Source organism: Burkholderia sp. PU8-34 (assembly GCF_053427725.1).
Map to the genome: position 1 here is coordinate 1 of NZ_JBSAXC010000006.1, position 54,312 is coordinate 54,312.

Annotated in this window: 52 protein-coding genes and 2 pseudogenes; 28 read left to right on the plus strand and 26 right to left on the minus strand. The window is 68.4% G+C overall.

Going from position 1 to position 54,312, the window contains the following annotated elements:
* Positions 1–94: pseudogene (locus tag ACV22Z_RS16125) on the plus strand (zinc-binding dehydrogenase); the annotation flags it as partial.
* Positions 95–110: 16 nt separating this feature from the next.
* Positions 111–959, plus strand: a complete 849-nt coding sequence (fghA, locus tag ACV22Z_RS16130) for an S-formylglutathione hydrolase (RefSeq protein ID WP_448077298.1) — start codon at positions 111–113, stop codon at positions 957–959.
* A gap of 28 nt (positions 960–987) precedes the next feature.
* Here the strand turns inward: fghA and ACV22Z_RS16135 are convergent, their stop codons facing one another.
* The 6 genes from ACV22Z_RS16135 to ACV22Z_RS16160 all read right to left on the minus strand — a co-directional run bounded on the left by ACV22Z_RS16135 (position 988) and on the right by ACV22Z_RS16160 (position 4,988).
* Positions 988–1,266, minus strand: a complete 279-nt coding sequence (locus tag ACV22Z_RS16135; RefSeq protein ID WP_448077299.1) for a hypothetical protein — start codon at positions 1,264–1,266, stop codon at positions 988–990.
* Positions 1,263–1,721 (minus strand): DUF2778 domain-containing protein, encoded by a 459-nt coding sequence (locus tag ACV22Z_RS16140; protein ID WP_448077621.1) that lies wholly within the window; start codon positions 1,719–1,721, stop codon positions 1,263–1,265. The genes ACV22Z_RS16135 and ACV22Z_RS16140 overlap by 4 nt, the downstream gene beginning before the upstream one ends.
* 140 nt (positions 1,722–1,861) lie before the next feature.
* Positions 1,862–2,650 carry a metal ABC transporter permease gene (locus tag ACV22Z_RS16145; RefSeq protein ID WP_448077300.1) on the minus strand — a complete coding sequence of 263 codons (789 nt, stop codon included), beginning with the start codon at positions 2,648–2,650 and terminating at the stop codon, positions 1,862–1,864.
* Complete coding sequence (locus ACV22Z_RS16150) at positions 2,643–3,542, minus strand: ABC transporter ATP-binding protein (RefSeq protein ID WP_448077301.1); 900 nt, start codon at positions 3,540–3,542, stop codon at positions 2,643–2,645. The genes ACV22Z_RS16145 and ACV22Z_RS16150 overlap by 8 nt, the downstream gene beginning before the upstream one ends.
* Positions 3,539–4,480 carry a metal ABC transporter solute-binding protein gene (locus ACV22Z_RS16155; protein ID WP_448077302.1) on the minus strand — a complete coding sequence of 314 codons (942 nt, stop codon included), beginning with the start codon at positions 4,478–4,480 and terminating at the stop codon, positions 3,539–3,541. The genes ACV22Z_RS16150 and ACV22Z_RS16155 overlap by 4 nt, the downstream gene beginning before the upstream one ends.
* Before the next feature lie 46 nt (positions 4,481–4,526).
* Positions 4,527–4,988, minus strand: a complete 462-nt coding sequence (locus tag ACV22Z_RS16160) for a Fur family transcriptional regulator (protein ID WP_448077303.1) — start codon at positions 4,986–4,988, stop codon at positions 4,527–4,529.
* A gap of 15 nt (positions 4,989–5,003) precedes the next feature.
* On the opposite strand from ACV22Z_RS16160, the gene ACV22Z_RS16165 reads away from it, so the two are divergent.
* The 7 genes from ACV22Z_RS16165 to ACV22Z_RS16195 all read left to right on the plus strand — a co-directional run bounded on the left by ACV22Z_RS16165 (position 5,004) and on the right by ACV22Z_RS16195 (position 11,292).
* Positions 5,004–5,303, plus strand: a complete 300-nt coding sequence (locus tag ACV22Z_RS16165; RefSeq protein WP_448077304.1) for a hypothetical protein — start codon at positions 5,004–5,006, stop codon at positions 5,301–5,303.
* Positions 5,300–6,076 (plus strand): L-iditol 2-dehydrogenase, encoded by a 777-nt coding sequence (locus ACV22Z_RS16170; RefSeq protein WP_448077305.1) that lies wholly within the window; start codon positions 5,300–5,302, stop codon positions 6,074–6,076. The genes ACV22Z_RS16165 and ACV22Z_RS16170 overlap by 4 nt, the downstream gene beginning before the upstream one ends.
* Positions 6,077–6,166: 90 nt before the next feature.
* Positions 6,167–7,489 (plus strand): ABC transporter substrate-binding protein, encoded by a 1,323-nt coding sequence (locus ACV22Z_RS16175; protein ID WP_448077306.1) that lies wholly within the window; start codon positions 6,167–6,169, stop codon positions 7,487–7,489.
* Between the two features lie 123 nt (positions 7,490–7,612).
* Positions 7,613–8,557 carry a carbohydrate ABC transporter permease gene (locus ACV22Z_RS16180; protein ID WP_448077307.1) on the plus strand — a complete coding sequence of 315 codons (945 nt, stop codon included), beginning with the start codon at positions 7,613–7,615 and terminating at the stop codon, positions 8,555–8,557.
* Positions 8,554–9,405: a carbohydrate ABC transporter permease gene (locus ACV22Z_RS16185; RefSeq protein ID WP_448077308.1), complete on the plus strand. Its 852-nt coding sequence runs from the start codon at positions 8,554–8,556 to the stop codon at positions 9,403–9,405. The genes ACV22Z_RS16180 and ACV22Z_RS16185 overlap by 4 nt, the downstream gene beginning before the upstream one ends.
* Complete coding sequence (locus tag ACV22Z_RS16190; RefSeq protein WP_448077309.1) at positions 9,402–10,130, plus strand: HAD family hydrolase; 729 nt, start codon at positions 9,402–9,404, stop codon at positions 10,128–10,130. Before ACV22Z_RS16185 ends, ACV22Z_RS16190 begins: the two co-directional genes overlap by 4 nt.
* Before the next feature lie 52 nt (positions 10,131–10,182).
* Positions 10,183–11,292, plus strand: coding sequence for an ABC transporter ATP-binding protein (locus ACV22Z_RS16195; protein WP_448077310.1), 1,110 nt, complete (start codon positions 10,183–10,185; stop codon positions 11,290–11,292).
* 11 nt (positions 11,293–11,303) lie between these two features.
* Here ACV22Z_RS16195 and ACV22Z_RS16200 read toward each other — a convergent pair whose 3' ends face one another.
* Positions 11,304–12,185 carry a LysR family transcriptional regulator gene (locus ACV22Z_RS16200; RefSeq protein ID WP_448077311.1) on the minus strand — a complete coding sequence of 294 codons (882 nt, stop codon included), beginning with the start codon at positions 12,183–12,185 and terminating at the stop codon, positions 11,304–11,306.
* Between the two features lie 115 nt (positions 12,186–12,300).
* Here ACV22Z_RS16200 and ACV22Z_RS16205 point away from each other — a divergent pair, with 115 nt between their 5' ends.
* The 5 genes from ACV22Z_RS16205 (at position 12,301) to ACV22Z_RS16225 (ending at position 18,583) form a co-directional block, all read left to right on the plus strand.
* The gene (locus ACV22Z_RS16205; RefSeq protein ID WP_448077312.1) at positions 12,301–13,518 is read left to right on the plus strand and encodes a serine hydrolase domain-containing protein; all 1,218 of its coding nucleotides are present in this window, start codon (positions 12,301–12,303) and stop codon (positions 13,516–13,518) included.
* The gene (locus tag ACV22Z_RS16210) at positions 13,515–14,735 is read left to right on the plus strand and encodes an MFS transporter (protein WP_448077313.1); all 1,221 of its coding nucleotides are present in this window, start codon (positions 13,515–13,517) and stop codon (positions 14,733–14,735) included. The genes ACV22Z_RS16205 and ACV22Z_RS16210 overlap by 4 nt, the downstream gene beginning before the upstream one ends.
* A gap of 530 nt (positions 14,736–15,265) precedes the next feature.
* Positions 15,266–16,282: an L-tyrosine/L-tryptophan isonitrile synthase family protein gene (locus ACV22Z_RS16215; RefSeq protein WP_448077314.1), complete on the plus strand. Its 1,017-nt coding sequence runs from the start codon at positions 15,266–15,268 to the stop codon at positions 16,280–16,282.
* A gap of 94 nt (positions 16,283–16,376) precedes the next feature.
* Positions 16,377–16,847, plus strand: a complete 471-nt coding sequence (locus ACV22Z_RS16220) for a protein tyrosine phosphatase family protein (protein WP_448077315.1) — start codon at positions 16,377–16,379, stop codon at positions 16,845–16,847.
* Positions 16,844–18,583, plus strand: a complete 1,740-nt coding sequence (locus ACV22Z_RS16225; protein WP_448077316.1) for an L-tyrosine/L-tryptophan isonitrile synthase family protein — start codon at positions 16,844–16,846, stop codon at positions 18,581–18,583. The genes ACV22Z_RS16220 and ACV22Z_RS16225 overlap by 4 nt, the downstream gene beginning before the upstream one ends.
* Positions 18,584–18,801: 218 nt before the next feature.
* Here the strand turns inward: ACV22Z_RS16225 and ACV22Z_RS16230 are convergent, their stop codons facing one another.
* Complete coding sequence (locus tag ACV22Z_RS16230; RefSeq protein ID WP_448077317.1) at positions 18,802–20,280, minus strand: efflux transporter outer membrane subunit; 1,479 nt, start codon at positions 20,278–20,280, stop codon at positions 18,802–18,804.
* 104 nt (positions 20,281–20,384) lie between these two features.
* Between ACV22Z_RS16230 and ACV22Z_RS16235 the strand changes: the two genes are divergently transcribed.
* The 4 genes from ACV22Z_RS16235 to ACV22Z_RS16250 all read left to right on the plus strand — a co-directional run bounded on the left by ACV22Z_RS16235 (position 20,385) and on the right by ACV22Z_RS16250 (position 26,038).
* Entirely contained in the window at positions 20,385–21,002 is a 618-nt protein-coding gene (locus ACV22Z_RS16235) for a TetR/AcrR family transcriptional regulator (protein ID WP_448077318.1), read from the plus strand.
* 76 nt (positions 21,003–21,078) lie between these two features.
* A complete protein-coding gene (locus ACV22Z_RS16240; RefSeq protein WP_448077319.1) occupies positions 21,079–22,173 on the plus strand; it encodes an efflux RND transporter periplasmic adaptor subunit in 1,095 nt (364 codons plus the stop codon).
* Positions 22,170–25,286 (plus strand): efflux RND transporter permease subunit, encoded by a 3,117-nt coding sequence (locus ACV22Z_RS16245; protein WP_448077320.1) that lies wholly within the window; start codon positions 22,170–22,172, stop codon positions 25,284–25,286. Before ACV22Z_RS16240 ends, ACV22Z_RS16245 begins: the two co-directional genes overlap by 4 nt.
* Before the next feature lie 38 nt (positions 25,287–25,324).
* Complete coding sequence (locus ACV22Z_RS16250; RefSeq protein ID WP_448077321.1) at positions 25,325–26,038, plus strand: LuxR family transcriptional regulator; 714 nt, start codon at positions 25,325–25,327, stop codon at positions 26,036–26,038.
* A 75-nt stretch (positions 26,039–26,113) separates the two neighbouring features.
* On the opposite strand, the gene ACV22Z_RS16255 is transcribed toward ACV22Z_RS16250, so the two are convergent.
* From ACV22Z_RS16255 to ACV22Z_RS16270, 4 genes and pseudogenes are all read right to left on the minus strand, one after another.
* Positions 26,114–27,061, minus strand: a complete 948-nt coding sequence (locus ACV22Z_RS16255) for a sugar-binding transcriptional regulator (RefSeq protein ID WP_448077322.1) — start codon at positions 27,059–27,061, stop codon at positions 26,114–26,116.
* 124 nt (positions 27,062–27,185) lie between these two features.
* Positions 27,186–28,667 carry a xylulokinase gene (gene xylB, locus ACV22Z_RS16260; RefSeq protein ID WP_448077323.1) on the minus strand — a complete coding sequence of 494 codons (1,482 nt, stop codon included), beginning with the start codon at positions 28,665–28,667 and terminating at the stop codon, positions 27,186–27,188.
* A gap of 92 nt (positions 28,668–28,759) precedes the next feature.
* The gene (dalD, locus tag ACV22Z_RS16265) at positions 28,760–30,154 is read right to left on the minus strand and encodes a D-arabinitol 4-dehydrogenase (RefSeq protein ID WP_448077324.1); all 1,395 of its coding nucleotides are present in this window, start codon (positions 30,152–30,154) and stop codon (positions 28,760–28,762) included.
* Positions 30,155–30,358: 204 nt separating this feature from the next.
* Positions 30,359–30,514 (minus strand): annotated as a pseudogene (locus tag ACV22Z_RS16270) (LysR family transcriptional regulator); the annotation flags it as partial.
* Here ACV22Z_RS16270 and ACV22Z_RS16275 point away from each other — a divergent pair.
* On the plus strand, positions 30,485–30,640 hold the full coding sequence (locus tag ACV22Z_RS16275; RefSeq protein WP_448077640.1) for a hypothetical protein: 156 nt from the start codon (positions 30,485–30,487) through the stop codon (positions 30,638–30,640). The pseudogene ACV22Z_RS16270 and the gene ACV22Z_RS16275 sit on opposite strands and share 30 nt — an antisense overlap.
* 29 nt (positions 30,641–30,669) lie before the next feature.
* On the opposite strand, the gene kynA is transcribed toward ACV22Z_RS16275, so the two are convergent.
* The 3 genes from kynA to kynB all read right to left on the minus strand — a co-directional run bounded on the left by kynA (position 30,670) and on the right by kynB (position 33,674).
* Entirely contained in the window at positions 30,670–31,614 is a 945-nt protein-coding gene (gene kynA, locus ACV22Z_RS16280) for a tryptophan 2,3-dioxygenase (protein ID WP_448077622.1), read from the minus strand.
* 125 nt (positions 31,615–31,739) lie between these two features.
* Positions 31,740–32,993 carry a kynureninase gene (gene kynU, locus ACV22Z_RS16285; protein ID WP_448077325.1) on the minus strand — a complete coding sequence of 418 codons (1,254 nt, stop codon included), beginning with the start codon at positions 32,991–32,993 and terminating at the stop codon, positions 31,740–31,742.
* Positions 32,994–33,020: 27 nt separating this feature from the next.
* Positions 33,021–33,674: an arylformamidase gene (gene kynB, locus ACV22Z_RS16290; RefSeq protein ID WP_448077326.1), complete on the minus strand. Its 654-nt coding sequence runs from the start codon at positions 33,672–33,674 to the stop codon at positions 33,021–33,023.
* A 130-nt stretch (positions 33,675–33,804) separates the two neighbouring features.
* Between kynB and ACV22Z_RS16295 the strand changes: the two genes are divergently transcribed.
* Positions 33,805–34,305: an Lrp/AsnC family transcriptional regulator gene (locus tag ACV22Z_RS16295; protein ID WP_124598243.1), complete on the plus strand. Its 501-nt coding sequence runs from the start codon at positions 33,805–33,807 to the stop codon at positions 34,303–34,305.
* Here ACV22Z_RS16295 and ACV22Z_RS16300 read toward each other — a convergent pair.
* The 3 genes from ACV22Z_RS16300 to ACV22Z_RS16310 all read right to left on the minus strand — a co-directional run bounded on the left by ACV22Z_RS16300 (position 34,292) and on the right by ACV22Z_RS16310 (position 37,107).
* Entirely contained in the window at positions 34,292–34,801 is a 510-nt protein-coding gene (locus ACV22Z_RS16300) for a flavin reductase family protein (protein ID WP_448077327.1), read from the minus strand. The genes ACV22Z_RS16295 and ACV22Z_RS16300 overlap by 14 nt on opposite strands.
* Positions 34,802–35,014: 213 nt before the next feature.
* A complete protein-coding gene (locus ACV22Z_RS16305) occupies positions 35,015–35,686 on the minus strand; it encodes a hypothetical protein (protein ID WP_448077328.1) in 672 nt (223 codons plus the stop codon).
* Positions 35,687–35,700: 14 nt separating this feature from the next.
* Positions 35,701–37,107 (minus strand): selenium-binding protein SBP56-related protein, encoded by a 1,407-nt coding sequence (locus ACV22Z_RS16310; RefSeq protein ID WP_448077623.1) that lies wholly within the window; start codon positions 37,105–37,107, stop codon positions 35,701–35,703.
* Positions 37,108–37,722: 615 nt separating this feature from the next.
* Between ACV22Z_RS16310 and msrA the strand changes: the two genes are divergently transcribed.
* The gene (gene msrA / locus ACV22Z_RS16315) at positions 37,723–38,283 is read left to right on the plus strand and encodes a peptide-methionine (S)-S-oxide reductase MsrA (RefSeq protein ID WP_448077329.1); all 561 of its coding nucleotides are present in this window, start codon (positions 37,723–37,725) and stop codon (positions 38,281–38,283) included.
* Positions 38,284–38,410: 127 nt separating this feature from the next.
* Here the strand turns inward: msrA and ACV22Z_RS16320 are convergent, their stop codons facing one another.
* From ACV22Z_RS16320 to pdxH, 3 genes are all read right to left on the minus strand, one after another.
* Complete coding sequence (locus ACV22Z_RS16320) at positions 38,411–39,820, minus strand: DUF72 domain-containing protein (RefSeq protein ID WP_448077330.1); 1,410 nt, start codon at positions 39,818–39,820, stop codon at positions 38,411–38,413.
* A gap of 23 nt (positions 39,821–39,843) precedes the next feature.
* A complete protein-coding gene (locus ACV22Z_RS16325) occupies positions 39,844–41,064 on the minus strand; it encodes a class I SAM-dependent methyltransferase (RefSeq protein ID WP_448077331.1) in 1,221 nt (406 codons plus the stop codon).
* 126 nt (positions 41,065–41,190) lie between these two features.
* Positions 41,191–41,835, minus strand: a complete 645-nt coding sequence (pdxH, locus tag ACV22Z_RS16330) for a pyridoxamine 5'-phosphate oxidase (protein WP_448077332.1) — start codon at positions 41,833–41,835, stop codon at positions 41,191–41,193.
* A 128-nt stretch (positions 41,836–41,963) separates the two neighbouring features.
* Here pdxH and tcdA point away from each other — a divergent pair, with 128 nt between their 5' ends.
* Positions 41,964–42,821, plus strand: coding sequence for a tRNA cyclic N6-threonylcarbamoyladenosine(37) synthase TcdA (gene tcdA, locus ACV22Z_RS16335; protein ID WP_448077333.1), 858 nt, complete (start codon positions 41,964–41,966; stop codon positions 42,819–42,821).
* A 163-nt stretch (positions 42,822–42,984) separates the two neighbouring features.
* On the opposite strand, the gene trxA is transcribed toward tcdA, so the two are convergent.
* Positions 42,985–43,833 (minus strand): thioredoxin, encoded by an 849-nt coding sequence (trxA, locus tag ACV22Z_RS16340; RefSeq protein ID WP_448077334.1) that lies wholly within the window; start codon positions 43,831–43,833, stop codon positions 42,985–42,987.
* Between the two features lie 51 nt (positions 43,834–43,884).
* Positions 43,885–44,766 (minus strand): pirin family protein, encoded by an 882-nt coding sequence (locus tag ACV22Z_RS16345; protein ID WP_448077335.1) that lies wholly within the window; start codon positions 44,764–44,766, stop codon positions 43,885–43,887.
* Positions 44,767–45,130: 364 nt separating this feature from the next.
* On the opposite strand from ACV22Z_RS16345, the gene ACV22Z_RS16350 reads away from it, so the two are divergent.
* Complete coding sequence (locus tag ACV22Z_RS16350; RefSeq protein ID WP_448077624.1) at positions 45,131–46,009, plus strand: EamA family transporter; 879 nt, start codon at positions 45,131–45,133, stop codon at positions 46,007–46,009.
* Positions 46,010–46,073: 64 nt separating this feature from the next.
* Here ACV22Z_RS16350 and ACV22Z_RS16355 read toward each other — a convergent pair whose 3' ends face one another.
* A complete protein-coding gene (locus ACV22Z_RS16355) occupies positions 46,074–47,621 on the minus strand; it encodes an N-acetylmuramoyl-L-alanine amidase (protein ID WP_448077336.1) in 1,548 nt (515 codons plus the stop codon).
* Positions 47,603–48,157 carry a tRNA (adenosine(37)-N6)-threonylcarbamoyltransferase complex ATPase subunit type 1 TsaE gene (gene tsaE, locus ACV22Z_RS16360; RefSeq protein WP_448077337.1) on the minus strand — a complete coding sequence of 185 codons (555 nt, stop codon included), beginning with the start codon at positions 48,155–48,157 and terminating at the stop codon, positions 47,603–47,605. Before tsaE ends, ACV22Z_RS16355 begins: the two co-directional genes overlap by 19 nt.
* 17 nt (positions 48,158–48,174) lie before the next feature.
* Between tsaE and queG the strand changes: the two genes are divergently transcribed.
* From queG to xerD, 3 genes are all read left to right on the plus strand, one after another.
* Entirely contained in the window at positions 48,175–49,410 is a 1,236-nt protein-coding gene (gene queG / locus ACV22Z_RS16365; RefSeq protein ID WP_448077338.1) for a tRNA epoxyqueuosine(34) reductase QueG, read from the plus strand.
* 222 nt (positions 49,411–49,632) lie between these two features.
* The gene (locus ACV22Z_RS16370; RefSeq protein WP_448077339.1) at positions 49,633–50,103 is read left to right on the plus strand and encodes a methylated-DNA--[protein]-cysteine S-methyltransferase; all 471 of its coding nucleotides are present in this window, start codon (positions 49,633–49,635) and stop codon (positions 50,101–50,103) included.
* On the plus strand, positions 50,100–51,056 hold the full coding sequence (gene xerD, locus ACV22Z_RS16375) for a site-specific tyrosine recombinase XerD (RefSeq protein WP_448077340.1): 957 nt from the start codon (positions 50,100–50,102) through the stop codon (positions 51,054–51,056). Before ACV22Z_RS16370 ends, xerD begins: the two co-directional genes overlap by 4 nt.
* 54 nt (positions 51,057–51,110) lie before the next feature.
* Here xerD and ACV22Z_RS16380 read toward each other — a convergent pair whose 3' ends face one another.
* Positions 51,111–52,673, minus strand: a complete 1,563-nt coding sequence (locus ACV22Z_RS16380; RefSeq protein ID WP_448077341.1) for a class I adenylate-forming enzyme family protein — start codon at positions 52,671–52,673, stop codon at positions 51,111–51,113.
* Between the two features lie 290 nt (positions 52,674–52,963).
* Here ACV22Z_RS16380 and ybaK point away from each other — a divergent pair, with 290 nt between their 5' ends.
* Both ybaK and plsY read left to right on the plus strand, forming a co-directional pair.
* Positions 52,964–53,455, plus strand: coding sequence for a Cys-tRNA(Pro) deacylase (gene ybaK / locus ACV22Z_RS16385; protein WP_448077342.1), 492 nt, complete (start codon positions 52,964–52,966; stop codon positions 53,453–53,455).
* 176 nt (positions 53,456–53,631) lie between these two features.
* On the plus strand, positions 53,632–54,270 hold the full coding sequence (gene plsY / locus ACV22Z_RS16390; RefSeq protein ID WP_448077343.1) for a glycerol-3-phosphate 1-O-acyltransferase PlsY: 639 nt from the start codon (positions 53,632–53,634) through the stop codon (positions 54,268–54,270).
* Positions 54,271–54,312: the final 42 nt, after the last annotated feature.

Consider the following 54,312-nt stretch of genomic DNA (forward strand, 5'->3'; position numbering starts at 1 on the left):
TCTGATCACGCACACGCTGCCGCTCGAGAAGATCAACGACGGCTTCGACCTGATGAAGAAGGGCGAGTCGATCCGCTCGGTCGTGCTGTACTGAACGCGAGGCGACGACAATGCTCGAACTCGTTTCGTCACACGCATGCCACGGCGGCGAGCAGCGCTTCTATCGCCATGACTCGAAGGCGACCGGCCTGCCGATGAAGTTCTCGGTGTACCTGCCGCCGCAGGCCGCGCACGGCCGCGTGCCGGCGCTGTTCTATCTCGCGGGGTTGACCTGCACCGAGGAGACGTTCGCGATCAAGGCCGGCGCGCAGCAGTACGCGGCGCAGCACGGGATCGCGCTTATCGCGCCCGACACGAGCCCGCGCAGCGCGGGCGTGCCGGGCGAGGCCGACGCTTGGGACTTCGGCGTGGGTGCGGGCTTCTATGTCGATGCGACCGAGGCGCCGTGGTCTGCGCATTACCGGATGGAGTCGTACGTCACCGGCGAGCTGCGCGAGATCGTGACGGCGGAGTTGCCGATCGACGGCGCGCGGCTCGGGATCTTCGGCCATTCGATGGGCGGGCACGGTGCGCTCACGCTCGCGCTGCGTCATCCGGACCTGTACAAGTCGGTGTCGGCGTTCGCGCCGATCGCGGCGCCGACGCGCTGTCCGTGGGGCGAGAAGGCGTTCTCGGGCTACCTGGGCACCGACCGCGAAGCATGGAAGCAGCACGACGCGAGCGAACTCGTTGCGCGTGCGGATGCGCCGAAGTTCGCGGACGGGATCCTGGTCGATCAGGGGCTCGCCGACCAGTTTCTGGCGACCCAGCTGAACCCCGACGTGTTCGAGGCGGCCTGCGCGAAGGCGGGCCAGCCGCTGACGCTACGGCGCCATGCGGGCTACGACCACGGCTACTACTTCATCTCGACGTTCATCGCCGATCACATCGCGCATCATGCGCGGGTGCTGGCAGGCTAGGGTAGGGGGAGGGCCAGGCCGCTCCGTATTAGCGGGCGGTCTGGCGACTCGTTATGCGCCACCAGCGCAGGCACAGCCACGTCACCGGGATCACGACGGCAAACGCGATTAGCAGATGCACGATGATAACGAGGTCATCGCCAGCCTCGCCGTCCCAAAAACCAGGTACGTGGGTGAAGAGCCAGATCCAGGTGTTTTCCGTGATCGGCAACGCAAACGCTTCTTGCGTCAAGCTCAGTCTTGCGAGTGACATCGAGGCGGCAACGACCCATGTGGTTACTGCCGCAAAGTACAGGGCGCGCTTCATTTCACTGTGATCACGCCGTAGGCGCGCAAAGCAGTTCCCGGGATTGAAACGGGCTCTTGCTCGATCAGCAAATCTCGCAACCTGTAAAAGTCCACGGTTGACTCTATGGTCACGCACCCTCTGCTGATGCCCTGAACGCATTTGGGATGCAGTCGAAAATTGCCTCGGCGGACGTCGTCACAAAGAACGTAATCGTCGATTTCTGAATCGGCGGCATAGAGGGCAAACCAGTCTCGCTTGTCATTGAACAAATCGCGCAATGGGCCAAGCATGCCCCCGGTCGGTCGATCGACAATGTAGTAGCGACCGACCGGAATCGGGCCTTCGCTTGCGCGGCATGAGGAGGTGCGGCGATTGCGGTGGGCCGAGGCGCCGGAGAACGCAGGGAAATTCAGCGCACCGCAACGGACGGCGCTCATGTCCTTGTCGTTCAGTTCAAAAGTGCATTCGAGCATGGCGGTGACATCGCGGAAAAGACAGGATTGCATGAAATCCTGCCACGCCTCACACGGGACACTCAATGCGACAGGTACGAAAAAAGCGCGCGTAAGAAAATGAAGTTGCGATTGAACCTCTCGCCGACTCGACCTGAATTTCAGCTATGCCGGGGTCTCGCGAGACTCGCACCATATACCACCGCCGACAGCGCGGTGATCCAGAAGCTCGTCGGCCAGTCGGTGTGATACGCGAGCGCGATGCCGGCCCACGCTTCGAACAGCGCGAACAGCGCGGCGAGCAGCACGCCCGTCGACAGTCGCGTCGACACGTTCTGCGCGGCGGCGGCCGGGCCGACCAGCAGCGTGAACACGAGCAGCACGCCGACGATCTGCGTCGCCGCCGCGACCGCGAGCGCGCACACCGCGAGGAACAGCACCGACACCGTGCGCAGCGATACGCCCTTCGCTTCGGCAAGCTCCGGCTGCAGCGACGCGAACATCAGTGGCCGCGCCATCAGCGCGAGCGCGCCGAGGCTCACCGCGCCGATTCCGGCGAGCACCGCGAGCGTGTCGTGGCTGACCGCGAGCACGTTGCCGAACAGCAGCGCCGTCACCTGCGTCGCGAACGACGTGTAGAAATGCAGGAACAGCAGCCCGCAGCCGAGCGCGACCGACAGCGTCACGCCGATCGCGACGTCGCGGCCCGCGAGCCGTTCGCCGAGCGCGCCCATGCCGATCCCGGCCGCGAGCGTGAAGCCGACCATCCCCCAGATCGGCGAGATGCCGAGCAGCACCGCGCCCGTCGCGCCGGTGAAGCCGACGTGCGACAGCGCGTGGCCCGCGAAGGTCTGCCCGCGCAGCACCAGGAAATAGCCGACGATGCCCGCGAGCACCGCGACGATTCCCGACGCCGCGAAGGCGTTGATCATGAAATCGTATTCAAACATCGTGTGATTGCCCGCTCGCGTGAGGATGCGCGTGTCCGTGATGGTGATGGCCTTCGCCGCCGTGCGCGTGGCTGTGGCCGTCGTCGTCGCCTTCATGCTCGTGGTCGTGCTTTTCGACTTCCACGTCGCCGGACATCACGAAGATCTTGCCGTTCACGCGCATCACGTCGATCGGCGAGCCGTACAGCCGCGACAGCACCGGCTTCGTGATCACTTCGTCGACGGTGCCGAGCGCTGCGACGCCGTTGCCGAGATACAGCACGCGGTCGAGCGCGTTGAGGAGCGGGTTCAGTTCGTGCGCGGAGAACAGCACCGTGATGCCGAGCTCGCGCTGCACGCGGCGCACGAGTTCGACCACGCCGCGCTGGTGATTCGGGTCGAGGCTGATCAGCGGCTCGTCGAGCAGCAGCAGCTTCGGGCTGCCGAGCAGGCACTGCGCGAGCAGCAGGCGCTGCCGCTCGCCGCCCGACAGCTCGGACAGCGGCCGGCGCGCGAGCGCGCGGCCGTCGACGAGGCCGAGCACGCGGTCGACGTCGCGCCGCGTCGCGGCGTTCGTGTGCGGCAGGCCCCAGCGATGCCCGTCGGCCGCCATCGCGACGAAATCGTAGCCGCGCATCCGGCGGTTCGCGAGGCCGCTCCGGATCTGCGGCATGTAGCCGATCGACGGGTTGCCGCGCGCAACCGGCTCGGCGCCGACGCGCAGCGTGCCGCCCGCGACCGGCACGAGGCCGAGCACCGCGCGCATCAGCGTCGTCTTGCCGGCGCCGTTCGGCCCGAGCACGCCGACGAATTCGCCGGGTTCGATCGAGAAGCTGACGTCGCGCAGGATCGTGCGTCCGCCCAGTTCGAGCGTGACGCGATCGAGTTCGAGTGCGTGTGGATTGCGGGTCATTTGCTGCCGGTGGAAAGTGCCTTGGCGAGCGCGTCGAGCTGGCCCGCCATCCATTGCTGGAAGGTCTTGCCGGCCGGCTGTGTCTCGGTGACGCTGACGGTCGGCACGCCGCCGTCGCGCGCAATCTTCAGCATGCGCTTCGTCATCGGCTCCTCGGCCTGGCTGTTGTAGATGAGCACGCGCACCTGCTTCTTGCGCAGGTCGTTCTCGAACGCGGCGACGTCCTGCGCGCTGGCCTCGGTGTTGTTCATCGTCGCGAGCTGGAAGCGCTGGTTGCGCATGTCGAGGCCGATCGCGTCGGACATGTAGCCGAACACGGGCTCGGTGGCCGTCACGGGCATGCCCTTGTACTGCGCGCGCAGCGCGGCAACCTTGTCGTCGACCGGCTTCAGCGACGCGACGAACTTCTGCAGGTTCGCATCGTATTCGGCCTTGTTCGCCGGGTCCGCGCGGCCGAGTTCGGTCGCGATCGCGCGTGCGGCGGCCGGCATCGTCGCCGGGTCGTACCACAGGTGCGGGTTGTCGCCGGCCTTCTTGCCGACGAGGTCCGCGACGACGATCGTCGTGCGCTTCGGCTGCTTCGACGCCGCGAGCAGCTTGCCCATCCACGGATCGTAGTCGGCGCCGTTGTAGACCACGAGCTGCGCCTGCTGCAGCGCGCGTGCGGTCTTCGGGCTTGCCTCGAACAGGTGCGGGTCCTGGTCGGGATTGCTGAGGATGCTCGTCACGGCGACGTGGCGGCCGCCGATCTGCGATACGACGTCGCCATAGAAATTCTCGGCTGCGACGACGTTGACGGTTGCCGCCTGCGCAAGCGCAGGCACCGCGAGCGACAGTGCGGCGAGGCCGGCGGCGAGCCAGCGCAGCGGGCGCGTAACGCGAGGCAACGGGCCAGGCAACGGAGCGCGCAGCGATGCGCGCGTCAGGGCAATGGGCATGAAACTCCTCGTCGGGAAGGGGCGGCAGGAGGCCGCGCGATCGGTATCAGCGTGACGCCGGCTTGGTCTTGCAATGTCCGCACAGGCCGCTCAATTCGACGACCTGGTGGTGAACCTCGAAACCGTGTGCGGGCGGGCTCGCGGACAACTGCTTTGCAAGGTCGCCGCCCGGAATCTCGGTGGTCTCGCCGCAGGATTCGCAGATCAGGAACTGGCCTTCGTGCGGCACGCCGATCTCGCAGCAGGCGAAGAACGCGTTCTTCGATTCGATCCGGTGGATGAAGCCGTGCTCGACGAGGAAATCCAGCGCGCGATACACGGTCGTGGGCGGCACGCGGCCGCGTTGCGGCTCGAGTTCGGCGAGCAGGTCGTACGCGCCGATCGGGCGCTGCGCGGCGAGCACACGTTCGTAGACTTGCCGGCGCAGCGGCGTCCACGCGAGCCCGTGCTCGGCGGCGAACGCGTCGGCACGGGACAGCCGGGCGGCGATTGACGATGAAGTGGCCATGGCGCAGTGCAGGCGATGAAACGAAGATATCGCGATGATATAACGTATCGGCCGGCCGCGCATGCGGCCGCCCGTCACGATTGTGTCTATCCGCGCCGCATCCAGTCCCGCTACCGTTGTCCCGCCGGCCTTTGCGCGCGTTCGTCCGGCACCGTTCTGCCGCACTGCATCATCGAAACCGGCCCGATCCGCCTTGACAGCCCCGGTTCCGTATCCGATCATTTGATCGCAATCAGAGCAATTATTCGTGTCGCGAGCATTCGCTCACCTGGCGGCACGTCGAACAATGCAGAACGAACCGGAGACAGCCAGTGAGATTGCAGGACAAGGTCGCGATCCTGACGGGCGCCGCGAGCGGCATCGGCGAAGCGGTCGCGCAGCGCTATCTGGAAGAGGGCGCGCGCTGCGTGCTCGTCGATGTGAAACCGGCCGGCGGCTCGCTTGCGCGGCTGATCGAGGCGAACCCGGGCCGCGCGGTCGCCGTCACCGCGGACGTCACGCGTCACGAAGACATTGCGCGCATCGTCGCGACGGCGCTCGATCGGTTCGGCGGCGTCGACATCCTGTTCAACAACGCGGCGCTGTTCGACATGCGCCCGCTCCTCGACGAATCCTGGGACGTGTTCGACCGCCTGTTCGCCGTCAACGTGAAAGGCATGTTCTTCCTGATGCAGGCGGTTGCGCAGCGGATGGTGGAGCAGGGGCGCGGCGGCAAGGTCATCAACATGTCGTCGCAGGCCGGCCGGCGCGGCGAGGCACTCGTTTCGCACTACTGCGCGACCAAGGCCGCGGTGATCAGCTACACGCAGTCGGCCGCGCTCGCGCTCGCGCCGCACCGGATCAACGTGAACGGGATCGCGCCGGGCGTCGTCGACACGCCGATGTGGGAGCAGGTCGATGCGCTCTTCGCGCGCTACGAGAACCGGCCGCTCGGCGAGAAGAAGCGGCTCGTCGGCGAAGCGGTGCCGCTCGGCCGGATGGGCGTGCCCGCCGACCTGACGGGCGCCGCGCTGTTCCTCGCATCGGCCGATGCCGACTACGTCACCGCGCAGACGCTGAACGTCGACGGCGGCAACTGGATGAGCTGACCGGGCCCGCGCGCGGAACGGCGCGACAGCCGCGACCGTCCGCGTGCCGTCCGGCGGCAACCTGACATCAACAAGACAAGGAGACACGCCATGCAACGAAAGATGCCCGCTGCCGCACGCCTCGCCGCGTGCGCGGCGCTCGCGACGGCGGCCTGCGCCGCGCAGGCCGGCACGCTGACCATCGCGACACTGAACAACCCGGACATGATCGAGCTGAAAAAGCTGTCGCCGGCGTTCGAGAAGGCCAATCCCGACGTGAAGCTGAACTGGGTGATCCTCGAGGAGAACGTGCTGCGGCAGCGTGCGACGACGGACATCGCAACCGGCAGCGGCCAGTTCGACGTGCTGATGATCGGCACCTACGAGGCGCCGCAATGGGGCAAGCGCGGCTGGCTCGCGCCGGTCGCGAACCTGCCGGCCGACTACGACCTGAACGACATCGTGAAGACCGCGCGCGACAGCCTGTCGTACAACGGCCAGCTGTACGCGCTGCCGTTCTACGTCGAAAGCTCGATGACGTTCTACCGCAAGGACCTGTTCGCGGCGAAGGGGCTCAAGATGCCCGACCAGCCGACCTACGACCAGATCGCCGAGTTCGCGGACAAGCTCACCGACAAGTCGAAGGGGATCTACGGCATCTGCCTGCGTGGCAAGGCCGGCTGGGGCGAGAACATGGCGTACGTGTCGACGGTCGTGAACACGTTCGGCGGGCGCTGGTTCGACGAGAAGTGGAACGCGCAGCTCACGTCGCCGGAATGGAAGAAGGCAGTCACGTTCTACGTGAACCTCCTGAAGAAGGACGGCCCGCCCGGAGCGAGCTCGAACGGCTTCAACGAGAACCTGACGCTGACCGCGTCCGGCAAGTGCGCGATGTGGATCGACGCGACGGTTGCGGCGGGGATCCTCTACAACAAGCAGCAGTCGCAGGTGTCCGACAAGATCGGCTATGCGGCAGCGCCGGTCGCGGCGACGCCGAAGGGCTCGCACTGGCTGTGGGCATGGGCGCTCGCGATCCCGAAGACGTCGAAGCAGCAGGACGCGGCGAAGAAGTTCATCGCGTGGGCGACGTCGAAGCAGTACATCGAGATGGTCGGCAAGGATGAAGGCTGGGCATCGGTGCCGCCGGGCACGCGCACGTCGACCTACCAGCGCCCCGAGTACAAGGCAGCCGCGCCATTCTCCGACTTCGTGCTGAAGGCAATCGAGACGGCCGACCCGAACGATCCGTCGGCGAAGAAGGTGCCGTACACGGGCGTGCAGTATGTCGGGATTCCTGAGTTCCAGTCGTTCGGCACCGTCGTCGGGCAGGGCATCGCGGGCGCGGTGGCCGGGCAGATGACGGTCGACCAGGCGCTCGCGGCCGGGCAGGCCGCGGCCGATCGTGCGGTGCGGCAGGCCGGGTATCAGAAGTAATGCGGAGCTGTAACGCGGAGCAGTAACGAAGCGCATGCCGCGCGTTCGCGCGCGGCACGTGTGCCGAAGCGGCAAGGCGGGCAGGCGGTCGCGCCCGCGTTTCAATCGGAGGTGGTCCCGATCATGCGTCACTTACGTCTTCCCCTGAGCCATGCGGCATCGGCCGGCGACACGTCGCCGCCGCCCGCACCGGGCCGCCCGCGCGGCGGCGCGAGCTGGCTCGTCTCGCCGTCCGTCGCGGTGCTGGTGCTATGGATGTCGATCCCGCTCGCGATGACGATCTGGTTCTCGTTCTCGCGCTACAACCTGCTCAATCCGGACCAGAAGGGCTTCGCCGGACTCGACAACTACCGGTTCCTCGCGACCGATCCGTCGTTCCTGCCGGCGATCTGGCACACGCTCGTGCTGATCGGCGCGGTGCTCGCGATCACCGTGGTCGGCGGCGTGCTGATGGCCGTGCTGTTCGACCGCAAGTTCTACGGGCAGGGCATCGCGCGGCTCTTTGCGATCGCGCCGTTCTTCGTGATGCCGACGGTGTCCGCGCTGATCTGGAAGAACATGATCCTGCACCCCGTGTACGGGCTCGTCGCGACCGCGATGCGCGCGCTCGGGATGACGCCGATCGACTGGTTCGCCGACTATCCGCTGACCGCGGTGGTGATCATCGTCGCGTGGCAGTGGCTGCCGTTCGCGTTCCTGATCCTGTTCACCGCGATCCAGTCGCTCGACCAGGAGCAGAAGGAAGCGGCGCGCATCGACGGCGCGGGCCCGTTCGCGATGTTCTTCTACATCACGCTGCCGCACCTGAAGCGCGCGATCGCGGTCGTCGTGATGATGGAGACGATCTTCCTGCTGTCGATCTTTGCGGAGATCTACACGACGACGGGCGGCGGCCCCGGCAACGCGACGACCAACCTGTCGTACCTGATCTATGCGCTCGGCCTGCAGCAGTTCGACGTCGGCCTCGCATCCGCGGGCGGGATTCTCGCCGTCGTGGTTGCGAACGTCGTGTCGTTCTTCCTCGTGCGGATGCTCGCGCGCAACCTGAAGGGGGAGTACGAGAAATGAGCGACCTGACTCTCGAAACCCGGCGCACGCCGGCCGTGCTCGACCTGCTGCGGCGCGCGTTGCCCGGCGCGCTCGCGTGGCTGATCGCGCTGCTGCTGTTCTTCCCGATCTTCTGGATGGCGATCACCGCGTTCAAGACCGAGCAGCAGGCGTATGCGTCGACGCTGTTCTTCATGCCGACGCTCGACAGCTTCCGCGAGGTGTTTGCGCGCAGCAACTACTTCGGGTTCGCGTGGAACTCGGTGCTGATCTCGGCGGGCGTCACGGTGATCTGCCTGCTGCTGGCGGTGCCAGCCGCGTACGCGATGGCGTTCTTCCCGAACCGCCGCACGCAGAAGGTGCTGCTGTGGATGCTGTCGACGAAGATGATGCCGTCCGTCGGTGTGCTCGTGCCGATCTACCTGCTGTGGAAGAACGCGGGGCTGCTCGACACCGTGTCGGGGCTCGTGATCGTCTACACGCTGATCAACCTGCCGATCGCGGTGTGGATGACGTTCACGTACTTCAACGAGATCCCGAAGGACATTCTCGAGGCGGGGCGCATCGACGGCGCGTCGACGTGGCAGGAGATCGTCTACCTGCTGATGCCGATGGCGCTGCCGGGGCTCGCGTCCACGGCGCTGCTGCTCGTGATCCTGTCGTGGAACGAGGCGTTCTGGAGCATCAACCTGTCGAGCTCGAACGCGGCGCCGCTGACCGTGTTCATCGCGTCGTACTCGAGCCCGGAAGGCCTGTTCTGGGCGAAGTTGTCCGCCGCGTCGCTGCTCGCGGTCGCGCCGATCCTGATCGTCGGCTGGCTGTCGCAGAAGCAGCTCGTGCGCGGGCTCACATTCGGGGCGGTCAAATGAGCGCGGCCGGCGAAGGTGCTACCGGCGAAGGCGCGGCCGGCGAAGGCGGCGGCGTGCTGATCTGCGATTGCGACGGCGTGCTGATCGACAGCGAGGCGGTGGCCGCCGACGTGCTGGTGCACGAGCTCGAAGCGCGCTGGCCCGGCTTCGACGTGCGGCCGGCCGTGATGCCGCTGCTCGGGCTGCGGATCGAGCGCGTGCTCGCCGGCGCGAGCGAAGCGGCCGGCCGTGCGCTGACCGCGGCCGACGTCGACGCGATCCGCCGCACGGTCGAAGCCGCGGCGGTGAACGCGCCGGCCGTCGAAGGCATCGCGGCGGCGCTCGATGCGCTCACGCTGACGATCGCATGCGCGAGCAACAGCTACCGCGCGTACGTCGAGGCGGCGCTTGCGCGCACGGGGCTCAAGCGCTTCTTCGGCGAGCGGCTGTTCTGCGCGGACGCCGTCGCGCGTCCGAAGCCCGCGCCGGACGTCTATCTCGCGGCTGCGCACGCGCTGCGCGTCACACCCGCGCAATGCCTGGTCGTCGAGGACAGCGCGACCGGCATCAGCGCGGCGGCCGCGGCCGGCATGACCGTGCTCGGCTTCGTCGGCGCGGGGCACGCGTCGCCCGCGCAGGTCGACGCGCTGCGCGGGATCGGCGCCCGCCACGTATTCGCGGACATGCACGAGCTGCCCGGCTATGTCGCGCGCTGGCAGGCGACCGGTGCGGTGCTGCCGAACTGATCGACGCGCCGCGCGTGCGCGGCGCATGAAACGAACTCAACGGAGACAAATCATGGCAAGCGTGCTCCTGCGCAACATCGCGAAGCGCTACGAAGACAACGAAGTGCTGCGCAACGTGAATCTCGACATCGCCGACGGCGAATTCGTCGTGTTCGTCGGGCCGAGCGGCTGCGGCAAATCCACACTGATGCGGATGATCGCGGGCCTCGAGGACATTTCGAGCGGCGACCTGCTGATCGACGGCGCGAAGGTCAACGACGTGCCGAGCGCGAAGCGCGGCATCGCGATGGTGTTCCAGTCGTATGCGCTGTATCCGCACATGACCCTGTACGACAACATGGCGTTCGGCCTGAAGCTCGCCGGCGCGAAGAAGCCCGAGATCGACCAGGCGGTGAGGCAGGCCGCGAAGATCCTGCACATCGACCACCTGCTCGAGCGCAAGCCGAAGCAGCTTTCCGGCGGCCAGCGGCAGCGCGTCGCGATCGGCCGCGCGATCACGAGAAAGCCGAAGGTGTTCCTGTTCGACGAGCCGCTGTCGAACCTCGATGCGGCGCTGCGCGTGAAGATGCGGCTCGAGTTCGCACGGCTGCACGACGAGCTGAAGACGACGATGATCTACGTGACGCACGACCAGGTCGAGGCGATGACGCTCGCGGACAAGATCGTCGTGCTGTCGGGCGGCAGCGTTCAGCAGGTCGGCACGCCGAACACGCTGTACCACGCGCCGGCGAACCAGTTCGTCGCGGGTTTCATCGGCTCGCCGAAGATGAACTTCCTGCGCGGCACGGCCGAGTCGGTGGATGCCGGCGGCGTGCTCGTGCGCTTCGACAGCGGCGCGACGCAGCGCGTGTCGGTCGACGCGGCGGGACTGCAGCGCGGCGCGGCGGTGACGGTCGGCGTCCGGCCCGAGCACCTGAAGGTCGGGCCGAACGCATTCGGCGTCGATGCGAAGACGATGGCCGTCGAATCGCTCGGCGATGCCGCGTATCTGTACGCGGAGTCGCCGGCCGCGCCGGACGGCCTGATCGCGCGGATCCCGCCGCTCGATACGTACCGCACGGGCGAGGGGCTTCATGTGTACACGGAACCGGAGCATTGCCACCTGTTCGACGAACAGGGGCAGGCGTTCCGGCGCCTGAGCCCGCACGCGAAGGCCGCGTGAGCGCGCGCGCGTCAGAAGTGCAGGCGGCTTGCGACGTGATCGACGAACGCGCGCAGCTTCGGCGTCGGATGCCGGCCTGACGGCCACAGCACATAGAACGGCGTGCGGCTCGCGACGTGCTCGTCGAGCACCGCGCGCAGCGTGCCGCTGTCGAGCGCGTCGCGGACAAAAAATTCGGGCAGGCACGCGATGCCGAGCCCGCGCAGCGCGAAGCACTGGCGCGTCTCCGCGTTGTTGCTGACCATCGACACGGGGACGACGGGCGGCGTGTCCGCAGGCGTGTGCAGCGGCCAGGTCTCGAGCTTGCCGCTGCTCGGGAACCGATAGTGCAGGCAGCGGTGCGCCGCGAGGTCGGCCGGCGTGCGCGGCGTGCCGTGCCGTTCGAGGTAGCCGGGCGACGCGACGAGGTACTGGCGGAAATGGCCGAGCAGTCGCGACGACAGCCGTGAATCCGACGGCCGGCCCGTGCGCAGCACCGCGTCGAAGCCTTCGTCGACGACGTCGACGAGCCGGTCGCTGAAATCGAGGTCGAGCTCGATCTCCGGATACGCAGCCATGAAGTCGGCGAGCATCGGCAGCATCAGCGAACCGATCGTCGGCAGGCTCACGCGCAGCCGTCCGCGCGGCGCTTCGGCGCTGTGCGTCAGTTCCCGCTCGGCGGCGTCGATCTCCGCGAGCACGCGCCGGCAGCGCTCGAGAAAGCGCGTGCCTTCCGCCGTCAGCGTGATGCTGCGCGTGCTGCGATGAAAGAGGCGCACATTCAGGCGCGTCTCGAGCCGCGCGATCCGCTTGCCGACCGCCGACGCCGACAGCCCGAGCGCGCGCCCGGCCGCGACGAAGCTGCGCGTTTCCGCGACCTGCACGAACACCACGAAGCCGCTCAGACTTTCCATTCACGGTTCCCGATTGCGGACATCGATGTCCGGATTGTCAGGAACTCTAGCCCAGTTTTTCTTGTTTCGCTGGCCATCCTACGATGGGCGCTCGTTCATCTTGCGAGGTCATCCCATGTCATCCCTGCCTGCCGTCCTGCACGAACGCGGACACGAATCGGCCGCCGCGCTGCGCGCGCGGCTCGACGCGGCGCTCGAGCGCGCGCTCGCCGACCAGCGCGTGGTCGGCACGGTCGTGCTGGTCGCCCGTCACGGCGAACTGCACTATGCGCGCGCCGCCGGGCTTGCCGATCGGGAAGCGGGCACGCCGATGCGCGAGGACACGCTGTTCCGGCTTGCATCGGTGTCGAAGCCGATCGTGACCGCGGCGGCGATGCGGCTCGTCGCGGCCGGCCGGATCGGGCTCGACGAGCCGGTCACGCGCTGGCTGCCCGAGTTCCGTCCGCCGCTGCCCGGCCGGATCGGCAGCGGCGGCGGCCCCGCGCGCATCACGTTGCGCCATCTGCTGTCGCACACGGCCGGGCTCGGCTACCGCTTCCTTGAAGCCGACAGCGACGGCCCGTATGCGCGCGCCGGCGTCTCCGACGGGATGGACCGCGTGGGCCTCACGCTCGCCGAAAACTTGCGGCGCATCGCCAGCGTGCCGCTGCAATTCGCGCCCGGCACCTCGTGGGCGTATTCGCTGGCGACGGACGTGGTCGGCGCGCTGATCGAGGCGGTCGACGGGCGGCCGCTCGGCGAAGCGGTCGCAGCGCTCGTGACGACGCCGCTCGGCATGACCGACACCGCGTTCGTCGCGCGCGACGCCGCACGGCTCGCGACACCCTACGTCAGCACGGCCGGTGCGCCGCGCCGGATGGAACCGTTCGATATCGCGCAGGTGTACGAAGGCACGGTGGGCATTCGCTACGAGCCGGCCCGCGCGTTCGACGCGGATGCCTTTCAGTCGGGCGGCGCGGGGATGGTCGGCACCGCGCGCGACTGCCTGGCGCTGCTCGATGCGCTGCGCACCGGCCGCGCGGGTTGGCTGGACGCCGCGTGGACCGACGAGATGGGCCGCGTGCAGCCGGGCGCGCACGACTTGCCGGCCGCGCCGGGGTTCGGCTTCGGGCTCGGCTTCTCGGTGCTGCGCGATCCGGTGGCCGCGCAGTCGCCGGAGCCGGCCGGCACGTGGCGCTGGGGCGGCGCGTACGGGCATGCGTGGTTCGTCGACCGGGCGGCCGGGCTGACGGTCGTTGCGTTGACCAACACGCTGTACGAAGGGATGCACGGACGCTTCGTCGCCGACGTGCGCGATGCGGTCTACGGCGTAGGCGAACGGGAGGCGGCATGAGCGACGCGACGTCCGCACCGCCCCGGCTCGCGCGCGCGCACGGGCGCGGCGAGCGTGACGAGCGCCTGCCTGTCGCGAACCTGCTGGCGCTCGCGACGGCCGGTTTCATCACGATCCTCACCGAGGCGCTGCCCGCCGGCCTGCTGCCGCTGATGAGCCGCGACCTGCGCGTGCCGGAGGCGCTGGTCGGCCAGCTCGTGACGATCTACGCGCTCGGCTCGATCGTCGCGGCAATTCCGCTCGTCGCCGCGACACGCGGGATGCGCCGGCGCAAGCTGCTGCTCGCGGCGCTCGCCGGCTTCGTCGTGTCGAACGCGCTGACGGCCGCGTCGCCGTACTACGCGCTCACGCTCGCCGCACGCTTCGTCGCGGGGATGTCGGCGGGCCTGCTGTGGGCGCTGCTGGCCGGCTATGCGAGCCGGATGGTCGGCGACGCGCTGCGCGGCCGCGCAATCGCGGTCGCGATGCTCGGCGCGCCGGTCGCGATGTCGATCGGCATTCCTGCCGGCACCGCGCTCGGATCGACGTTCGGCTGGCGGGTCGCGTTCGGCGGCATCACGGTGGCGGCACTCGTGCTGATGGTGTGGGTGCGCGCGCGGCTGCCCGATCATCCGGGGCAGCCTGCCGGCGCGCGCCAGCCCGTGCTGGACGTGCTGCGGCTGCCCGGCGTGCAGCCGGTGCTCGCCGTGATGTTCGCTTACGTGCTCGCGCACAACATCCTCTATACGTACGTGGCGCCGTTTCTCGCGGGCGTGCGGATGAGCGGGCAGGTCGACGCGGTGCTGTTCGCGTTCGGCGTCGCGTCGCTGGTCGGCATTGCGCTGACGGGCGCGTGGATCGGCCATGCGTTGCGGCGCCTGACGCTCGCGAGCATCGCGCTGTTCGCGCTGGCGGCACTGATGCTCGGCGTCGGCGGCGGCCGGACTGTCGTCTATGCAGGCGTCGTGCTCTGGGGGCTCGCGTTCGGCGGTGCGGCGACGCTGTTCCAGACGGCGTCGGCGAACGCGGCGGGGGAGGCCGCCGACGTCGCACAATCGATGATCGTGACCGTGTGGAACCTCGCGATCGCGGGCGGCGGCATCGTCGGTGGCCTGCTGCTCGATGGGCCTGGGGCGGGCGTGATGCCGTGGGTGCTCGTCGTGCTGCTCGTGTCGGCCTGGATCGGCGCGTGGCGTGCGCGGCGGCATGGGTTCGCGGGGCCGCGAATGGCTGCGTGAGCGCACTGGCCGCGCGTCCGGATGCGAGAGTGTCCGGCGCCGCCGTGCCAGCCTTGCCGGTGGCGGCCTGACGGACTGCCGCCGTGCGCATCCCTTGCTCTTTTCAGATCGTCCACGTCGGCAGCGTGTCGCCTGCGGCGATCCTTCCTGATTCTTCAGGATTCCTTCCCCTGTCTCCCCGCAGCCGTCCCGCGCCATCGGCGTTTGCCCGTCGCGCCGATCGGAAACAATCGCGTCCAGCGACACGTTTCTTGTCGACAATGCCTACCCGAAAGGACAGCTATCGCGCGGGAAGCGTTTGCTTTGTAATTTCAGCCGACGTTTGATTGGTGAATTCGCCTATATCGCGTCCCACACACTAGGACGCGGCGCATCGGGCGAGTCGATCGCGCAATCGCCAGCGCGCGGCCACCGGCGAAGGCAGCCGGATGGGCCGCGCGATGTCAAAAACAACGAGGAGGGCAGCGGCTGCGCAACCGTCCGCCGCTGCCGGGCTAACCACATCCTCAGCCATTCACGAGAGGGCCGAAATGTCGTGCGATCTATACGGGACCCAAGCGAGCGTGGTGGAGTGCGACGCGCTTTCGATCGCTCGCGCGATCGTGCGCGAAGCGTTCAAGCTTCGCAAGCTGCATCCGACGGAGGACAGTCGCCCCGGCGACATCGAAGCCGAGATGGACTGGCACGTCGAGGCGATCCTGCCTGTCGTCGCGTGCGATCGTCAGGTCAGATTGATCCTGCCCGCGTTTCCGGGCAAGTCACCGAACCGGATGAAGACGCTCGGCGCGTTGCCCGATCTGGCGGAGAAGCATGCACTGAAGAACCTCGCCGCACTGAGCAATCGCATCGGCAAGATCTACAGGCCGGGTGCGAAGCTCGTCATCTGCTCGGACGGCTACTGCTTCTCGGATGTCGTCAGCATCGGCGACGACGAGGTCGCGCAATACCTGAAGAGCCTCGAAGCGCATGCGGACGCGCATTTCGAAGGCAGCTTCGAGTTCTTCGACCTGAAAGGCCACTTCAGCTATCTCGACGATCTCACGTCGAAACGCGAGGAATTGCTGATCGCCTATAGCGATCCTGTCGAGCGGATCCGGCGGCAATGCCAGGACGATCCGGCGATGGGTGCGATGTATCGCGGCATCACGCGCTTCCTGTACGAAGACTCGCTCGGCATCGAGCAGTTCCGGACCTGGAGCAACACGGCGATCCAGAAGATGAGCCGCTGCAACGCGTATCGCGTGATCCAGCGCAGCAATGCGTGGAGCCGGCTGATCGAGGAGGTGTTTCCGAACAGCCTGCGCTTGTCCATTCATCCGCAGTTCCGCATGTCGAAGAAGATCGGCATCCGCCTCGTTGACTGCGACGACGTGTGGCTCACGCCGTGGCATTCGGTGGCAGTGCGCGAGAACAACCGGATCGTGCTGAAGAAGCGCTCCGAGGTCGACGAGCGCAATTCGGTGCTGGTGTTCTCGGATGGCGTGCCCTGCCATTTCGTCCATCACCCGCAACTGTTCGCCGGTGCCGCCGAAGCTGTTTCTCCTTGAGCGGTCGCGGCGCGTATACCCCCCATCGGTATTCGTCGGCAGCCGCGTCGCGCTGCGGGCGACGAACCCGTCCCATCTGCAATGGAGGCACAACGTGAATCTTTCCGACATGCTCAACGCGAAATGGATCGATACGCATACGCTGACGGCCGGCCAGCCGACCGAGGCGCAGTTTGCCGAGCTGGCGCAGGACGGCGTGACGACGGTCATCAACCTCGCGCCGTTCGACACGCGCTATTCGATCGACGACGAGGAGGGCTGCGTGCGGCGCAACGGCATGCAGTATCACTTCCTGCCGGTCGATTTCAAGCAGCCCGCGCTCGAGGACTTCGACCGGTTCGCCGACATCTTCCGGCAACTGGCGGGCGGCAGGACGCTCGTGCATTGCGCAGCGAACTACAGGGTTTCGGTGTTCGTGTCGCACTACAAGATGATGCATGACGGCTGGTCCGCCGGGCAGGCTGACGAATGGATCGCCGGCATCTGGAATACCGCGGAGTTTCCCGTCTGGCAAACCTTCATCCAGGCACTGCGTGTGAACCTGAGCGCGCGCCGTGCGTCATGAGCGACGCATCGGTCGTGGCCGAATTCCGGCGCGCGTTCGGACAACTGTGCCGCAGCGGGGACGTTGACCACCTGTCCGCCCCGCAGCGCGACGCGCTTGACGCGCAGGTCGGCGCGTGCGTGGCGCGCGGACAGCCGATCCGGCTGACCTTGCCGGGCTTTCCGCTCAAGTCGCCGGACCGGCGCGGCAAGGTGCTCGGCATGCTGCCGGACCGCGGCGAACGGCTCGCGCTCGGCTATCTCGATGCGTTCTGCGAGACCGTGCGCCGGTTCTATGCGCCGGGATGCGTGATCGACCTGTTCAGCGACGGGCTGACGTTCTTCGATCTGCTGGACGTGAGCCGGGCCGACGCGAATGCGTATCACCGTGCGCTGCGGAAGCTGATCGTGTCGCGCAACATCGTCTGGCATTCGTATTCGACGGTGGATCCGTCGTTCGATCGCGACGCGTCCGATGTTGACGCAGCGCTTGCACCGTACTGGCCGACCGACGACGACCAGCGTCGCGACGCCCGCGGCGAACGCGTGGCCGAACTGACGGCACTGCTCGCCAGCGAATGGCAGATCGTGCTGGCCGAAGCGGACACCGCGACGCGCGTGCGGCTTGCGCGGGCCGCGCAACGGATGGCGGAGCGCGGCGTCGCGCTGGACGGCTTTCTCGACGCGAAGCTGCCTGCCGGCCTGCGGCTGACGGTCCATGCGGCACCGCCGGGGAGCAAGAAGATTCCGATCAGGTTGCATGCTGCGGGCGGCAACGGTGCGCTGCCCTGGCGCAACGTACTACTTCAAAAAAAGAATGGAGAATTTGCCATGCTGAGCAAATCGCAGGTCAACCGGACCGTCAACGCCGCGCTCGTCACGAAAGGCGGCGAGCCGTGGTATTTCGCGGAAGGTGACGATCCGGTCCTGAATCGATGTGCGATCAGTGTCGTGCATCGCGACGACTTCGGCTTGCTGGTCGAGCCGAACGCCGACGAGGGCGGCCGGATCGATTGCTGCGCTTTGTCGAAGGATGCGCTCGCAACGATGCTGCGACGTCACGGCTTCGTCGTGCTCCGCAGTTTTCGTGTCGACGACGAGGTTGCGCTCGTAAAGTTCACCGAGCAGTTCGGCAAGCTGTACGTCTGGCAGTTCGGACCGGTGCACAAGGTGAAGCCCGAGGAGGACGCGAACGGCTACGTGCACTCGTTCGAGGCGGTGCCGCTGCACTGGGACCTGAGCATGCTGCCGCTCACGCATCCGCTCGTGCAGCAGGACGAACACTTCTCCGCGAAGATGTTTGCGCTTTACTGCAAGACCGCGCCGAAACGGGGCGAGGGCATGACGACGCTGGTCGACGCGCGCCGCATCGTCCGTCAGCTCGATGCCGGCGAGCTGGCTGCGTGGGAGCGGACGAGCCTGACCTACAACACGAAGATGACCTACTTCGGCGGCGTGCCGCGGACGTTCCCGCTGATCGCGACGCACCCGGACACGGGCGAAAAAGTGCTGCGGTATCAGGAGGGCAGCGAATCGACGCTGCAGCGCTTCGAGGTCAGCATCGCGACGCCGGGCACCGTGCCCGACGACAGCGTTCAGCAGATCAATGCGCTCGCGTACGCGAGCGAGAACCTTGTCGAGCACGACTGGATGGACGGCGATATCGTGCTGGTCGACAACTACAGCGTGCTGCACGGCCGTCGTGCAATGTCGCGCGAATCGGCGGCGCGCGAGTTGTGGCGGGTGCAGGTGTATTGAGCGCGCCGTCGCGCGTCGGCCGGTCCGGCGCTCGCCGGCGGCCGGCACGCTGCATTGGCGCGGGCCCTGCCTGACCGGCCGGCACGCAATACGTCAGCACGGAAATGCCGTGGCGCAAGCCGCGGCATTCGTTTGTCCGGGGGGCCGGACGCGGGATGCGCGCCGGCGTCGCGCAGCGCGCGGGTGGCTCGAGCGTTCGGCACATGACGACGCTGCAGTCAGCGTGCGGAGACCTCCAGCGGCGTGTCGGTTCGCGCGTTCTGCGCAGCTTTCCAGCCGCCACCCAGTGCGCGGAACGACGCGATGGACGCCCGGGCTGCCTCGGCCTGCGCCTGTGCCTTCGCATCGCGCGTCTGCAGCAGGTCGCTGTCGGCGTCGAGCACTTCGATCAGGCTCACGACGCCGCTCTGGTACGCCGCGAACGATGTTTCCCGCGCGCGCGCCAGCGCGGCTTCGCCCTGCTCGAGCGTCCGCGTCTGGGCCTCGCGCTTCACAAGCGCCGAAAACGCGTCCTCGACATCTTCCGATGCGCGCAATGCGGCCTGCCGATAGGCGGCGAGCGCCTCGGCGGTCTGCCCGCGCGCAGCCACGATCTGCGCGTCGATGCGCCCGAAATCGAACAGGCGCCAGCGCAGGCCGAGGATCCCTTGCGCTTGCGTCGCCCCATGCGTGAACAGGTCGCCGGACGCGGTGGCGGCCGTGCCGATCAGGCCGCTCAGCGACAGCTTCGGATAGTACTCGGCGATCGCCGCGCCGATACGCGCATTCGCGGCCGCGAGCCGGCGTTCGGCGACGATCAGGTCCGGGCGGCGGCGGAGCAGTTCGCCCGGCGTGCCGGCATCCGCGAGACGCGGGGCGACCGGAATCGGTGCGGCTGCGTCCAGTTCGGGCCGATGGGTGCCGGGCTGCGCGCCGACCAGCACGTCGAGCGCGTTCAGCGCCGCATCGAGCCCGGCTTCGAGCACCGGCACGGTGGCCTCGACCTGGGCCAGCGCGCCTTCCGCCTGGCGAACCTGCAATTCGGCCGCAACGCCATTGCGGTGCTGCATCCGCACGGTGGTCAGCAGGCGCCGGCGGGTGTCGACCTGCTGCCGTGCGACAGCGAGGCGCGCCTGCAGCCCGCGGATCGTCACGAAGGTATCCGCGGCCTGCGCGGCGACGGCAAGCCGGGTGGCGACCGCAGCCGCGGCCGACGCCTCGTATTCGGCGCGCACGGCCTCGCGGGTGCGCCGCAAGCCGCCGAACAGGTCGATTTCCCAGCTGGCGCCGACGTCGCCCTCGTAATAGGCGGCATTGCGGGAGAAGCCGGGTGTCGGGTCGAGCAGCCGGCCGAGCGGCGTATCGACCGACTGGTAGACCTTCTGGCCCTGCGCGGTCACGCCGCCGCTCGGCAGCAGTGCCGCGTTGGCGGCGCCCAGCGCGGCGCGCGCCTGCGAGACGCGCGCGGTCGCCTGGGCGATGTCCAGGTTCTGTTCCAGCGCGAGATTGACGAAGCGCGTCATCAGGGGATCGTCGAAGCCCGTCCACCACTCGCCGAGGTCCGCGACCATCGCGACGGGACGCTGTTCGACGGCGGCTTGCCCGATGAAGCGATCGGGTGCGGCAATGGCCGGCCGTTGATAATCGGGGCCGACCGCGCAGCCGGCCAGCGCGCCGACGGCGAGAAACAATGCAAAAAATCGATGGGAAACCGGCATGACGACCCTTCAGGGTAGAGAATAGAGGCGGTGTTTCGAGTGTGACTATTGTACGAATTGGTCACATGGTGTCAATTGCGTCCTGATGCTCCAGATTTCCAACCATGACTGAAAGCGTGTCTCTCCCCGCAGGCCGGCGTGGCCCGGCGGACCACGCCGTCCGCGACCAGATCGTGAATGCGGCGAACGAACATTTCCGGCATTACGGGTACGGCAAGACGACGGTGTCCGATCTCGCGAAGGCGATCGGCTTCTCGAAGGCGTACATCTACAAGTTCTTCGATTCAAAGCGCGCGATCGGCGAGGCGATCTGTGCGACGAGCCTCGGCACGATCATGGCGGCAGCCGACCAGGCGATCGCCGGCGGCGAGTCCGCGACCGACAGGCTACGCGGGATGTTCCAGGCGATGACCGCCGCCTGCGTGGGGTTCTTCTTCACCGACCGCAAGCTGTACGACATTGCCGCGTATGCGATCGAGGAAGGCTGGCAGACCACGATCGAGCACGAAGAGAGGATCAGGAGTGCGATCGTGCAGATCGTCCGCGAAGGGCGGGAAAGCGGCGAATTCGAGCGCAAGACGCCGCTCGACGAGACTTGCCGCGCGATCTTCTTCGTCATGCAGCCGTTCGTGAATCCGGTGATGCTGCAGTACCACCTCGACCACGCCGAGGACGCGTCGAAGGCCGTCTGCAACCTCGTGCTGCGCAGCCTGTCTCCCTGACCCGTCCCAGATGTGACCATTGACGATATTGGTCACGTGATTCACACTTGGGCCTCCTTCAATGTGGAGATTGCCCATGTTGCACATTCGCGCGGCCGCGCCGGCTGTTCTCGCCGCTTCGATTTCATTCGGCCTCGTCGCCTGCGGTCCCGCGAAACAGGACGATCCGCGCGCCGCGACACCGCTCGTCCGGACTGACATCGCGCGGGACGCGGGGAACGTCGGCCGGACCTTCACGGGTACCGTCGTCGCGCGCGTGCAGAGCGACCTCGGTTTCCGGGTGCCGGGCAAGATCGTCGAGCGGCTGGTGGATGCCGGTCAGACGGTGCGGCGCGGGCAGCCGCTGATGCGGATCGACGCAACCGACCTGCAGCTCGCGACGCGTGCCGAGGACGACGCCGTGGCGGCAGCGAAGGCGCGTGCGAACCAGACCGCGGCCGACGAGCTGCGCTACCGCGGGCTCGTTTCCGCCGGCGCCGTGTCGGCCTCCGCGTACGACCAGATGCGAGCGGCCGCCGACACGGCGCGGGCGCAGCTTCGTGCCGCGCAGGCGCGCGCGAACGTCGCGCGCAACGCGGCCGGTTATGCGGTGCTGGTCGCCGATGCGGACGGTGTCGTGATGAGCACGCTCGGCGAGCCCGGGCAGGTGGTGGCGGCGGGGCAGACGGTCGTGCGGCTCGCGCGTTCCGGCCCGCGTGAAGCGGTCGTCGACCTGCCCGAGACGTTCCGGCCCGCGCTCGGCTCCACGGGCCGCGCGACGTTATACGGCGGCGGCGACCTGTCGGGTGACGCGCGCCTGCGCCAGCTTTCCGACGCGGCCAACCCGCAGACGCGGACGTTCGAGGCGCGCTACGTGCTCGAGGGGCCGATCGCGCGCGCGCCGCTTGGCGCGACGGTGACGGTGCACGTGCCCGACGCGCGCGCCGCGACCGGCGACACCGCGATGCGGGTGCCGCTCGCGGCTGTCTACGACCGCGGCAACGGCCCGGGCGTCTGGATCGTCGATGGGGCAAAGCCGCGGGTCGTCTGGCGGCGCGTGCGGCTGGCCGCGGTCGGCGACGAGACCGCCACCGTCGCGGAAGGGCTCAAGGCAGGGGAGCGCTTCGTCGCGCTCGGCGCGCACCTGCTGCACGACGGGGAGAGCGTGCGCATCGCGGGGGCGCTGCAATGAGCCGCTTCAATCTCTCCGCGCTCGCGGTGCGCGAACGCGCGGTCACGCTGTTCCTGATCATCGCGGTGTCCGTCGCCGGCGCGCTCGCATTCCTGAAGCTCGGGCGCGCGGAGGATCCCGCGTTTACCGTCAAGGAGCTGACCTTCATGTCTGCGTGGCCCGGCGCGACCGCGCAGGAGATGCAGGACCAGGTCGCCGAGCGGCTCGAGAAGCGGATGCAGGAGCTGAAGTGGTACGACCGCACGGAAACCTTCACGCGGCCCGGGCTTGCTTTCACGACGGTCACGCTGCGCGACGACACACCGCCGTCGGCCGTGCAGCAGGAGTTTTACCAGGCGCGCAAGAAGCTGGGCGACGAGGCGGCGAAGCTGCCGCAGGGCGTGGCCGGCCCGTTCGTCAACGACGAGTACGCGGACGTGACGTTCGCGCTTTACGCGCTCAAGGCGCGCGACGAGCCGCCGCGCGTGCTGGCGCGCGAGGCGGAAGCGTTGCGCCAGCGGCTGCTTCACGTGCCGGGCGTGAAAAAGATCGATATCGTCGGCGAGCGGCCCGAGCGCATTTTCGTCGAGTTCTCGTATGCACGGCTCGCGAATCTCGGCATCTCGCCGCGCGACATCTTTGCCGCGCTGAACGACCGGAATCTCGTGACGCCCGCCGGCTCGATCGACACGGCCGGACCGCAGGTGCTGATTCGCCTCGACGGCGCGTTCGACGACCTGCAGAAGATCCGCGACACGCCGATCGTCGCCGGCGGCCGGACGCTCAGGCTGTCCGACATCGCGGACGTCAGGCGCGGCTACGAGGATCCCGCGACCTTCCTGATCCGCAACCAGGGCGAGCCGGCGCTGCTGCTCGGCATCGTGATGAAGGACCGCTACAACGGCTTGCAGCTCGGCAAGGATCTCGACAAGGCGGTGGCGGCGATATCGGCGGAGATGCCGCTCGGCCTGTCGCTGACGAAGGTTACCGATCAGGCGGTCAACATCGAGGAAGCGTACGACGAGTTCATGCTGAAGTTCTTCGTCGCGCTGGCCGTCGTGATCGCCGTGTGCCTGATCAGCCTCGGCTTGCGCGTGGGGATCGTCGTCGCGGCCGCGGTGCCGCTCACGCTCGCGGGCGTCTTCATCATCATGCTCGCGACCGGACGCGATTTCGATCGCATCACGCTCGGCGCGCTGATCCTGTCGCTCGGGCTGCTCGTCGACGACGCGATCATCGTGATCGAGACGATGGTCGTGAAGATGGAGGAGGGGTTCGACCGGATCGCGGCCTCCACGTATGCGTGGAGCCATACCGCCGCGCCGATGCTCGCGGGTACGCTCGTGACCGCGATCGGGCTGATGCCGGTCGGCTTCGCGAAGTCGAGCGCAGGCGAATACGCGGGCAACATCTTCTGGGTCGTGGCCTTTGCGCTGCTGACGTCCTGGGTCGTCGCGGTCGCCTTCACGCCTTACCTCGGCGTCAAGCTGCTGCCGCGTATTCGGCCGGTCGCGGGCGGGCACGCCGCCGTCTACGATACGCCGGCCTATCGCCGGTTGCGCGCGCTGCTCGCATGGACGGTCGCGCACAAGAAGCGCGTGGTGTTGGCGGTTGCGTTTTTGTTCGCAGCCGCCGTGCTCGGCCTGGGTCTCGTCAAGCAGCAGTTCTTCCCGATCTCGAACCGGCCGGAAGTGCTGGTCGAGGTGCGGATGAGCGAAGGAACCGGCATCGCGGCCACCAGCGCGGCGGTCGGCAAGGTGGAGGCATGGCTGCGGAAGCAGCCCGAGGCCCGGCTGGTCACGAGCTACATCGGCCAGGGGGCACCGCGCTTTTTTATCGCGATGTCGCCTGAGCTGCCCGACCCGTCGTTTGCGAAGATCGTCGTGCTGACGCGGGACGAGAAGGCGCGCGAGGCGCTGAAGCTGAAGTTGCGCGCCGCCGTCGCGCAGGGCCTCGCGCCCGACGCGCAGGTGCGTGCGACGCAGATCGTGTTCGGGCCGTATTCACCGTTCCCCGTCGCGTTTCGCGTGATGGGGCCGGACGAGGGCAAGGTCCGCGAAATCGCCGGTCAGGTGGAGCGCGTGATGCGCGCGAACCCGTCGATGCGACAGGTGAACACCGACTGGGGGCCGCGCGTGCCGACTATCCATATCTCGCTCGATCAGGACCGGCTGCGCGCGATCGGCCTGAGCACGCACGATGCGTCGCAGCAGCTTCAGTTCCTGCTGACGGGCGCCCCTGTCACGCAGGTGCGCGAGGACATCCGCTCGGTCCAAGTGGTGGCGCGCAGCGCAGGCACCGACCGGCTCGATCCTGCGAAGCTCGGTGCGTTCACGTTGACGGGCGGCGCCGGCCAGAAAGTGCCGCTCGACCAGCTGGGCGAGGTCGGGGTCCGCATGGAAGACCCGATCCTGCGGCGCCGCGACCGCCTGACGACGATGACCGTGCGCGGCGACATCGGCGAGGAATTCCAGTCGCCCGAGATCTCGAACGAAATCATTCAGGCGATCCGGCCGATCGTCGCCGCGTTGCCGCCGGGGTACCGGATCGAGACGGGGGCGGCCCTCGAGGAAGCGAACAAGGCGAATGCCGCGCTTGCCGCCGTGTTTCCGATCATGTTGATCCTGATGATGATCGTCGTGATTTTCCAGGTGCGCTCGATCGCGGCGATGGCGATGGTGCTGCTCACCGCACCGCTCGCGCTGGTGGGCGTCGTGCCGATCCTGCTGCTGTTTCGCCAGCCGTTCGGCTTCAATGCGATCCTCGGGCTGATCGGACTCGCCGGCATCATCATGCGCAACACACTGATCCTGATCGGGCAGATCCATCAGAACGAGGCCGACGGCCTCGATCCTTACGACGCGATCATCGAAGCGACTGTGCAGCGCGCGCGGCCGGTGATCCTGACGGCGCTTGCGGCTGCGCTCGCATTCATTCCGCTGACGTTCTCGGTGTTCTGGGGCGCGCTCGCGTTCACGCTGATCGGCGGCACGATCGGCGGCACTGCGCTGACACTCGTGTTCCTCCCGGCGCTGTATGCGATCTGGTTCCGCATCGCTCCGAAGGCGAGCGACGCAGCGGCACAAGCGTCGCCCCCGGCATATCGGCGCGAAGAGACGTCCGTCAGTTCCTGACCGTGCACGTGCGAACCGGAAAACAGGGAGGCGAGAAAATGACGAGCAACTGGAGCATGTGCTACGGAAACATGTTTTCCGACCTGAATTCCGAATCGGAGCTGATCGAGCGCATGACGTGCGTGACGCGCGAACTCGGCTTCGAGCACTTCTACTATGTGATGCGCATTCCGCTGCCGATCTCGAACCCGAGGAACTATATCTTTTCCAATTGCCCGGACACATGGATCCGGAGCTACGTCGAGCGCGACGGCTTCAGGACCGATCCTGCCGTGCAGCGCGGGTTGCGGGAAACCGTTCCGTTCCTGTGGTCCGCCGTCAGCGGGGAACCGGCGGATTTCTGGGTCGACCCGTCGCAGCAGCGCTTTCGTCACGCGTGGAGCATGCCGTCGCGCGGTCAGTTCGGCACGATCGGCTTGCTGTCGCTGCTGAGAAAATCCGCGCCGATCCTCCAGGGCGAGCTCCTGTCCAAGGAGCCGTATGTGTTGTGGCTGACGACGCTGGCCCACCGGGCGATGACGCGTCTCGTCGTCGCGACGGCGATGCCCGAGGTATGCCAGACGCTGACAGCCCGCGAGAAGGAAGTGCTGAAATGGACGGCTGCGGGTAAGACGTACGCCGACATCGGGCTGATTCTGTCGATCTATGATCGGACTGTGAAGTTTCACTTGATGAACGTGATGCGGAAACTTCGCGCGGCCAACAAGGCGGAGGCCGTGATGAAGGCCACGATGCTCGGCTTTCTTCAGTGATGTCCGGTTGGTCCGGCGGCGGCGGCGATCCGGCGTGCCGTGACCGCACGTGGCGGGGTGAAGCCCGCCTGTCGGCTACGCGTCGAGCGCCGCCTGCGCGCAGGTCTCGTCGGTGACGAGCCCCGACAGCCAGCCGCCGCGCAGCGCGGCGATCACCGCGTCGCGCTTCTTCGGGCCGCCAGCGAACGCGATCGTCGGGCGTTTCGGCGGCGCATCGAGCGACACGCTCGTCGCGCGCGCACTCGTCGACACGTCGACGAGGCGGCCCTGCGCGTCGATCGGCACGCCGAGCAGCTCGGCGACCGCGCCGCGCGCGATCATCTCGTCGCGTTCCTGTTCGGTGATGAAGCCGTCCTCGTAGAGCGGGCAGTGCGGCCCGATGTTGCCGATGCCGACGAACGCGACGTCGGCTTCGCCCGACAGCGCCTCGACGATCCGGTACAGCCGGTGATTGCACCACTGCGCGCGTTCCGCGTCGCTGTCCGCAAACAGCGGCGCCGGCAGCAGGAAGTGCTTGCCGCCCGTCTTCTCGGAGATGTACTGCGCGACGTCGTAGCGGTTCGACGAGCCGTCGGCGGCGATCGCGCCGACCATCGACACGAGCCGATGCTGCGGCCGGTCGAGCTGCGCGATCTGCGCGACCGCGGCTTTCAGCGTGCGGCCGCTGCTGACCGCGATCACCATCGGCCGCGTCTCGTTCAGGTAGCGCTCCATCACCTGCGCGCCGGCGACCGCGAGCTTGCGGTCGATCGCGTCGGGCGCGTCGGCATCGACAGGCACGACCTCGCACATCGACAGGCCGTAGCGTTTGGACAGTTGCGCGCCGAGGTCGAGGCAGTCGGCGAGCTGGTGATCGACACGCACGCGGATCAGGTTCTTCTCGACCGCGAACGCGACGAGGCGCTGCGCGACCGGGCGCGACACCTGCAGTTTCTCGGCGATTTCGTTCTGCGTGTCGCCCGCGACGTAGTAGAGCCACGCGGCGCGCGTGGCGAGATCGAGTTTTTCTGAGGACTTGGGCACGATAGCGATTGAATTCGGATCCTGGCGAGCCGCCCGGCGGCGTATCGGTATGCACTGTACCGCAGTCGCGGCAGCCGGCCGGTTCGCGTGTCGTTCAAGGACAGGTTGCGCGGTGCGACGTCACTCAGGCAAGCCGCGCACGCGACGGTTCGTACAGCGGACGCACGTGCCGGTAAAGCGCGCGGAACGCGGCCAGGCGCTCGCGCAGCGCCGCATGGCGTGCGGCGTCGGGTGCATATTCGGCACGCACGGGCGGCTTGGTCAGCACCGTGTGCGGATCGCCGCCGACCGCGAGCCAGCCGAGCCGCGCGGCTCCGAGCGCCGCGCCCGTCTCGCCGCCGCCGTGCTGGCGAGTGCGCACGTTCAGCGCGTCGGCGATCAGCTGCGCCCAGTACGCGCTGCGCGCGCCGCCGCCGATCAGCGACAGGCTGTCGGTCTCGACGCCCGCCGCATGCAGCGCGTCGAAGCCGTCCGCGAGGCCGAGCGTCACGCCTTCGAGCACCGCGTAGCCGAGATGCGCGCGCTCGGTTGCATGCGTCATCCCGAAGAACACGCCTTGCGCATACGGATCGTTGTGCGGCGTGCGTTCGCCGGACAGGTACGGCAGAAAGAGCGGCGCTGTCGCCAGCGTGCTGGCGTCGAGCGCCTCGATTTCCGCGAGCAGCGCGGGCTCGTCGGTGCCGGTCAGCTTGCAGACCCAGCGCAGGCAGCTCGCCGCCGACAGCACGACGCTCATCAGCTGCCAGCGATCCGGAATCGCATGGCAGAACGCGTGCACGGCAGATGCCGGGTTCGGCATGAAGCGGTCGCCGACGACGCTCAGCACGCCCGACGTGCCGAGCGACACGAAGCCGTCGCCCGCATGGATCGCGCCGATGCCGAGCGCGCTCGTCGCGTTGTCGCCGCCGCCGCCCGCGACGACGACGGCTTCCGACAGCCCGAGCTCGCGCGCGACGTCGGCGCGCAGCGTGCCGGACGGCGCATTGCCTTCGACGATGCGCGGCATCTGCGCGCGCGTCATCCCGCACGCGGCGAGCAGCGCGTCGGACCAGTCGCGGCGCGCGACGTCGAGCCACAGCGTGCCGGCCGCGTCGGACGGATCGGACACCTTCGCGCCCGTCAGCCGGAAGCGCAGGTAGTCCTTCGGCATCAGCACGCAGGCCGTCGCCGCGAACACGTCGGGTTCGTGCTTTGCGACCCACAGCAGCTTCGGCGCGGTGAAGCCGGGCATCGCGAGATTGCCGGCGAGCGCATGCAGGTCGGGCGCGCGTTCGGTGAGCAGCGCGCATTCGTCGGCGCTGCGCATGTCGTTCCACAGGATCGCGGGGCGCAGCACGCGATCGTCGCGATCGAGCAGCACCGCGCCGTGCATCTGGCCCGACAGGCCGATCCCGCGCACTTGCGCGAAGGCCTGCGGATGACGGTCGCGCAGCGCGGCGAGCGCGGCGAGCGTGCCGCGCCACCAGTCGTCGGGATGCTGCTCGGCCCAGCGCGGATGCGGCCGCGACACGGCAAACGGCGTGCCCGCGGTGCCGACGACGGCGCCGTCCGGAGCCAGCAGCAGCACCTTCACTTCCGAGGTGCCGAGGTCGATGCCGAGATACATGTGCGATCCGTTCCGTCAGTGAGGACCCGCTACTTTAGCCGCGCGGGCACGCACGTGCCAATGCCGGTTTGACCCGACGCCAGGCGGCGGCGTCAGCGCGGCGCGAGCCACGTGTCGACGCGCGCGAGCCCGGCGCGCACGGCTTCGAACAGCGCCGCGTTGCCGGCTAGCGAGCCCCATAGCTGGCGGTCCGCGCATAGTGCGGCGACAGGGTCGCCCGCGTCGACGATTGCGCGCGCCGCGGGTTCGTCCATCACGCTGTCCTGGTATGCGTACGGCAGCGCGCCGCGCGCCCAGCGTTCGAGGAAGCGCAGGAACAGCGCGGGCAGCACCGCGGTCGAGACGGGTGCCGAGCCGCGCGCGAGGCATTCGGCGAGCGTCGGCGCGATGAAGCCGGGGATCTTCGAGAAGCCGTCCGCGGCGACCCGCTGGTTCGTGTCGAGCACGTACGGATTGCCGAAGCGTTCGAGCACGACGTCGCGGTAGCGCGCGAGGTCGAGCGGGCTCGGGCTCAGGCACGGGATCACGTCGTGCGTCACGTAGTCGTGCGCGAAGCGGCGGATCGCCGCGTCGTGCGTGCCTTCATGGATGTACGTGTGGCCCGCGAGCGTGCCGGCCCATGCGATGCAGCTGTGCGTCGCGTTGAGGATGCGGATCTTCGCCTCCTCGTACGGATGCACGTCGTCGACGAGTTCCGCGCCTGCCAGCTCCCACCTCGGCCGGCCGGCCGCGAAGCGGTCCTCGATCACCCACTGGATGAACGATTCGCCCATCACCGGGCACGCGTCGTCGATGCCGGTCGCCGCGCGCACGCGTTCGCGCACGTCGTCAGTCGGGCGCGGCGTGATCCGGTCGACCATCGCGCTCGGACACGCGACGTTCGCGTCGAACCAGTCGAGCAGTTCGCGCGCGCCGCGTCTTTCGAGGAATTCGCGCATCCCCGCGCGAAAGCGCGCGCCGTTGCTGCGCAGGTTGTCGCAGCTCTGCAGCGTGAGCGGGCCCGCGCCGCGCTTCCGACGCTCCGCGAGCAGCGCCGCGAGCGCGCCGTACAGCGTGGTGCGCGCGCCTTGCAGGTCGGCCGCGAGATCGGGATTCGCGACATCGAGCCGGTTGTGCTCGTCGAGGTAGTAGCCGCCTTCGGTAACGGTGAACGATACGATCCGGCACGCGGGGTCTGCGCCGGCATCGATCAGCGCGGCGAGATCGATCGACCACGGCAGCACGCGCGTGATCGCGCGGATCGTCTCGTAGGCGCGCTCGCCTTGCGGCGTGACCGTCTCGAGCGTGTAGGCGCCGTGTTGCGCGGCGAGCGCGTCCATCGTCGCGCGCATGTCGTCGCGGATGTTGCCGACGGTCAGCGACCAGCGCTCGGCCGGCGGCACGGCCGCGTTCATGCGATGCAGGTACCACGCCTGGTGCGCGCGGTGAAACGATCCGGCGCCGATGTGCAGCAGCACGGGCGCGTGGATGGAGGGCGATTCGCTCATTCGGTGTCTCCTGTCGATCGGAGCTGGCGCTTCAGCGCGGACTCCGACCCCATGCTTCGCGGTCGGCCAGCGCTGGCGCTTCGGCGCTCGCTCTGGTTCAGTGCCAAGGCAGTCGCCCCAATACGATCATTTGCTCTCAATGTGAGCGAATGATCGTATTGGGGCGAGCGAAAGTCAAGGTGGTGCGGCGGGTTTTCGATGGTGCGGCGCGGTGGAGCGGCGCTGAGGAATCGCCCAGCGCGCAGACAGCAGATCGGCGAGCGTCGGCGCGCGGCCGAGCGCGCGCAGCGGATGGTGCGGCGCAGCGACGATAGGGCTGCGGTCTTCCCGGTGGCATACGGGAATCGCGACGATCTCGTCGGGCTTGGTGCGGCGATGGGCGCCGTGTTCATCGCGTTGCTCGTCGTGCGGCGGCACATCCCGCGGCTGCCGCGCACGCACGCGCTGCCGCGCGACGGAGAAGAGCAGGCCCGCACGTCGCCTTGAATTGAACGCGTGCGTGCGGGCGGGGTGGGTTACAGCGTCGTGCGCACGTGCCAGAGTTCCGGGAACAGCACGACGTCGAGCATCTTGCGCAGGTACGGCGCACCGCTCGTGCCGCCCGTGCCCTGCTTGAAGCCGATGATCCGTTCGACGGTCGTCACGTGCCGGAAGCGCCACTGGCGGAACGCGTCCTCGAGATCGACGAGCTCCTCGGCCATCTCGTACAGCTCCCAGTGCTGCTGCGGGTGGCGGTACACCTCGAGCCACGCGGCCTCGACCGTTTCGTCGTGCCGCGTCGGCTGCGTCCAGTCGCGCTCGAGCCGGGATGCCGCGATCGGGAAGCCGCGCCGTGCGAGCAGGCGCACGACTTCGTCGTAGAACGACGGCGCCTCGAGCGTCGCGCGCACCTGTTCGAGGATGTCGGGCTGGTGCGCATGCGGCTGCAGCATCTGCGGATTCTTGTTGCCGAGCAGGAATTCGAGCTGGCGGTACTGGTACGACTGGAAGCCCGACGATTGGCCGAGATACGGGCGCATCGCCGAATACTCGGACGGCGTCATCGTCGACAGCACGTTCCACGCCTGCACGAGCTGCTCGAGGATGCGCGACACGCGCGCGAGCATCTTGAACGCGGGCGGCAGCGCGTCGCGATGGACGGCATCGAGCGCCGCGCGCAGCTCGAACAGCGCGAGCTTCATCCACAGCTCGCTCGTCTGATGCTGGATGATGAACAGCATCTCGTTGTGATCCGGCGACAGCGGATGCTGCGCATCGAGGATCTTGTTCAGCGACAGGTAGTCGCCGTAGCTCATCGACTTCGAGAAATCGAGCTGCGCGTTGTGCCAGCCGGGGGCTTGGGTAGCTTCGCCGGCTTCGCCCGGCACGTGCGACGCTTCATGCGCGGGGTGGGCCGGGTGAGCGGTTTGCGCGCCCGAGAACGGGCAGCCTGCCGGCGCGTCGTCGCCGGGCGGCTGCATATGACCAGAATTCACGACTTTCTCCAGGATTGAATGAGGGTGTGCGGGGCGCTCGGCCCATGCTGCGCAATGCGAAGCGTCGCGATCCGGCGCGTGCGCACGGCACGCGCCGGCCGGCCGGCCGATCAGGTCACCGCGCCGCGCGTCGCGAACTCAGGCGCCTTCCACGCGCCGGTGTCGAGAATGTCGCGCAGCGTCTCGACGGCATCCCACACGTCGACGAAGCGCGTATAGAGCGGCGTGAAGCCGAAGCGCAGCACGTGCGGCTCGCGGTAGTCGCCGATCACGCCGCGCGCGATCAGCGCCTGCATCACTTCATAGCCGTGCGGATGCTCGAAGCTCGCGTGCGAGCCGCGCTGGTGATGCGCGCGCGGCGTGACGAGCTTCAGCGAATGACCTTCGCAGCGCGCTTCGACGAGCGCGATGAATGCATCGGTCAGCGCGAGCGACTTGCGGCGGATCGCGTGCATGTCGGTCTGCAGGAACACGTCGAGCCCGCATTCGACCATCGACATCGACACGATCGGCTGCGTGCCGCACAGGAAGCGCGCGATGCCCGGATCGGGCGCGAACTCGGGCTGCATCGCGAACGGCGCGCGGTGGCCCCACCAGCCGGACAGCGGCTGCGAGAAATGCGCTTGATGGCGCTTCGGCACCCATACGAACGCGGGCGAACCGGGGCCGCCGTTCAGGTACTTGTACGTACAGCCGACCGCGCCGTCCGCGCGTGCGCCGTTCAGGTCGACCGGCACCGCACCCGCCGAGTGCGCGAGATCCCACAGCATCAGCGCGCCCGCGTCATGCACGAGCTGCGTGACGGCCGGCATGTCGTGCATGTAGCCGGTGCGGTAGTTCACGTGCGTGATCATCGCGACCGCGGTGTCCTCGCCGAGCGCGTCGGGCAGGTCGGCCGGGTCGTCGATCAGGCGCAGTTCGTAGTCGCCGCCGAGCTGCGCGATCAGCCCTTGCGCGATATACAGGTCGGTCGGGAAGTTCGAGCGCTCCGACACGATCACGCGGCGCTCGGGCGCGCGTTCGGCCTGGTAGCGCAGCATCGCGGACAGCAGCTTGAACAGGTTGATCGAGATCGTATCGGTGACGACGGCCTCGGCAGGCGCACCGCCGATCAGCGTCGTGAGCTTGTCGCCGAGGCGGCGCGGCAGCGCGAACCAGCCGGCGGTGTTCCAGCTGCGGATCAGGCCGTCGCCCCATTCGGCGCCGATCACCTGCTGCGCACGGGCGGCCGACGCGCGCGGCTGCGCGCCGAGCGAATTGCCGTCGAGGTAGATCACGCCATCCGGCAGCGCGAACTGGTCGTGCAGCGGGGCGAGCGGGTCGTCGCGGTCGAGCGCGAGCGCGTCTTCACGGGTCTTGATCATGATGGGCAGAAAGAGTGTGTAAAAGGTTCAGCGGGCGTGGCCGGGCAGCGCGCGCAGCACTGCGCGCACGGGGCTCGCGTCGAGCGTCGCGAGCTTGAGCGGCAGCGCGATCAGTTCGTAGTCGCCGGGCGGCACGTCGTCGAGCACGATGCCTTCGAGAATTGCCATCCGGTGCGCGCGCACGCGGTGGTGCGCGTCCATCGTCTTCGATTCCTGCGGGTCGAGCGACGGCGTGTCGATGCCGATCAGCTTCACGCCGCGTTCCGCGAGCAGGTCGATGGTCGCGGGCGCGACCGCGCAGAACTCCGGGTCCCATTGCGCGACGGGCGCCTGCGCATAGGTGCGCAGCAGCACGCGCGGCGGCACGCCGTCGAGCGCCGCCGCATGACTGGCCACGATATCGGCCGGGGTGACGACGGGCGACGCGCCGATGCAGTGGATCACGCGGCACGGGCCGAGGTAGGTATCGAGCGGCACTTCGCCGATCGGCGCGCCGTCCGCGTCGTAGTGAAGCGGTGCGTCGGTGTGCGCGCCGGTGTGCGGCGACAGCGTCAGGCGGGCGACATTGACGGGCGAGCCCGCCTCCATCCGCCACACGCGTTCGATCGTGACCGGCGTGTCGCCCGGCCACACGGGGGTGGCGGAGGCGACGGGCGGCGAGATGTCCCAGAGTGTGTCCATGGCGTGACCAATGAGCGAATCGATGCTTCGCATGATAGGCGGACGCTCGCAGAAAGTGCTTGCGAAATAGACATGGACAAACCGCCAGATTGGCAGATAATTCGAATCACAGGGAAAACGGGGACCAAAAATGCATGCGATCACGCTCGACGCCACCGACTGCCGTATTCTCGCGGTACTGCAGGAGGAGGGAAGAATCAGCAACCTCGATCTGGCGGAACGGATTTCACTGTCGCCATCGGCCTGCCTGCGGCGCATGCGCCTGCTGGAGGAGCAGGGCGTGATCGAGCACTACCGCGCGTGCCTGAGCCGCGAGAAGCTCGGTTTCGAACTGGAGGCGTTCGTGCAGGTGTCGATGCGCAACGAGCAGACGCAATGGCACGAACGGTTCGCGGAGGAACTGCGCGAATGGCCGGAAGTGGTCGGCGCGTTCGTCGTGACGGGCGAGAGTCACTATCTGCTGCGCGTGCTCGCGCACAACCTGAAGCACTATTCCGATTTCGTGCTGAACCGGCTGTACAAGGCGCCGGGCGTGATGGACATCCGCTCGAACATCGTGCTGCAGACGCTGAAGGACGAGGCGGGCGCGCCGGTCGTGCTGGCGCGCACCGGCGCGATCAAAGCCGTGTGAGGCCGTGGAATGCGCCGCCGTGGAACACGAGCGGCGCGGCGGTGCCCGCATCGGGATGCACGCCGCAGCGCTCGACTTCGCCGACGAAGATCACGTGGTCCCCTTCGTCGTAGCGGCTGCGGTTATGGCATTCGAACCACGCGATCGCGCCGTCGAGCACCGGCATGCCCGAATTGCCGGCCGCGTGCGCGATGCCTTCGAAGCGGTCGCCCTTGAACGTCGAGAAGCGCTTGCACAGGTCGAGCTGCGACGCCGCGAGCACGTTGATCACGTAGTGGCTGTTGCTGCGGAACACGGGCATCGACGCCGACTTGTGCGCGAGGCTCCACAGCACGAGCGGCGGATCGAGCGAGACCGAGTTGAACGAACTCGCGGTGATGCCGAGCAGTTGTCCGGACGGCGCGCGCGTCGTGATCACGGTCACGCCGGTCGCGAACTGGCCGAGCGCCTGCCGGAACGCGGCGACGTCGAAATTCGGCGGGGTCGCGCGGGTCATCGGGCGGCCATCCGGAGCGGCGCATGCGCGCCGGGCGCGCGGCGGGTGAATCGGGCGATGCGGGTGAAAGGCGACAAGGCGGTCAGTCTGGCAAATAGGACGAATGGCCCGATTTTAGCGGAATCGCGCGTGGCGGGCGGGGGCGCGGCGCGCAGCGGGCCGGTATGGTGACGCAGCGAACAGTCCGGCCGATGCCCGGCGCAAGGCCGTCATTCAAGTGAACAGGCCCTGGCGCGCAGCCGCGAACCCCAGCGACAGCGCGCCGATCAGCATGAGGCTCGTCGCCCAGACCCGATCGAGATTGAACCAGCTTCTCGACACGAACGTCAGCCCCAGATAGCGGTAGACGAGCCACGCGAGCAGCCCGCCGGCCGCGATCATCGCGGCGGCATGCACGGCTGCGACGGCGAGCGCCATCCCGAGATGGGCGCCGACGAGCGCCATAGCGGCCTGATCGCCCCGATCGCCCGGGCCCGCGCCGATCCCGCAGAGCCCGAGATAGATCGGCACCAGCATCAGCCCCGCGCCATGCGCAACGGCCACGGCGAACGACCATAGCCCGAGCCGCGCGGGTGGGATCCGCGCGAGCGAGCGGGGGTGGCGCCGCCGGATCAGCAGCGCGGCGCCGAAGCCGATCACGAGCACGCTCGCGCCGATCCGGATCGGCCACTGCCACGCGAGCAGCGCCGCGAGCATCCCGAACGGCAGCGTCACCGCGAACACGGCGAGCGCATGCCCGCATGCGAGATAGCCGAGCGCGGCGGCCACCGCGCGGCCGCTGCGTGCCATCAGCCCGTTCGACACCGCGAGCGGCCATCCCATCGCGGGGTTGAGCCCGTGATAGAGGCCGCTTGCGAGCACCGCCGCCCAGAGTCCGACCTGCATGGAGAGACCGCCGCTCAGGCGCGCACCGACGGATAGCAAAACGAATCGGTCGAGCAGTCGCCGCCTTCGAGCCGGATCTGGTGCGCGCGATAGCCGTCGGGGAAGTCGACCCAGCAGTCGTTCGCGAGCGTCAGGCCGCCGTCGGGCCCCGCGTGCGCCATCACCATCGCGGCCGGCACGCCGTCCGGGTAGAACTGGTCGTCCCACGTCGAGTAGAGCGAGTTGGTCCAGTAGACCCGCTTGCCGTCGCGGCTGATCTCGACCATCTGCGGGCCGCCCGCGAACGCGCGTCCGTTCGGGTGCGGCGTGCGCCGCGCGATGCCGCCGACGTGAACCGATCCGGTGAGGGTCGGCTTGCGCGGATCCGTCACGTCGTACTGCCGCATTTCGCCCGTACCCCAGCAGGACACGTACAAAAAGCGGTCGTCGAGGGACAGGTCGATGTCGGTCACGAGCGGCGGCACCGCGCCGAAATCCTTCAGCAACGGCGGCAGCCGGTCCGCGGGCGCGGGTTCGGGCGGGATCGTCGCGGTCTTCTCGGCGTGGAACTTGCCGCCTTCGCGCCACCAGGTCCAGATCGAGCCTTCGAGGTTCGTCGTATCGACCACGACGCCGACGAAGCCGTATTCGCGCACGGGATCGTGCGCGGGCCGCACCTCCAGCGCCATCTGGTGCTGCGCGCCGAGGTCGATCGTCTGCACGTTGCGCCGCGCATGCAAATCCCAGAAATGCAGCCGGTGCCCGTAGCGGTTCGCGAGCAGATCCTCGGGAACGATGCCGTTCTCGAACTGCGGCGGCAGCGCCCATTCGCTCGACACCATGTAGTCGCGCGGCAGGTTCCACCAGAAGTCGTAGTGCTTGTCCTGCGGGCCGCGATCGATCTCCCAGCGGCCGAGCACGTCGAAGGTCTCGCAATCCATGATGAAGATGCCCGGGTGTCCTTCCGTGCCGTCCTTTCCGCCGCCGCCGAGCGTGCTGACATAGATGCCCTCGGGCCCGCAGTGAACGGTGTGCGGCCGCGAGTAGCCGGTCTTGCGGAGGATCTCGTCGGGTTCGATGATCTTGTGGATGCGCGCCTGCGTCGGATGCGGATGCGTGTCGACGATATACACGCGCGACGAGCGCAGGCCCGGAATGATCAGGTAACGGCGTTCGAGGAATGCGTGGCCGGTGAGCGGCGACAGCGCCGACGAGCAGGCATTCCAGCCGAAGTGATGAAACTCGTCGCCGGTGTTCGGCATCGTGACCGTGTGCACGATCTTGCCGCAGGTCGGCGACCCGGGCTTTACGTCGATCACGGCGAGCGCGTCGGGCCGCGAGAAATCGGGGCTGAGCAACAGCGTGTATGCGAAGTTTTCTGCAGGGGCGCGCATCGCGAGTTCCGGCGATGCGTGAAACGTCGGATCAGGCCGCAGGGTCATGGTCGTGCCCTCGTAGTCGAACTCGAACGGGATCGCGTCGCGCATCGTTCGGCCGTGCGCGCCGCGTCGGCTTGCCGGCATCGGCGTGCGTCGAGCGCGACGCGCGGTGCCGTCCATCCAATCGTGAAAGCAGAAGCGAGCGTGCGGTGATGCATCGAAGGCCGTCTGACGCGGCCTTGCCGCCGAGCGGCGACGGCTCGGTCGGGCTGGCGTCCACAAAGACGCGGAGCGCCGGGCTGGAAAACTTCCGTCGACGCACCCATATCGACGTTGCAGCGAATGATGGTGCGTCCGGGTGATACGTGCAGCGTGCGTGCCGGCCGAACGGACGATCTTCCATTGCGGCCGGGTGTCACCTAGTGTAGTCGAGAATCGTCCGACGAGCGGGGCGTGCTATGCGCGGAGGACGCCGCAGGCACTCGCACGAGTCGTCGCGTTTCGTTGGCGACATCTGCCGCTCGGTCTGCCAGGTTCGTGTGCGAATGCGATACTGGGCGACGCGCCGTTTCCGTCCGACGGGACGACCGGTGCGCGGCGAAAGTCGGAGGGAGTCGCGGGAACGTCACCGAGGCGGTGCGTTCGGCCGGCTCCCGTGTTCAACGAGGTGTTGATGGGATGGTGAACGAGATGCTTGAAACCGCGACTGTGGGAGGGGGGTGCTTCTGGTGCACGGAAGCCGTGTTTCTCGACGTCGATGGCGTGACGGCCGTCGAATCGGGCTACGCGGGCGGCCACACGCGCAACCCCGGCTATCGCGACGTGTGCGACGGCGATACGGGGCACGCGGAGGTCGTCAACGTGACGTTCGATCCGGCGCGCATCGGCTATCGCGAGATTCTCGAGATCTTCTTCGCGACGCACGATCCGACCCAGCTCAACCGGCAGGGCAACGACGTCGGCACGCAGTATCGGTCGGTCGTGTTCACGCATTCGGATGCGCAGCGCGACACCGCGCTCGACGTGATCCGCGAACTCGAGCGCGAACAGGTGTTCGGGCAGCCGATCGTCACGCAGGTCGTGCCGCTCGACGGCAACTACTGGCCGGCCGAGGACTATCACCAGAATTACTACGCGCAGAATCCCGGCCAGGGCTATTGCGCGGTCGTGATCGGGCCGAAGCTCGCGAAGTTTCGCCAGAAGTTCGCGCACCGGCTGAAGTCGTCGCGCGGCGCGTGAGCGGTCGGCGCGGCCGGCACCGGGCCGCGGGCCGGCTCGCGTGCGTCCAGCGCGGTCGACCACGCATTACCGGCGGCGCGGGGAGCGCGCGTGCGGCGCGCAGGCCGCCGCCGCGCATGTGCGGGCGTCAGGCTGCCTCGCCCTGCCAGCGTGCGCACGTGGCGGCGATCTCGCGCGCGAGCGCGATGCACGACAGCGGCGCCGAGCCTTCCGCCTTGTTGTTGATCGTGATGATCACGGGTTGCCCGGCCAGCGCGTAGCGGGCGGCCAGCTCGGCGAGCGCGGTGCGCGTATGGGGGTCTTCGTCGACGAGCCGGTCGAACGGCTCGTACTTCGCTTTCGCCTGTTCGTACTTGAAGCCGCCGTGCAGGCTCCAGCGCACGATCAGCGGGCCCGGCGCGTCGCCGTCGAGCAGCGCGAGCGCGGCCGCCTGCCGCAGCGGATCGGGCATCCGCGCGTGCAGGCCGACGCAGTAGCGCACGCCGAGCGCGGCCAGCGCGCGGATGAAGCGCGGCGCGAGCAGGCTCGCGTCGCGAATCTCGATCGCGTAGCGCGGGCCGTCCGGCTCGGGTGGCAGCGGCGGCAGCGTCGCGAAGAACGCGGACAGGCGCTCGATCAGCGCCGCGGGGCCGGCCAGCAGCCGGTCGGGCAGCGGCGAGAACTGGAACACCAGCACGCCGGCCTTCCGACCGAGCCCGTCGAGGCACGGCCGCACGAATTCGTCGGTCGCGAGCTGCGCGTCGAGGAACGTCGGATTCGGCCCGGACGGCTCGCCGCGCCGGCCGCGCACGACCGCGTCGGTGACCGAGGCGGGCGCCTTGACGACGAAGCGGAAGTCGTCCGGCACCTGCTGCGCGTAGCGCAGGTAGTCGGCGACAGACAGCGGCCCGTAGAACGACCGGTCGAGGCTGACGCTCTTCAGCAGCGGATGCGCGCCGTACGCTTCGAGCCCTTCGCGCGACAGCTTCGTCTGCGCGAAGTCGCCGTCGTAGACGATGCCATTCCAGCCGGGGAAAAACCACGACGACGTGCCGAGCCGCACGTTCGGCGGCAGCCCGGCTGCGGCGTCGGCCACGTCGGGCGCGATTGGCGCGGGCGGGACACCGCGGCGCCGGCCTTTCTTCGGGGCGGGCAGCGGTGCGGGTTCGTCCCACAGCATGCCGGTGGACGGAGCGTCGGCGGGCGCATTTGCCGCCGGAGAAGGTGAAACCCGCGATCCGTCGGGTGTGGCGTCCGCCGGCATTGCGGTGTCGTCGGGTGACGCAGGGCCGGGGTGTTCGGGCGGCGAAACGCGGGGCGCCGGCGCGGCGGGCGGCGCATCGTCGTCCGTCGAAGCCGGATCGGGTGCGTTGTCCAGCGAAGCGCCACGCGCCGAAGCGGCGGATGGCGGAGGCCCGCCGTCGCGCACCGGCGCCGGCGGGTCCTGGTGGCTTTCCGCCGCGCCGAACAGGTCGAACTGTCCGCTGGCGGGCGCCGCGCCCGAATCGTCGTGTTGCCGCTCCGGCGGCGTGTTGCGCCGCGTCCCGCCGTTACCCATGCATGTCGTGCGTGAAGCGCCGCCTAGCGCGGCAGCGCGTTTTCGTACATGTAGCGCCGCGACCACGGCAGCGTCTGCGCGCTCTGCCCGGCCTTGCGGCACACGATTTGAAAGATCGACACGTCGTCGTGCTCGAACGCATACGAGCAGCCGGCCAGATACACGCGCCAGATGCGGAATTTTTCGTCGTCGACGAGCTTCCGGGCCTGGTCGGCCTTCGCTTCGAAGTTCTCGGTCCAGATGTCGAGCGTGCGCGCATAGTGCCGCCGCAAGCTTTCGACGTCAATCGCCTCGAGCCCGCCGCGCTGCGCCGCTTCGAGCGCGAGGCTGATGTGCGGGAGCTCGCCGTCCGGGAACACGTAACGGTCGATGAACTCGCCGCCGCCAAGTGCCGTTTCGCCGCTTTCCGCATCGGTCGACGTGATGCCGTGGTTCATCGCGATCCCGTCGTCCGCCAGCAGGTCGTGAATCCGCGAGAAGTAGAGCGGCAGGTTCTTGCGGCCGACGTGCTCGAACATCCCGACGCTCGTGATGCGGTCGAACTGGCCGTCGATCTCGCGGTAATCCTGCAGGCGGATCTCGATCCTGTCCTGCAGCCCCGCGGCCTTCACGCGCTCGGTCGCGAGGTCGAACTGGTTCTGCGACAGCGTCACGCCGAGACACTGCGCGCCGAACTTGCTCGCAGCCCGCAGCACCAGCGCGCCCCAGCCGCAGCCGATGTCGAGCAGGCGCTGGCCTGGCTGCAGCCGGATCTTCGTGAGGATGTGGTCGATCTTCTTGACCTGCGCGGTCGCGAGATCCTCGTCGCCGTTCTCGAAGTACGCGCACGAGTAGACCATGTTCTCGTCGAGCCACAGCTGGTAGAACTCGTTCGACACGTCGTAGTGATACTGGATCGCCTTCTTGTCCGTGTTCTTCGAGTGATTGAAGTAGCGCTTCACGCGCGCGAGCTTGCTCGCGCTCGTCACCGTGCTGCGCGCGAGCGAGTAGCTGATATTGATGATGTCGGAGAGCTTGCCCTCGATGTCGATCTTGCCCTTCACGTACGCCTCGCCGAGGTTGTCGAGGCTCGGTTCGAGCAGCAGCGGCAGCGCCGACGCGCTGTTGACCTTCAGCGTGACCCGCGGCGCGGCGAACGTGCCGAAATCGAGCTGATCGCCGTTCCACAACACAAGACGCGCCGGAATGTTCGCCTTCGCCCGTACATCGTCCGCCCACTGTGCCAGTTTCTTTTCCCAGAACATTTGGAATCTCCGTAGTCCGTTGAATCGAATGCAGCCAAGTTTCTTGACCGGCGCCCGCCCGAAGCCGGGCGCCCGGATGCAACACGAAACATGATCGGCGGCCGCGCCGCGCGCCCCGCTTGCCGCTTACGGCGACAGGCGCGAGATCGTCCAGCCGTGCTGCGCCGCGGCGTCGCGCGTGTACAGCAGCCGGTCGTGCAGCCGCGACGGGCGGCCCTGCCAGAATTCGAGCGAGTCGGGCACGAGGCGGTAGCCGCCCCAGTGCGGCGGCCGCGGCGGGTCGTCGCCGTAACGCGCGCTGATTTCCTTTTCGCGCGCCTCGAGCGTCGCGCGGCTGTCGATCACCGCGCTCTGTTCGGACGCCCATGCGCCGATGCGCGAGCCGATCGGACGCGACGCGAAATAGCGGTCGCTTTCCTCGGAGGTCGTCTTCTCGATGCGGCCTTCGATGCGCACCTGGCGCTCGAGCTCGATCCAGTAGAACAGCAGGGCGGCGTACGGATTGGCCGCGAGGTCGTGGCCCTTGCGGCTTTCGTAATTGGTGAAGAACACGAACCCGCGTTCGTCGACGCCCTTGATCAGCACGATCCGGGCGGACGGCCGGCCGTTATCGCCGACGGTGGCGAGCGTCATCGTGTTCGGCTCGGGGAGTTTGGCGGCGAGCGCTTCCTTGAACCAGCGGTCGAACTGGGCGAAGGGGTTCGGGGTGGCGTCGGCTTCGTCGAGCGAAGCACGCGAATAGTTGATGCGGAGATCGGCGAGTGTCGTCATGTTATGCAAACGCTTCAATCTGGGGCCAGTATAGCGAAGGCGGAAGAAACGTGCGTGCACAGGGGCGCGTGCGGACGGAGAGATCAGGCAAAATACGGGGCTGCACGACTTACGCTTTCCTTGCCGCCATGTCCTCCTCCGACACCGCCCCGATAACCTCTGATCTTACCCCGAGCCCGGAAAACCAGCTTGACGTGGATCGCGCGCGACGCTTCGGCGGCATTGCGCGGCTGTACGGCGCGCCGGCGCTCGCCGCGTTCGAGCGCGCGCACGTCGCGGTGATCGGGATCGGCGGCGTGGGTTCATGGACGGCCGAGGCGCTCGCGCGCAGCGCCGTCGGCCAGTTGACGCTCGTCGATCTCGACAACGTGGCCGAAAGCAACACGAACCGGCAGATCCACGCGCTCGACGGCAACTACGGCAAGCCGAAGGTCGACGCGATGGCCGAGCGGATCGCGCTGATCGATCCCGCGTGCCGCGTGAACCGGATCGAGGATTTCGCGGAACCCGACAACTTCGACGCGCTGCTCGGCGCCGGCTTCGACTACGTGATCGACGCGATCGACAGCGTGCGCACGAAGGTCGCGCTGATCGCGTGGTGCGTTGCGCGCGGCCAGCCGCTCGTCACGGTGGGCGGCGCGGGCGGGCAGCTCGACCCGACGCGCATCCGCATCGACGATCTCGCGCTGACGATCCAGGATCCGCTGCTGTCGAAGGTGCGCGCGCAGTTGCGCAAGCAGCACGGCTTTCCGCGCGGGCCGAAGGCGCGCTTCAAGGTCAGCGCCGTGTATTCGGACGAGCCGCTGATCTACCCGGAAGCGGCCGCGTGCGACCTCGAGGACGGCGCGGAGCCGTCCGCGGCCGCGCATGTCGCGGGGCTCAACTGCGCGGGGTTCGGCTCGAGCGTGTGCGTGACTGCGAGCTTCGGCTTCGCGGCCGCCGCGCATGCGCTGCGGGCGATCGCGGCGCGGGCCGTTGCGCAATGACGGTGTGACGAAGGTGTGACGCGGCGCGCGGCTTGCGGCGCATGAGGGCAGCACCGCGCGACACGGATTGCCAGGCCGATGGACGGCGGCGGCTGGCCGCGCCGGCCATCGGGCGCCGCGCGCGGCGCAGGGCGGCTGCGACCGTTGCCGCAGCGCGCCCGGCTCAGTTGAGCGCCATGCTCAGCTTGCGCCGCCACACGGCGACGAGGTCCGGGCGGTCTCCCGCCAGTTCGAACACCGAGATCATCGTCTTGCGGCCGAGGTCGTCGCCGTACGCACGGTCGCGCACGACGATTTCCAGCAACTGCTCGAGCGCGCCTTCGTACGCACGCCGCGCGATCAGGCTTTGCGCGAGATCGAAGCGCGCTTCGAGGTCGGCCGGATTCTCGGCGATGCGGGCCTCGAGCGCGTCGGTCGGCGGCAGGTCGGCGGTCGCGTCGAGCGCATCGAAACGGGTCTTGATCGCGTGATAGCGCGGATCGCCGTCTTGCACGGTCTGCGGCGACAGGCGCTCGGTCTCCGCGCGCGCGGCATCGACGTGGTTGGTCGCGAGCAGCAGCTCGATCAGGTCGAGCCGCGCGTCGTCGAAGCCGGGGTTCAGCGCGAGCGCGGCCTCGAGGTGCGCGCGCGCGTCGTCAATGCGGGATTCCTCGAGCGCGAATTGCGCGGCGCGGCGCTGGGCCTCTTCGGGCGCCGGCAGCAGCCGGTCGAGGAACGCGCGCAGCTGCCCTTCGGGCAGCACGCCGATGAACTGGTCGACCGGGCGCCCGTCGGCGAACGCGATCACGTGCGGGATGCTGCGCGTCTGGAAGTGCGCGGCGAGTTCCTGGTTTTCGTCGACGTTGACCTTCACGAGCTTCCAGCGGCCTTCGTAGTCGCTCTCGAGCTTTTCCAGCAGCGGGCCGAGCGTCTTGCACGGGCCGCACCACGGCGCCCAGAAGTCGACCAGCACGGGCGTATCCAGCGAGGCCTCGATGACGTCTTTCTCGAAAGTGGCAAGCGTGGTGTCCATGTCGTCCTCTTGAGTTCGGATGTCGTCAGGTGGGGGCGGCGCGTGCGAATTTCAACGCGGCTTGCGCTCGGGCAGCGGAATCCACTCGGTCTCGCCGGGCACCTTGCCCATTTCCTGCCGCGTCCACGCGTCCTTCGCTTGCTCGATCGCCTCGCGGCTGCTGGCGACGAAGTTCCAGTCGATGAAGCGTTCGCCGTCGATCTTGTCGCCGCCGAGCAGCATCACGCGCGCGCCGCCGCTGCTCGTCAGCGTGACGGTCGTGCCCGGCACGAGCACGGCCATTTGCGCAGGGTCGAGCGGCGTGCCGTCGATCGCGAGATCGCCTTCGGCGAGATAGACCGCACGTTCGTCGTGCGATGCGTCGAGTTCGAAGCGGCTGCCGGCCGCGAATTCCGCGGCGACGTACAGCGTGCGCGAGAACGTCGTGACGGGCGACCGCATGCCGAATGCGTCGCCGGCAATCACCGTCAGCGCGACGCCGCCGACCGTCTGCTTCGGCAGCGTCGCGGCTTCGTGGTGCTCGAACGACGGCTCGTCGGTTTCATGCGCGAGCGGCAGCGCGACCCAGGTCTGGATCCCGTGCACCGTATGGCCGGTTTCGCGCAGCGCGTCGGGCGTGCGCTCGGAGTGGACGATGCCGCGCCCGGCCGTCATCCAGTTGACGTCGCCGGGCACGATTTCCTGCCGCGAGCCGAGGCTGTCGCGGTGCAGGATCGCGCCCTCGAACAGATAGGTGACGGTCGCGAGCCCGATGTGCGGATGCGGGCGCACGTCGAGGCCCGTGCCGGCCGGCAGTGTCGCCGGTCCCATGTGATCGAAGAAGATGAACGGGCCGACGAGGCGCGCGGCGAGCGCGGGCAGCGTGCGGCGCACCAGCAGGTTGCCGATGTCGCGGGTGTGCGGCTTCAGCAGCGCTTTGATGGAATCGGTCATGGCAAGTCCTGTCGAGGGGCTGCGGGGATGCCGGTCATTGTACTGGGAGCCCGGTCGGCTGCGCGGGAAGCGACGCACGGCATTCGAGCGGCGTGCGGCGTGCCGCGTTCGGTGTTCGGTGTTCGGTGTTCGGTGTTCGGCGTATGGCGTGTGGCGTGTGGCGTGTGGCGTGTGGCGTATGGCGTATGGCGTATGGCGTATGGCGTATGGCGTATGGCGTATGGCGCGAGCACGTTTCTTGCGGTCGTCCGCCGGCATCGTCGGCCGCGGCGATTCCATGCCGAGCGCGGGGGAATCCGGACGGCGCGCCAAACGCCGGTACACTGACCGCCTTCAGAACGAACAGACCGAGGAGACTGAGATGATGGCCCCGAAGGACCTGCTGCTGGCGTTGGTCGTGATCCTGGCGTGGGGCGTGAATTTCGTCGTGATCAAGGTCGGCTTGCACGGGATGCCGCCGATGCTGCTCGGCGCGCTGCGTTTCACGCTCGCCGCAGTGCCGGCGGTGTTCTTCGTGCGCCGTCCGCAGATTTCGTGGCGGCTGCTCGTGCTGTACGGCGCGACGATCCAGCTCGGGCAGTTCGTGTTCCTGTTTACCGCGATGTACGTCGGGATGCCGGCGGGCCTCGCGTCGCTCGTGCTGCAGTCGCAGGCGTTCTTTACGCTCGTGTTCGCGATGGTGTTCCTCGGCGAGCGGCTGCGCGTGCAGAACCTGTTCGGGCTCGCGATCGCGGCAGGCGGGCTCGTCGTGATCGCGTCGCAGGGCGGCCGCGCGATGACGCTCGCCGGCTTCCTGCTGACGATCTGTTCGGCCGCGATGTGGGCGTTCGGCAATATCGTCACGAAGAAGGTCGGGCAGGCGAACCTCGTGTCGCTCGTCGTGTGGGCGAGCCTCGTGCCGCCGGTGCCGTTTTTCCTGCTGTCGCTCGGGTTCGAGGGGCCGCAGCGGATCGCGGCCGCGCTTGGCGCGCTGACGGGCGCGTCGATTTTTGCGGTCGTCTATCTTGCTTTCGTTGCGACGCTGCTCGGCTACGGATTGTGGAGCCGCCTGCTGTCGCGCTATCCGGCCGCGCAGGTTGCGCAGTTTTCGCTGCTGGTGCCGATCGTCGGCCTCGCGTCGTCGTCGCTGCTGCTCGACGAGCATCTGACGCGCGAGCAAATGATCGGCGCGGCGCTCGTGATGGGCGGGCTCGCGGTGAACGTGTTCGGCGGGACGCTGGTGCGCCGGCTCGCGGCGTCGTGACCGCGCGCCGGCCGCGATGCGGGCGGCCTGGCGCGCGGGAACGGAGGCGGGAAGGGGGCGGCCGTCAGGCCATCCGGTTCTTCGCGAGCGGCGGGTTCGCCGCGAAATAGCGCTTGATGCCGCGGAAGATCGCATCGGCCATCTGGTCGCGATAGCTGTCGTCGTTGAGCCTGCGCTCTTCGTCCGGGTTGCTGATGAAGGCGGTCTCGACGAGGATCGACGGAATGTCCGGCGCCTTCAGCACCGCGAATCCGGCCTGCTCGACCGAGCCCTTGTGCAGCTTGTTGATGCCGCCGACTTCCTTCAGCACGTAGTTGCCGTAGCGCAGCGAATCGCGGATCTGCGCGGTTGTCGACATGTCGAACAGCGCGCGGCTTACGGCCGCGTCCTGCGTCTTGATGTTGATGCCGCCGATCAGGTCCGACGCGTTTTCCTTGTTCGCGAGCCAGCGGGCCGCCGCGCTCGACGCGCCGTGGTCCGACAGCGCGAACACCGACGAGCCGCTCGCGGACGGCGTCGTGAACGCGTCCGCGTGGATCGACACGAACAGGTCCGCGCCGACGCGGCGCGCCTTCTGCACGCGCACGTTGAGGGGCACGAAGAAGTCGGCGTCGCGCGTCATCATCGCGCGCATGTTCGGCGCGGCATCGATCTTCGCGCGCAGCTTCTTCGCGATGTCGAGCGCGACGTGCTTCTCGTACGTGCCGCTGCCGCCGATCGCGCCCGGATCCTCACCGCCGTGGCCCGGATCGATCGCGACCGTCAGCAGGCGCACGGTGCCGCCCTTGCCGGATTTCGGCGCGGTGAACTTGTAGGTGTCGTCGCCGCCGTCGTCATCGTCCTGGCGCGCGATGACGGGCGGCGGCTTGACCGCGGGCTTCGCCGGCGCGGCCGGCGTGCCGCCCGTCGCAGCGGGCGGAGTGCGCGGCGAGGGCGCAGCGGCCGAGCCCGGCGTGTTCTGCGCGAAGCGCTGGAAGAACGCGTCGCTGTTGTCGTGACTCGCGACGGGCGGCGGCGTCGGACCGCTCAGCGCGGTCGGCGGCTGCACCTGCTGCGCGCGCGTCGCTTCGTTGAGCTGCTGTTCCTTGCGTTCGGTCTGCGCGATCAGGTCGGTCAGCGGATCGGGCGGCACGGCCGGATAGAGGTCGAACACGAGCCGGTACTTGTACGTGCCGACGGGCGGCAGCGTGAACACCTGCGGCTTCACGGAGCCCTTCAGGTCGAACACCATCCGCACGACATGCGGCTGGTACTGGCCGACGCGCACCGACTGGATCTGCGGATCGTTCGGCGCGATCTTCGACACGAGGTCGCGCAGCGCCTGGTCGAGGTCGAGCCCGTTCAGGTCGACGACGAGCCGGTCGGGACCCTGCAGCAGTTGTTGGGTGTTCTGCAGCGGCTGGTCGGATTCGATCGTCACGCGCGTGTAATCGCGCGCGGGCCACACGCGCACGCCGAGCACCGACGATGCCAGTGCGAGCCGCGGCACCGCGAGGCCGAGCACGAGCGTCGACGCGCCCGCGCACAGGATCTGCCGGCGCCGCCAGTTGTGCGTCGCAGTGGCCGCCGATTCGATCGAGCGGAACGGTTTGATCAACATCTTTCGAGACATGCGATTCCTGAAGCGCTGTACGCCCGGACGGTGAGGGCGCGGCCGTCGCCGTCCACGTCGAGCGAGAAGACCAGATCGGGCACGCCGAGCAGCGTGCCGGCCTGTTGCGGCCATTCGACGAGGCAAATCGCGCTGGAATTGAAATATTCGCGAAAGCCGGCGTCGGACCATTCGGCCGGATCGTTGAAACGATACAGATCGAAGTGATAGACCTCGAGTTCCCCATCATCGCGTTCGAGCGCATACGGCTCGACGAGCGTATAAGTGGGACTGCGCACGCGGCCGCGATGGCCGAGGCCGCGCAGGATCGCCCGCACGAGGGACGTCTTGCCCGCGCCGAGATCGCCGACGAGCTGGATCTGCAGGCCGTCGAACGCATGCGCGCGCGTCAGTTCGGCACGAGCTGCATCGAGCGCATGCGCGAAGCGCGCGCCGAAGGCGTCGGTCGCCGCTTCGTCGGCGAGCGCGAACACGCGTTCCGCGAGCGGGGCGGGCAGCGTGGCGGCATGACGCATATGGCTGGGCGTGGCTGGCATTCTCGTAAAATAGTGCGATGAACCGATTACCGGAACTCGCCGCATCCGATCTGCCTTCGACACAGGACGAAGGCGCGACGCCGTGCGTGCTCGACGATGCGGCGTTGACTGCGCTCGCCGCGCGCATCAGGGCGTGGGGGCGCGAATTGGGTTTCGGGGCGATCGGCATCAGCGACACCGATCTCTCGGATGCCGAAGCAGGCCTCGCCGCCTGGCTGGAAGCCGGTTGCCACGGCGAGATGGATTATATGGCGAAACATGGGATGAAACGCGCGCGGCCGGCCGAACTTGTGGCCGGTACGCGACGTGTGATCTCCGCGCGGCTCGCGTATCTGCCGGCCGAAACGCTCGCCAACGATGCGCCGGACGACCCGCACGGCGCCGTTGCGCCGCGCGACTGGCGCGCGCGCGAACGGGCCCGGCTCGACGATCCGCAGGCGGCCGTCGTATCGATCTATGCGCGCGGCCGCGACTATCACAAAGTGCTGCGCAACCGCCTGCAGACGCTTGCCGAGCGCGTCGAGCGCGAGATCGGCGCGTTCGGCTTCCGCGTGTTCACCGATTCGGCGCCCGTGCTCGAGGTCGAACTCGCGCAGAAGGCCGGGGTCGGCTGGCGCGGCAAGCACACGCTGCTGCTGCAGCGCGACGCGGGCTCGCTGTTCTTCCTCGGCGAGATCTACGTCGACATTCCGCTGCCGACCGATGCGCAGACGGCGCCCGAGACGGCGCCCGAAACGCCGGGCGCGCATTGCGGGAGCTGCACGCGCTGCATCGATGCGTGCCCGACCGGCGCGATCGTCGCGCCGTATCGCGTCGATGCGCGGCGCTGCATCTCGTACCTGACGATCGAGCTGAAAGGCAGCATCCCGGAACCGCTGCGGCCGATGATCGGCAACCGCGTGTACGGCTGCGACGACTGCCAGCTCGTCTGTCCGTGGAACAAGTTCGCGCAGGCCGCGCCCGTCGCCGATTTCGACGTGCGGCACGGGCTCGATCGCGCGACGCTCGTCGAGCTGTTCGGCTGGAGCGCCGACGATTTCGACACGCGGATGCAAGGCAGCGCGATCAGGCGCATCGGCTATGAATGCTGGCTGCGCAATCTCGCGGTCGGGCTCGGCAATGCGCTGCGCGTGCCGGCCGAGCGGCTGTCGGCGGGCGTGCGCGACGCGATGGTCGCCGCATTGCGCGCGCGGGCGGACGACCCTTCGCCGCTCGTGCGCGAGCATGTCGAGTGGGCGCTGCGCGCGGCGTGAAGGCAGCGTAGAGTGTCGGTGCGCTGTGTCGGCCGGGGTCTGATGGATCGGTGAAGCGGGCTGGCAGGATTTGTCCGGAATGCGGATCGGCATCGGGTTGACCGCGCAGCATGGGACCGGAGTAGGCGCTGAAGCGTCAAGTCGGGTCGACATCTGGTCGACCGCGAAGCATGGGACCAGAGTAGGCGCTAAAGCGCCAACTCTGGCCGACAGGAGGCAGTAATGTTCAATGCAGTGATCGATGCGCCGTTCGGCAAGGTCGGCATACGCACGGATGCGTCGGTGGTGCGCGAGATCGTCTATCTGCCCGAATCGGTGAAACACATCGACCCGGATACGCCGCTCGCCAGGCGCGCGGTCGAGCAGATCGAGCGCTATTTCGAGCGGGCGTCGGCCACGTTCGACCTGCCGCTTGCCGACGTCGGCACCGCGTTCCAGCACCGCGTGTGGGCGGCGATTTGCGAGATCCCGCCCGGCACCGTGCTGACCTACGGGCAGATCGCGAAGCAGATCGGCAGCGCGCCGCGCGCGGTCGGCCAGGCATGCGGCGCGAACTACTTTCCGCTCGTGATCCCGTGCCATCGCGTCGTCGCGTCGGGCGGCCTCGGCGGCTTTGCGAACCACGACGACGAAGGCTACTTCCTCAAGGTGAAGCGCTGGCTGCTCGCACACGAGGGCGTGCCGTACCAATGAGCGATTCGTTGCTATCCCCCGACATCGCCGGCGAGACAGCCGAGGCCGCGGCGTCACCCGAGTTGCTCGCGAGCCGCACGTCGATCGACGTGTTCTGCGATGCGCTGTGGCTCGAACACGGTCTCGCGCGCAATACGCTCGACGCGTACCGGCGCGATCTGGCGCTGTTTTCACAGTGGCTTGCGGCAACCCACGATGCATCGCTCGACGCCGCGAGCGAGGCGATGGTCGAGGGCTACATCGCCGCGCGCAGCGACGGCAAGGCGACGTCGTCGAACCGGCGCTTGTCGGTGTTCCGTCGCTATTACGGCTGGGCCGTGCGCGAGCACCGCGTGACGGCGGACCCGACGCTGCGCATCACGTCCGCGAAGCAGGGCGCGCGGTTTCCGTCAACGCTGTCCGAAGCACAGGTCGAGGCGCTGCTCGGCGCGCCCGACGTCGCCACGCCGCTCGGCCTGCGCGATCGCACGATGCTCGAGCTGATGTACGCGAGCGGGCTGCGCGTGAGCGAGCTCGTGACGCTGAAGACCGTCGAGGTCGGGCTCAACGAAGGCGTCGTGCGCGTGATGGGCAAGGGCTCGAAGGAGCGGCTCGTGCCGTTCGGCGAAGTCGCGCACGGCTGGATCGAGCGCTACCTGCGCGATGCGCGGCCGGCGCTGCTCGGCGCACGCGCGGCCGATGCGCTGTTCGTGACCGCGCGCGGCGACGGCATGACGCGCCAGCAGTTCTGGAACATCATCAAGCGCCACGCGCAGCACGCGGACGTGCGTGCACACCTGTCGCCGCACACGCTGCGGCATGCGTTCGCGACGCATCTGCTGAATCACGGCGCGGACCTGCGTGTCGTGCAGATGCTGCTCGGCCACAGCGACATCTCGACGACGCAGATCTATACGCACGTCGCACGCGAACGCCTGAGGACGCTGCATGCGCAGCACCACCCGCGCGGATAGCGCCAGGGTGTCGCTGGGGTAAGGGCGCGGCCGCATGCTTCAGGGCCGCGTGATTCAGATCAGGTCGCGCAGCTTGTGCTTGAGCACCTTGCCGGTCGACGCGGCCGGCAGCGCGTCGAGCACGCGGATGTGCGCGGGCCGCTTGTACGGCGCGAGCCGCGCCGCGCACCAGTCGTGCAGCGCGGCTTCGGTGGCCGTCGCGCCGGGCACCAGCTCGACGAACGCGAGCACTTCCTCGTTGCCCTCGACCGCGCGGCCGACGACGGCCGCCTGCACGACGTCCGGATGCGCATTCAGCGCCTGCTCGACTTCGACCGGATACACGTTGAACCCCGAGCGGATGATCAGCTCCTTGCTGCGTCCGGCGATCGTCACCGCGCCGTCGGCATCCTGCCGCGCGAGATCGCCGGTCTTCAGCCAGCCGTCCGGCGTGACGGCCGCACGTGTGGCATCCGGATTGCGGTAATAGCCGAGCATCACGTTCGGCCCGCACACCCAGATCTCGCCGACTTCGCCCAGTGGCACGTCATGGCCGTCCGGCGCGACGATTCGCATCGAGACACCCGGAATCGGCGTGCCGACCGAGCAGTCGCTGCGCGGTGCGTCGAGCGGCGTCTGCGTGATCGTCGGGCTGCTCTCGGTCATCCCGTAGCCGTTGTGCAGCGGCACGCCGTAGATCCGTTCGACGCGCGCCTTCAGGCCGGCGTCGAGCGGCGAGCCGCCCGAATACGCGAAACGCAGGCGCGGCGCGTGCCACGCGTGGCCGTGCGTATGCAGGTGCTCGAGCAGCTTCGCGTGCATCGCGGGCACGCCCTGGAAGATCGTGATGCCTTCGTCGGCGAGCGCGATGCGCACGGCTTCCGGCGAGAAGCGCGGCGCGATGCGCAAGGTCGCGCCCGCATACAGGCTGCCGAGGCAGACCGACGCGAGGCCGTACACGTGCGACACCGGCAGCACCGTATAGACGATGTCGTCGGGCGACACGCGCCGCAGCGTGCTGGACGCCGCCGCGATGTACAGCAGGTTGCGGTGCGACAGCATCACGCCCTTCGGCGTGCCGGTGGTGCCGGTCGTGTAGATCAGCGCCGCGCATTGCGCCGCGCCGTCCGCGGCGACCGGTTCGCCGGGCGCGTCGGCATCGACGCGATACGACCACGCGCCGATGTCGATCGCGAGAGCAGGCGCCGGCGCTGCGTGGTGTCGCGCCGCGTGCGTGCGCGCGTCCGGCGATGCTTCGCCGGTGAACGCGATCAGTTTCGGCCGCGCATGCGCGGCGATCGCGTCGAGTTCGGCGGCCGACAGCCGCGCATTCGAAACGAGGGCCCACGCGTCGAGCCGGGCGGCCGCGAACAGCAGCACGATCTGCGCGACGCAGTTTTCCGCGACGATCATCACGCGGTCGCCGCCGCACACGCCCAGCGCGGCGAGCTGCGCGGCGGCGGCGTCGACCGCCTGCGACAGGTCGCGATACGTGAGGCGGCGCGCGTCCTCGATCAGCGCCGGATGATCGGGCGCGCGAGCGGCCCAGCGCGCTGGGACATCGGCCATGCGGCCGGGCAACGCGGCCAGCAGCGCGTCGACGTCGAGCGGCGCGCAGGGGCGGATGGACTGGGTCATGGCGTCTCCAGAATGTGAGCAGGCGGCCGAGGCGCGGCGGGACGTTGTTTGCGAACGATCGTGCCATGCCGAAGCGCGGGCCACAATCGGCCATTCGGACAATAGCGCTTCACGGCGCGCGCAATGATGATGGAGGGTGCGGCGTCGGGGCCGATGCCGAATTTCGTGCGCGCTGCGGCCCGGGCGATCGAAAAGCGGGCCGCGAGTATACCGCTGCTGGCCGGGGCGGTCCTTGTCGAACACCGGGTGCGCAGTACGCTTTGTCAGCCGTTCCCCATTAGAATGCCGCCATGAGCAAATCCAGACACGTGTCCGAAACGCCCGCGACCCAGCTGTTGCGCCGCCACGGCGTCGCGTTCGGCGAGCACCCGTATGAATACGTCGATCACGGCGGCACCGGCGAATCCGCGCGCCAGCTCGGCGTCGACGAGCACATCGTCGTGAAGACGCTCGTGATGGAGGACGAACATGCGAAGCCGCTGATCGTGCTGATGCACGGCGATCGCACGGTGTCGACGAAGAACCTCGCGCGGCAGATCGGTGCGAAGCGCGTCGAGCCGTGCAAGCCGGAAGTCGCGAACCGCCATTCGGGCTATCTCGTCGGCGGCACGTCGCCGTTCGGCACCCGCAAGGCGATTCCCGTCTATGTCGAAGCGACGATCCTCGCGTTGCCGACGATCTACCTGAACGGCGGCCGGCGCGGCTATCTCGTCAGCGTTGCGCCGTCCGTGCTGACGACGCTGCTCGACGCGAAGCCCGTGCAGTGCGCGAGCGTCGACTGAGGGTTTCACCTTCGTGGCAGTCCGCGCCGCTTCGGTAGAATGAGCGCCGCTTCGGCTTGCCGTCGCGCATCGGCTTGGCCGTTGCGGTGTCGCAGGCAATCCGCCGCTGCGGCCGCGCCGGTCATGCCGTGCGCAGCCGCCCGTCCCATCGATACGTTGAAAGAAGAGTCTTCCGCATGCAGATCCTGCTCGCCGCCGTCGTTGCCTACCTGATCGGCTCGGTGTCGTTCGCCGTTGTCGTCAGCGCCACGATGGGCCTGGCCGATCCCCGCTCGTACGGGTCGAAGAACCCCGGCGCCACCAATGTGCTGCGCAGCGGCAACAAGAAGGCGGCGATCCTGACGCTCGTCGGCGACGCCTTCAAGGGCTGGATCGCGGTCTGGCTCGCGCGGCGCTTCGGCTTGCCCGACGTCGCGATCGCGTGGGTGGCGATCGCCGTGTTCCTCGGCCACCTGTACCCGGTTTTCTTCCGCTTCCAGGGCGGCAAGGGCGTCGCGACCGCGGCCGGCGTGCTGCTCGCCGTGCATCCGGTGCTCGGGCTCGCGACCGCGCTAACCTGGCTGATCATCGCGTTTTTCTTCCGGTATTCGTCGCTCGCGGCGCTCGTCGCGGCGGTGTTCGCGCCGCTGTTCGACGTGTTCCTGTTCGGCACGCAGCACAATCCGGTCGCGTGGGCCGTGCTCGCGATGAGCGTGCTGCTCGTGTGGCGTCACCGCAGCAACATCGCGAAGCTGCTGGCGGGGCAGGAAAGCCGGATCGGCGAGAAGAAGAAGGCGGCTGCGAACGGCAACGCGGAGGACGGCGGGAAGGCCTGACGGAACGGACCCGGGCCGAAGAAGCGCGCCGGGCGCGCAACG

Excerpts from the sequence above, each read along its gene's own strand:
- ACV22Z_RS16325 (WP_448077331.1), bottom strand. The coding sequence starts at position 41,064 with ATGTTCTGGGAAAAGAAACTGGCACAGTGGGCGGACGATGTACGGGCG.
- ACV22Z_RS16210 (WP_448077313.1), top strand. The coding sequence starts at position 13,515 with ATGAGCGACGCGACGTCCGCACCGCCCCGGCTCGCGCGCGCGCACGGG.
- xylB (WP_448077323.1), bottom strand. The coding sequence starts at position 28,667 with ATGTATCTCGGCATCGACCTCGGCACCTCGGAAGTGAAGGTGCTGCTG.
- msrA (WP_448077329.1), top strand. The coding sequence starts at position 37,723 with ATGGTGAACGAGATGCTTGAAACCGCGACTGTGGGAGGGGGGTGCTTC.
- ACV22Z_RS16225 (WP_448077316.1), top strand. The coding sequence starts at position 16,844 with ATGAGCGACGCATCGGTCGTGGCCGAATTCCGGCGCGCGTTCGGACAA.
- ACV22Z_RS16240 (WP_448077319.1), top strand. The coding sequence starts at position 21,079 with ATGTTGCACATTCGCGCGGCCGCGCCGGCTGTTCTCGCCGCTTCGATT.
- ACV22Z_RS16310 (WP_448077623.1), bottom strand. The coding sequence starts at position 37,107 with ATGACCCTGCGGCCTGATCCGACGTTTCACGCATCGCCGGAACTCGCG.
- ACV22Z_RS16150 (WP_448077301.1), bottom strand. The coding sequence starts at position 3,542 with ATGACCCGCAATCCACACGCACTCGAACTCGATCGCGTCACGCTCGAA.
- ACV22Z_RS16180 (WP_448077307.1), top strand. The coding sequence starts at position 7,613 with ATGCGTCACTTACGTCTTCCCCTGAGCCATGCGGCATCGGCCGGCGAC.
- ybaK (WP_448077342.1), top strand. The coding sequence starts at position 52,964 with ATGAGCAAATCCAGACACGTGTCCGAAACGCCCGCGACCCAGCTGTTG.
- ACV22Z_RS16355 (WP_448077336.1), bottom strand. The coding sequence starts at position 47,621 with ATGTCTCGAAAGATGTTGATCAAACCGTTCCGCTCGATCGAATCGGCG.
- ACV22Z_RS16305 (WP_448077328.1), bottom strand. The coding sequence starts at position 35,686 with ATGCAGGTCGGACTCTGGGCGGCGGTGCTCGCAAGCGGCCTCTATCAC.
- ACV22Z_RS16345 (WP_448077335.1), bottom strand. The coding sequence starts at position 44,766 with ATGACCGATTCCATCAAAGCGCTGCTGAAGCCGCACACCCGCGACATC.
- ACV22Z_RS16250 (WP_448077321.1), top strand. The coding sequence starts at position 25,325 with ATGACGAGCAACTGGAGCATGTGCTACGGAAACATGTTTTCCGACCTG.
- ACV22Z_RS16195 (WP_448077310.1), top strand. The coding sequence starts at position 10,183 with ATGGCAAGCGTGCTCCTGCGCAACATCGCGAAGCGCTACGAAGACAAC.
- plsY (WP_448077343.1), top strand. The coding sequence starts at position 53,632 with ATGCAGATCCTGCTCGCCGCCGTCGTTGCCTACCTGATCGGCTCGGTG.
- tsaE (WP_448077337.1), bottom strand. The coding sequence starts at position 48,157 with ATGCCAGCCACGCCCAGCCATATGCGTCATGCCGCCACGCTGCCCGCC.
- ACV22Z_RS16300 (WP_448077327.1), bottom strand. The coding sequence starts at position 34,801 with ATGACCCGCGCGACCCCGCCGAATTTCGACGTCGCCGCGTTCCGGCAG.
- ACV22Z_RS16215 (WP_448077314.1), top strand. The coding sequence starts at position 15,266 with ATGTCGTGCGATCTATACGGGACCCAAGCGAGCGTGGTGGAGTGCGAC.
- ACV22Z_RS16160 (WP_448077303.1), bottom strand. The coding sequence starts at position 4,988 with ATGGCCACTTCATCGTCAATCGCCGCCCGGCTGTCCCGTGCCGACGCG.
- ACV22Z_RS16380 (WP_448077341.1), bottom strand. The coding sequence starts at position 52,673 with ATGACCCAGTCCATCCGCCCCTGCGCGCCGCTCGACGTCGACGCGCTG.
- ACV22Z_RS16175 (WP_448077306.1), top strand. The coding sequence starts at position 6,167 with ATGCAACGAAAGATGCCCGCTGCCGCACGCCTCGCCGCGTGCGCGGCG.
- kynA (WP_448077622.1), bottom strand. The coding sequence starts at position 31,614 with ATGCAGCCGCCCGGCGACGACGCGCCGGCAGGCTGCCCGTTCTCGGGC.
- ACV22Z_RS16190 (WP_448077309.1), top strand. The coding sequence starts at position 9,402 with ATGAGCGCGGCCGGCGAAGGTGCTACCGGCGAAGGCGCGGCCGGCGAA.
- ACV22Z_RS16155 (WP_448077302.1), bottom strand. The coding sequence starts at position 4,480 with ATGCCCATTGCCCTGACGCGCGCATCGCTGCGCGCTCCGTTGCCTGGC.
- tcdA (WP_448077333.1), top strand. The coding sequence starts at position 41,964 with ATGTCCTCCTCCGACACCGCCCCGATAACCTCTGATCTTACCCCGAGC.
- ACV22Z_RS16165 (WP_448077304.1), top strand. The coding sequence starts at position 5,004 with ATGAAACGAAGATATCGCGATGATATAACGTATCGGCCGGCCGCGCAT.
- ACV22Z_RS16320 (WP_448077330.1), bottom strand. The coding sequence starts at position 39,820 with ATGGGTAACGGCGGGACGCGGCGCAACACGCCGCCGGAGCGGCAACAC.
- dalD (WP_448077324.1), bottom strand. The coding sequence starts at position 30,154 with ATGAGCGAATCGCCCTCCATCCACGCGCCCGTGCTGCTGCACATCGGC.
- pdxH (WP_448077332.1), bottom strand. The coding sequence starts at position 41,835 with ATGACGACACTCGCCGATCTCCGCATCAACTATTCGCGTGCTTCGCTC.
- ACV22Z_RS16200 (WP_448077311.1), bottom strand. The coding sequence starts at position 12,185 with ATGGAAAGTCTGAGCGGCTTCGTGGTGTTCGTGCAGGTCGCGGAAACG.
- ACV22Z_RS16295 (WP_124598243.1), top strand. The coding sequence starts at position 33,805 with ATGCATGCGATCACGCTCGACGCCACCGACTGCCGTATTCTCGCGGTA.
- ACV22Z_RS16235 (WP_448077318.1), top strand. The coding sequence starts at position 20,385 with ATGACTGAAAGCGTGTCTCTCCCCGCAGGCCGGCGTGGCCCGGCGGAC.
- ACV22Z_RS16135 (WP_448077299.1), bottom strand. The coding sequence starts at position 1,266 with ATGAAGCGCGCCCTGTACTTTGCGGCAGTAACCACATGGGTCGTTGCC.
- ACV22Z_RS16145 (WP_448077300.1), bottom strand. The coding sequence starts at position 2,650 with ATGTTTGAATACGATTTCATGATCAACGCCTTCGCGGCGTCGGGAATC.
- kynB (WP_448077326.1), bottom strand. The coding sequence starts at position 33,674 with ATGGACACACTCTGGGACATCTCGCCGCCCGTCGCCTCCGCCACCCCC.
- queG (WP_448077338.1), top strand. The coding sequence starts at position 48,175 with ATGAACCGATTACCGGAACTCGCCGCATCCGATCTGCCTTCGACACAG.
- ACV22Z_RS16230 (WP_448077317.1), bottom strand. The coding sequence starts at position 20,280 with ATGCCGGTTTCCCATCGATTTTTTGCATTGTTTCTCGCCGTCGGCGCG.
- ACV22Z_RS16205 (WP_448077312.1), top strand. The coding sequence starts at position 12,301 with ATGTCATCCCTGCCTGCCGTCCTGCACGAACGCGGACACGAATCGGCC.
- kynU (WP_448077325.1), bottom strand. The coding sequence starts at position 32,993 with ATGATCAAGACCCGTGAAGACGCGCTCGCGCTCGACCGCGACGACCCG.
- ACV22Z_RS16185 (WP_448077308.1), top strand. The coding sequence starts at position 8,554 with ATGAGCGACCTGACTCTCGAAACCCGGCGCACGCCGGCCGTGCTCGAC.
- xerD (WP_448077340.1), top strand. The coding sequence starts at position 50,100 with ATGAGCGATTCGTTGCTATCCCCCGACATCGCCGGCGAGACAGCCGAG.
- ACV22Z_RS16350 (WP_448077624.1), top strand. The coding sequence starts at position 45,131 with ATGGCCCCGAAGGACCTGCTGCTGGCGTTGGTCGTGATCCTGGCGTGG.
- ACV22Z_RS16370 (WP_448077339.1), top strand. The coding sequence starts at position 49,633 with ATGTTCAATGCAGTGATCGATGCGCCGTTCGGCAAGGTCGGCATACGC.
- trxA (WP_448077334.1), bottom strand. The coding sequence starts at position 43,833 with ATGGACACCACGCTTGCCACTTTCGAGAAAGACGTCATCGAGGCCTCG.
- fghA (WP_448077298.1), top strand. The coding sequence starts at position 111 with ATGCTCGAACTCGTTTCGTCACACGCATGCCACGGCGGCGAGCAGCGC.
- ACV22Z_RS16245 (WP_448077320.1), top strand. The coding sequence starts at position 22,170 with ATGAGCCGCTTCAATCTCTCCGCGCTCGCGGTGCGCGAACGCGCGGTC.
- ACV22Z_RS16140 (WP_448077621.1), bottom strand. The coding sequence starts at position 1,721 with ATGCTCGAATGCACTTTTGAACTGAACGACAAGGACATGAGCGCCGTC.